General features: G+C 35.3%; 59 protein-coding genes (2 of these 59 only partly in view). 40 read left to right on the forward strand and 19 right to left on the reverse strand.

Features of this window, described 5'->3' with window-relative positions; translation table 11 throughout:
- The 5 genes from mazG to GM921_RS08290 all read left to right on the forward strand — a co-directional run.
- On the forward strand, positions 1-530 hold the 3' portion of the coding sequence (gene mazG, locus GM921_RS08270; RefSeq protein WP_182922122.1) for a nucleoside triphosphate pyrophosphohydrolase. 277 nt of this gene lie to the left of the window's left edge; 530 of the gene's 807 nt are visible here — the last part of the coding sequence; its start codon lies beyond the left edge, outside the window; it ends in the stop codon at positions 528-530.
- Between the two features lie 2 nt (positions 531-532).
- On the forward strand, positions 533-1,066 hold the full coding sequence (locus tag GM921_RS08275) for a hypothetical protein (RefSeq protein ID WP_182922123.1): 534 nt from the start codon (positions 533-535) through the stop codon (positions 1,064-1,066).
- A 9-nt stretch (positions 1,067-1,075) separates the two neighbouring features.
- Positions 1,076-1,705 carry a hypothetical protein gene (locus tag GM921_RS08280; protein ID WP_182922124.1) on the forward strand — a complete coding sequence of 210 codons (630 nt, stop codon included), beginning with the start codon at positions 1,076-1,078 and terminating at the stop codon, positions 1,703-1,705.
- A gap of 83 nt (positions 1,706-1,788) precedes the next feature.
- Entirely contained in the window at positions 1,789-2,499 is a 711-nt protein-coding gene (locus tag GM921_RS08285; protein WP_182922125.1) for a M949_RS01915 family surface polysaccharide biosynthesis protein, read from the forward strand.
- Positions 2,500-2,574: 75 nt separating this feature from the next.
- Positions 2,575-3,093, forward strand: coding sequence for a nuclear transport factor 2-like protein (locus GM921_RS08290; RefSeq protein WP_182922126.1), 519 nt, complete (start codon positions 2,575-2,577; stop codon positions 3,091-3,093).
- Positions 3,094-3,711: 618 nt separating this feature from the next.
- Here the strand turns inward: GM921_RS08290 and GM921_RS08295 are convergent.
- A complete protein-coding gene (locus tag GM921_RS08295) occupies positions 3,712-5,010 on the reverse strand; it encodes a DEAD/DEAH box helicase (RefSeq protein ID WP_182922127.1) in 1,299 nt (432 codons plus the stop codon).
- 148 nt (positions 5,011-5,158) lie between these two features.
- On the opposite strand from GM921_RS08295, the gene GM921_RS08300 reads away from it, so the two are divergent.
- From GM921_RS08300 to truA, 8 genes are all read left to right on the forward strand, one after another.
- On the forward strand, positions 5,159-5,557 hold the full coding sequence (locus GM921_RS08300) for a hypothetical protein (RefSeq protein WP_182922128.1): 399 nt from the start codon (positions 5,159-5,161) through the stop codon (positions 5,555-5,557).
- A 4-nt stretch (positions 5,558-5,561) separates the two neighbouring features.
- The gene (locus tag GM921_RS08305; RefSeq protein ID WP_182922129.1) at positions 5,562-6,116 is read left to right on the forward strand and encodes an RNA polymerase sigma factor; all 555 of its coding nucleotides are present in this window, start codon (positions 5,562-5,564) and stop codon (positions 6,114-6,116) included.
- A gap of 5 nt (positions 6,117-6,121) precedes the next feature.
- Positions 6,122-7,405, forward strand: a complete 1,284-nt coding sequence (locus GM921_RS08310; protein WP_182922130.1) for a hypothetical protein — start codon at positions 6,122-6,124, stop codon at positions 7,403-7,405.
- Positions 7,406-7,409: 4 nt separating this feature from the next.
- Positions 7,410-7,859 carry a hypothetical protein gene (locus GM921_RS08315; protein WP_182922131.1) on the forward strand — a complete coding sequence of 150 codons (450 nt, stop codon included), beginning with the start codon at positions 7,410-7,412 and terminating at the stop codon, positions 7,857-7,859.
- Positions 7,860-8,410: 551 nt separating this feature from the next.
- Positions 8,411-10,834, forward strand: coding sequence for an alpha/beta hydrolase family protein (locus GM921_RS08320; protein WP_182922132.1), 2,424 nt, complete (start codon positions 8,411-8,413; stop codon positions 10,832-10,834).
- 512 nt (positions 10,835-11,346) lie between these two features.
- Complete coding sequence (locus GM921_RS08325; RefSeq protein ID WP_182922133.1) at positions 11,347-12,246, forward strand: ThuA domain-containing protein; 900 nt, start codon at positions 11,347-11,349, stop codon at positions 12,244-12,246.
- A gap of 36 nt (positions 12,247-12,282) precedes the next feature.
- The gene (locus tag GM921_RS08330; RefSeq protein ID WP_182922134.1) at positions 12,283-12,753 is read left to right on the forward strand and encodes a DinB family protein; all 471 of its coding nucleotides are present in this window, start codon (positions 12,283-12,285) and stop codon (positions 12,751-12,753) included.
- Between the two features lie 285 nt (positions 12,754-13,038).
- Positions 13,039-13,836, forward strand: coding sequence for a tRNA pseudouridine(38-40) synthase TruA (gene truA, locus GM921_RS08335; protein ID WP_182922135.1), 798 nt, complete (start codon positions 13,039-13,041; stop codon positions 13,834-13,836).
- Positions 13,837-13,950: 114 nt separating this feature from the next.
- Here truA and GM921_RS08340 read toward each other — a convergent pair whose 3' ends face one another.
- On the reverse strand, positions 13,951-14,364 hold the full coding sequence (locus GM921_RS08340) for an endonuclease domain-containing protein (protein WP_182922136.1): 414 nt from the start codon (positions 14,362-14,364) through the stop codon (positions 13,951-13,953).
- Between the two features lie 265 nt (positions 14,365-14,629).
- The gene (locus GM921_RS08345) at positions 14,630-15,250 is read right to left on the reverse strand and encodes a hypothetical protein (RefSeq protein WP_182922137.1); all 621 of its coding nucleotides are present in this window, start codon (positions 15,248-15,250) and stop codon (positions 14,630-14,632) included.
- Positions 15,251-15,846: 596 nt separating this feature from the next.
- On the opposite strand from GM921_RS08345, the gene GM921_RS08350 reads away from it, so the two are divergent.
- The 5 genes from GM921_RS08350 (at position 15,847) to GM921_RS08370 (ending at position 18,998) form a co-directional block, all read left to right on the forward strand.
- The gene (locus GM921_RS08350) at positions 15,847-16,077 is read left to right on the forward strand and encodes a hypothetical protein (RefSeq protein WP_182922138.1); all 231 of its coding nucleotides are present in this window, start codon (positions 15,847-15,849) and stop codon (positions 16,075-16,077) included.
- Positions 16,078-16,341: 264 nt separating this feature from the next.
- Positions 16,342-16,707 (forward strand): hypothetical protein, encoded by a 366-nt coding sequence (locus GM921_RS08355; RefSeq protein WP_182922139.1) that lies wholly within the window; start codon positions 16,342-16,344, stop codon positions 16,705-16,707.
- Positions 16,708-16,829: 122 nt separating this feature from the next.
- Positions 16,830-17,798, forward strand: a complete 969-nt coding sequence (locus GM921_RS08360) for a DUF4268 domain-containing protein (protein ID WP_182922140.1) — start codon at positions 16,830-16,832, stop codon at positions 17,796-17,798.
- A 140-nt stretch (positions 17,799-17,938) separates the two neighbouring features.
- Positions 17,939-18,313: a hypothetical protein gene (locus GM921_RS08365; RefSeq protein WP_182922141.1), complete on the forward strand. Its 375-nt coding sequence runs from the start codon at positions 17,939-17,941 to the stop codon at positions 18,311-18,313.
- A gap of 112 nt (positions 18,314-18,425) precedes the next feature.
- On the forward strand, positions 18,426-18,998 hold the full coding sequence (locus tag GM921_RS08370; RefSeq protein ID WP_182922142.1) for a dihydrofolate reductase family protein: 573 nt from the start codon (positions 18,426-18,428) through the stop codon (positions 18,996-18,998).
- Positions 18,999-19,890: 892 nt separating this feature from the next.
- Here GM921_RS08370 and GM921_RS08375 read toward each other — a convergent pair.
- The gene (locus tag GM921_RS08375) at positions 19,891-21,105 is read right to left on the reverse strand and encodes an ABC transporter permease (RefSeq protein WP_182922143.1); all 1,215 of its coding nucleotides are present in this window, start codon (positions 21,103-21,105) and stop codon (positions 19,891-19,893) included.
- Between the two features lie 192 nt (positions 21,106-21,297).
- On the opposite strand from GM921_RS08375, the gene GM921_RS08380 reads away from it, so the two are divergent.
- Together GM921_RS08380 and fmt are read left to right on the forward strand one after the other, a co-directional pair.
- On the forward strand, positions 21,298-22,449 hold the full coding sequence (locus GM921_RS08380; protein ID WP_235969808.1) for an exo-beta-N-acetylmuramidase NamZ family protein: 1,152 nt from the start codon (positions 21,298-21,300) through the stop codon (positions 22,447-22,449).
- Between the two features lie 213 nt (positions 22,450-22,662).
- Positions 22,663-23,571 (forward strand): methionyl-tRNA formyltransferase, encoded by a 909-nt coding sequence (fmt, locus tag GM921_RS08385; protein WP_182922145.1) that lies wholly within the window; start codon positions 22,663-22,665, stop codon positions 23,569-23,571.
- A 362-nt stretch (positions 23,572-23,933) separates the two neighbouring features.
- On the opposite strand, the gene GM921_RS08390 is transcribed toward fmt, so the two are convergent.
- The 3 genes from GM921_RS08390 to GM921_RS08400 all read right to left on the reverse strand — a co-directional run bounded on the left by GM921_RS08390 (position 23,934) and on the right by GM921_RS08400 (position 27,475).
- Positions 23,934-24,683, reverse strand: a complete 750-nt coding sequence (locus GM921_RS08390) for a hypothetical protein (protein ID WP_182922146.1) — start codon at positions 24,681-24,683, stop codon at positions 23,934-23,936.
- Between the two features lie 920 nt (positions 24,684-25,603).
- Complete coding sequence (locus tag GM921_RS08395; protein WP_182922147.1) at positions 25,604-26,443, reverse strand: aminotransferase class IV; 840 nt, start codon at positions 26,441-26,443, stop codon at positions 25,604-25,606.
- Between the two features lie 3 nt (positions 26,444-26,446).
- A complete protein-coding gene (locus tag GM921_RS08400; RefSeq protein ID WP_182922148.1) occupies positions 26,447-27,475 on the reverse strand; it encodes an RluA family pseudouridine synthase in 1,029 nt (342 codons plus the stop codon).
- Positions 27,476-27,668: 193 nt separating this feature from the next.
- On the opposite strand from GM921_RS08400, the gene GM921_RS08405 reads away from it, so the two are divergent.
- Together GM921_RS08405 and GM921_RS08410 are read left to right on the forward strand one after the other, a co-directional pair.
- Positions 27,669-28,709: a DUF6588 family protein gene (locus GM921_RS08405; protein WP_182922149.1), complete on the forward strand. Its 1,041-nt coding sequence runs from the start codon at positions 27,669-27,671 to the stop codon at positions 28,707-28,709.
- 53 nt (positions 28,710-28,762) lie between these two features.
- On the forward strand, positions 28,763-29,635 hold the full coding sequence (locus GM921_RS08410) for a 1-aminocyclopropane-1-carboxylate deaminase/D-cysteine desulfhydrase (RefSeq protein WP_182922150.1): 873 nt from the start codon (positions 28,763-28,765) through the stop codon (positions 29,633-29,635).
- Between the two features lie 174 nt (positions 29,636-29,809).
- Here the strand turns inward: GM921_RS08410 and GM921_RS08415 are convergent, their stop codons facing one another.
- Positions 29,810-30,001 carry a cold-shock protein gene (locus GM921_RS08415; RefSeq protein ID WP_182922151.1) on the reverse strand — a complete coding sequence of 64 codons (192 nt, stop codon included), beginning with the start codon at positions 29,999-30,001 and terminating at the stop codon, positions 29,810-29,812.
- 271 nt (positions 30,002-30,272) lie between these two features.
- Between GM921_RS08415 and lat the strand changes: the two genes are divergently transcribed.
- The 3 genes from lat to GM921_RS08430 all read left to right on the forward strand — a co-directional run bounded on the left by lat (position 30,273) and on the right by GM921_RS08430 (position 32,829).
- Entirely contained in the window at positions 30,273-31,604 is a 1,332-nt protein-coding gene (gene lat, locus GM921_RS08420) for an L-lysine 6-transaminase (RefSeq protein WP_182922152.1), read from the forward strand.
- A gap of 31 nt (positions 31,605-31,635) precedes the next feature.
- Positions 31,636-32,361: a DUF4328 domain-containing protein gene (locus GM921_RS08425; protein WP_182922153.1), complete on the forward strand. Its 726-nt coding sequence runs from the start codon at positions 31,636-31,638 to the stop codon at positions 32,359-32,361.
- Positions 32,362-32,424: 63 nt separating this feature from the next.
- On the forward strand, positions 32,425-32,829 hold the full coding sequence (locus tag GM921_RS08430; RefSeq protein ID WP_182922154.1) for a hypothetical protein: 405 nt from the start codon (positions 32,425-32,427) through the stop codon (positions 32,827-32,829).
- 14 nt (positions 32,830-32,843) lie between these two features.
- Here GM921_RS08430 and GM921_RS08435 read toward each other — a convergent pair whose 3' ends face one another.
- From GM921_RS08435 to GM921_RS08450, 4 genes are all read right to left on the reverse strand, one after another.
- Positions 32,844-34,205 carry an acyl-CoA dehydrogenase family protein gene (locus GM921_RS08435; RefSeq protein ID WP_182922155.1) on the reverse strand — a complete coding sequence of 454 codons (1,362 nt, stop codon included), beginning with the start codon at positions 34,203-34,205 and terminating at the stop codon, positions 32,844-32,846.
- Positions 34,206-34,283: 78 nt separating this feature from the next.
- On the reverse strand, positions 34,284-35,000 hold the full coding sequence (gene bshB1, locus GM921_RS08440; RefSeq protein WP_182922156.1) for a bacillithiol biosynthesis deacetylase BshB1: 717 nt from the start codon (positions 34,998-35,000) through the stop codon (positions 34,284-34,286).
- Positions 35,001-35,005: 5 nt separating this feature from the next.
- Positions 35,006-35,509 (reverse strand): glutathione peroxidase, encoded by a 504-nt coding sequence (locus tag GM921_RS08445; RefSeq protein WP_182922157.1) that lies wholly within the window; start codon positions 35,507-35,509, stop codon positions 35,006-35,008.
- Between the two features lie 4 nt (positions 35,510-35,513).
- Complete coding sequence (locus GM921_RS08450; RefSeq protein WP_182922158.1) at positions 35,514-36,134, reverse strand: DUF4294 domain-containing protein; 621 nt, start codon at positions 36,132-36,134, stop codon at positions 35,514-35,516.
- 109 nt (positions 36,135-36,243) lie between these two features.
- On the opposite strand from GM921_RS08450, the gene GM921_RS08455 reads away from it, so the two are divergent.
- The 4 genes from GM921_RS08455 to GM921_RS08470 all read left to right on the forward strand — a co-directional run bounded on the left by GM921_RS08455 (position 36,244) and on the right by GM921_RS08470 (position 42,606).
- On the forward strand, positions 36,244-38,457 hold the full coding sequence (locus tag GM921_RS08455; protein ID WP_182922159.1) for a RelA/SpoT family protein: 2,214 nt from the start codon (positions 36,244-36,246) through the stop codon (positions 38,455-38,457).
- A 98-nt stretch (positions 38,458-38,555) separates the two neighbouring features.
- Positions 38,556-39,044 (forward strand): Fur family transcriptional regulator, encoded by a 489-nt coding sequence (locus GM921_RS08460; protein ID WP_182922160.1) that lies wholly within the window; start codon positions 38,556-38,558, stop codon positions 39,042-39,044.
- Between the two features lie 40 nt (positions 39,045-39,084).
- Positions 39,085-40,362, forward strand: a complete 1,278-nt coding sequence (locus tag GM921_RS08465) for an adenylosuccinate synthase (RefSeq protein ID WP_182922161.1) — start codon at positions 39,085-39,087, stop codon at positions 40,360-40,362.
- Between the two features lie 144 nt (positions 40,363-40,506).
- Positions 40,507-42,606, forward strand: a complete 2,100-nt coding sequence (locus tag GM921_RS08470; RefSeq protein ID WP_182922162.1) for an ATP-binding protein — start codon at positions 40,507-40,509, stop codon at positions 42,604-42,606.
- Between the two features lie 48 nt (positions 42,607-42,654).
- Here the strand turns inward: GM921_RS08470 and GM921_RS08475 are convergent, their stop codons facing one another.
- A complete protein-coding gene (locus GM921_RS08475; RefSeq protein WP_182922163.1) occupies positions 42,655-43,047 on the reverse strand; it encodes a hypothetical protein in 393 nt (130 codons plus the stop codon).
- Positions 43,048-43,124: 77 nt separating this feature from the next.
- Here GM921_RS08475 and GM921_RS08480 point away from each other — a divergent pair, with 77 nt between their 5' ends.
- Positions 43,125-44,375, forward strand: a complete 1,251-nt coding sequence (locus GM921_RS08480; protein ID WP_182922164.1) for an anthranilate synthase component I family protein — start codon at positions 43,125-43,127, stop codon at positions 44,373-44,375.
- A 179-nt stretch (positions 44,376-44,554) separates the two neighbouring features.
- Here the strand turns inward: GM921_RS08480 and GM921_RS08485 are convergent, their stop codons facing one another.
- From GM921_RS08485 to GM921_RS08500, 4 genes are all read right to left on the reverse strand, one after another.
- Positions 44,555-45,367 carry a M48 family metallopeptidase gene (locus GM921_RS08485; RefSeq protein WP_182922165.1) on the reverse strand — a complete coding sequence of 271 codons (813 nt, stop codon included), beginning with the start codon at positions 45,365-45,367 and terminating at the stop codon, positions 44,555-44,557.
- 92 nt (positions 45,368-45,459) lie between these two features.
- Positions 45,460-46,107 carry a glycerol-3-phosphate 1-O-acyltransferase PlsY gene (gene plsY, locus GM921_RS08490; RefSeq protein ID WP_182922166.1) on the reverse strand — a complete coding sequence of 216 codons (648 nt, stop codon included), beginning with the start codon at positions 46,105-46,107 and terminating at the stop codon, positions 45,460-45,462.
- A 52-nt stretch (positions 46,108-46,159) separates the two neighbouring features.
- Positions 46,160-47,002 carry a carboxylating nicotinate-nucleotide diphosphorylase gene (nadC, locus tag GM921_RS08495; protein ID WP_182922167.1) on the reverse strand — a complete coding sequence of 281 codons (843 nt, stop codon included), beginning with the start codon at positions 47,000-47,002 and terminating at the stop codon, positions 46,160-46,162.
- Between the two features lie 45 nt (positions 47,003-47,047).
- Entirely contained in the window at positions 47,048-47,446 is a 399-nt protein-coding gene (locus GM921_RS08500; protein ID WP_182922168.1) for a DUF4783 domain-containing protein, read from the reverse strand.
- Between the two features lie 175 nt (positions 47,447-47,621).
- Between GM921_RS08500 and gpmI the strand changes: the two genes are divergently transcribed.
- The 8 genes from gpmI (at position 47,622) to GM921_RS08540 (ending at position 52,761) form a co-directional block, all read left to right on the forward strand.
- Positions 47,622-49,142 carry a 2,3-bisphosphoglycerate-independent phosphoglycerate mutase gene (gene gpmI / locus GM921_RS08505; RefSeq protein WP_182922169.1) on the forward strand — a complete coding sequence of 507 codons (1,521 nt, stop codon included), beginning with the start codon at positions 47,622-47,624 and terminating at the stop codon, positions 49,140-49,142.
- The gene (locus tag GM921_RS08510) at positions 49,142-49,666 is read left to right on the forward strand and encodes a hypothetical protein (protein WP_182922170.1); all 525 of its coding nucleotides are present in this window, start codon (positions 49,142-49,144) and stop codon (positions 49,664-49,666) included. Before gpmI ends, GM921_RS08510 begins: the two co-directional genes overlap by 1 nt.
- A 322-nt stretch (positions 49,667-49,988) precedes the next feature.
- The gene (locus GM921_RS08515) at positions 49,989-50,177 is read left to right on the forward strand and encodes a hypothetical protein (protein ID WP_182922171.1); all 189 of its coding nucleotides are present in this window, start codon (positions 49,989-49,991) and stop codon (positions 50,175-50,177) included.
- Between the two features lie 233 nt (positions 50,178-50,410).
- On the forward strand, positions 50,411-50,734 hold the full coding sequence (locus GM921_RS08520) for an ArsR/SmtB family transcription factor (RefSeq protein WP_182922172.1): 324 nt from the start codon (positions 50,411-50,413) through the stop codon (positions 50,732-50,734).
- 6 nt (positions 50,735-50,740) lie between these two features.
- Positions 50,741-51,208 (forward strand): SRPBCC domain-containing protein, encoded by a 468-nt coding sequence (locus GM921_RS08525; RefSeq protein ID WP_182922173.1) that lies wholly within the window; start codon positions 50,741-50,743, stop codon positions 51,206-51,208.
- A 7-nt stretch (positions 51,209-51,215) separates the two neighbouring features.
- Positions 51,216-51,599 (forward strand): DoxX family protein, encoded by a 384-nt coding sequence (locus GM921_RS08530; RefSeq protein WP_182922174.1) that lies wholly within the window; start codon positions 51,216-51,218, stop codon positions 51,597-51,599.
- A gap of 5 nt (positions 51,600-51,604) precedes the next feature.
- Positions 51,605-52,183, forward strand: a complete 579-nt coding sequence (locus tag GM921_RS08535; protein WP_182922175.1) for a YdeI/OmpD-associated family protein — start codon at positions 51,605-51,607, stop codon at positions 52,181-52,183.
- An 11-nt stretch (positions 52,184-52,194) separates the two neighbouring features.
- On the forward strand, positions 52,195-52,761 hold the full coding sequence (locus tag GM921_RS08540) for a DUF4256 domain-containing protein (protein WP_182922176.1): 567 nt from the start codon (positions 52,195-52,197) through the stop codon (positions 52,759-52,761).
- A gap of 198 nt (positions 52,762-52,959) precedes the next feature.
- On the opposite strand, the gene GM921_RS08545 is transcribed toward GM921_RS08540, so the two are convergent.
- Complete coding sequence (locus tag GM921_RS08545; protein WP_182922177.1) at positions 52,960-53,586, reverse strand: tetratricopeptide repeat protein; 627 nt, start codon at positions 53,584-53,586, stop codon at positions 52,960-52,962.
- Positions 53,587-53,891: 305 nt separating this feature from the next.
- Between GM921_RS08545 and lon the strand changes: the two genes are divergently transcribed.
- Together lon and GM921_RS08555 are read left to right on the forward strand one after the other, a co-directional pair.
- Positions 53,892-56,363 carry an endopeptidase La gene (gene lon, locus GM921_RS08550; protein ID WP_182922178.1) on the forward strand — a complete coding sequence of 824 codons (2,472 nt, stop codon included), beginning with the start codon at positions 53,892-53,894 and terminating at the stop codon, positions 56,361-56,363.
- 4 nt (positions 56,364-56,367) lie between these two features.
- On the forward strand, positions 56,368-57,321 hold the full coding sequence (locus tag GM921_RS08555) for a lipid A deacylase LpxR family protein (protein WP_182922179.1): 954 nt from the start codon (positions 56,368-56,370) through the stop codon (positions 57,319-57,321).
- Positions 57,322-57,352: 31 nt separating this feature from the next.
- Here the strand turns inward: GM921_RS08555 and arfB are convergent, their stop codons facing one another.
- Positions 57,353-57,671: the 3' portion of an alternative ribosome rescue aminoacyl-tRNA hydrolase ArfB gene (gene arfB, locus GM921_RS08560; protein ID WP_182922180.1), read on the reverse strand. Its footprint extends 92 nt past the window's final position; 319 of the gene's 411 nt are visible here — the last part of the coding sequence; its start codon lies off the right edge, out of view; the stop codon is at positions 57,353-57,355.

The raw sequence follows: 57,671 nt of genomic DNA on the forward strand, positions 1-57,671 counted from the left end.
ATGTTTTAAATGGAGTGTGTGATAAATTAATTAATCGCCACCCACATATTTACGGCGATGTTGAGGTAAAAGACGAAGAAGATGTAAAACGAAATTGGGAGCAGATTAAGCTGAAAGAAGGAAATAAATCAGTTTTAGGCGGTGTGCCTGCTGGATTACCTGCTTTAGTAAAAGCAAGCAGAATACAAGAGAAAGCTCGTGGCGTAGGTTTCGATTGGGAAGAAAAAGAACAAGTTTGGGCAAAAGTTGAAGAAGAATTACAAGAATTTAAGGATGAATTTAACATCGCCGAAAACGAAAACATTGATAAAGAAAAAGCCGAAGGCGAGTTTGGCGATTTACTTTTCTCTTTAGTTAATTATGCTAGATTTATAGATATCAATCCAGAAAATGCCCTAGAAAAAACCAATAAGAAATTTATTAAACGTTTTCAATTTTTAGAGAGCAAAGCCAAAGAAAGCGGCAAAGCTTTACAAGATATGACATTGGCTGAAATGGATGTGTATTGGAATGAGGCTAAGAAATTGTAGAGATGGGCTTTGGTTTCAATTTATTTTTTTTCCCTGCACTTTTATTAATTACTATAATTGGTTTAGTTGCTTGGGCAATTACAAAAAAAAGTCTATTTGGTAAGATTTTAGGAATAATTTGGTTAACACTAATTGGATTAATTATACTCTTATTAGTAGTCCAAAAACTCACCTCGAAGAAAATTCTGAAAAAAGAAAGCTATTATGGTCAATATGTAATTGATAGGAGTTTCTTTCCAGGAAAACAAGCGAATTGGCAATACAAGCATTTCTATTTTGATATAAAACCTAACGACTCTATTTACTTATATGTAGTCTACAATGATAAAATCACGAAAACATATAAAGGAGTAATTTCGACAATGGCAATTTATAAATCTGAGCGCCTTGCGATTCATATGGAACATCCAACACATCATATCTTAACATCCAATCCAACAACTTATAGAGGCAGCTGGAGTTTTTATCTTGTTTTTAATTCGCCAAAATTCGGAAATATGTATTTTGTAAAAGACAATTGGAGTTCGGATAATTAATTAAATTATATGAAACCTCAATCCATCGTTCTTAAAAAACCAATTCAGGTTATTCAACTTTTCAGGAACATTAATACCTATGGAAAAGAAGAAAAATCTTTTGACGATAGGAAGGAAAAAATAGCTTGGAAACCAATCCAGTCAACTGCTGGATATGTAAAGGATGAAGTGGTTCATTTACCCGAATCAATAGTAGAACAACCCAATTTCGAACATTTCGATTTGCTATTGATTATTGACGACAATTTTCATACATCACAAAATGTAGTGTATACAGAAAAGAAAAATCTTTGTTTCAGAAGAAATAGCCAAAACAAGTTTGATTTTTTACAACTAAAATTGGACGACAAAATTGAGTTATACCTTAAACCTGGCTACTTCGAAGTTGGCGATCCTCCACGAAGTGAATTTAAAGTGTGCGAACTCACAAAAGACAAACCCATTTCAATAAAAATTAATGGAAAACGAGATGCTTCACTTACATGGAGAAGAGAGAGAACCTTTGTTGAACAAGAATATATTTTCCATTACCTAGGTGATTTTAAAGAGTGTGTAGTTGTAAAAGAGCCTTTCCCTACAACTGTAAAAACCATCCCAACAATAATTAAAACAATCGATTTAACTAAAACACTTTATTAACAAAACTCAAATCCAAACAAATTTAATCTGTTAATCTGTGGCTTTTAATATTTTATATATTTGCCATTACATAATTATACCTAATGAAAAAAATCTACACGCTCTTATTATTAAGCTTTTTCGCTTTAACAGCAGCAGCTCAAACTGATACCACTACAAATAGTAAAAAACTAACCAAAGCAGAAACCGAAGAATTTTTCACTACTGCCTTTAAGAAAAAGAACCTCATCAATTTTCCAATTTTTAGAGCGTACACCTACCACGATAAAAGTGGAACCTATTACGTAGCATTATCTGAAAGTGCAGATACTGTAAACAAAGAAAAAGACACTGTAAACTATACCGTTAAGGCTTTCAATTTTAAGGTTGATAAAACAACTAGAGTAAAAAAATGGGAGATTAACGACTTTAAAACACCTACCGTTAAAGGCGATGAAAAGGAAAGCTCTATTTGGTTTTGGACAAAATATTGTGAGTTTAAGGATTTGGATGGCGATGGACTAATTGACCCTATTATTGTATACGGTACATTTGGACACGAGGGTTATACCGATGGCAGAGCTAAAATCTTAGTTTATTATAAAGGAATAAAAACAGCCATCAGACATCAGAATAGTGTAGTAGATGCAACTAGAAAAACCCAAGTTGATGTTACATTTTATAGTTTACCAGCCCCAATTCAAACACACATTAAAGAATTGATGGAGAAAATGGTTAAAAATAAGCATGCTATTTTCCCTACCGAGTATGCAGAAAAGATGGATAAAAAAGCAGTTTCAATAGGTAACGAATAAGTTTAAAATAATCTAACTATCTGGTTTTTAATACTTAGCTTTATTAAAATAGCAAATCTATTTTAACCAAATAACATGAAACAACTCTCATTTTTACTCCTAATTACTTTACTTTTTGTAGGCTGCCAAAGTAAAGACGCTAAAACTACAGCCAAAGTTGATACAACTAACTATCCTTACACTAGTAAAAAAGCTTACAACTGGGAAATGAACTCAGATTCTAAGAACATGATTATTGCCATGAATGCGCTTAAGGCTTTTGCAAGTAAAGATACGGCTGCTTTAAAACCATTAATTGCTGATAGCATCCATCTTTCAGTAGATGGATATGAGTTAAATGGTACAAGAGCCGAATTTTTAAAAGCTGCACAGCAAGAAATGGATAAATACAACAGCATTTCTATTAATATGGATGATTATGAATCTGTTGTAAGTGCAGATAAAACTGAAGAATGGGTTAGCCTGTGGTATACACAACATTCAGAAGGTAAAGACGGAAAAAAAGGTAGTGTCAATATGTTTAATGATATTAAAATTGAGAAAGGGAAAGTAACGAAGTGGAATGAGTACGTCCGCCACGCCATGGAAAAATAAAATTAAAGTCTCGATGAAAATCGGGACTTTTTTATGGGTTTTGGTTTTTAGATATTGCTTCTTTGAGCATTGAAATGACAACCTTGCTCGTCATTCTCAACTCGATCCGATAGCTATCGGATGGGAATCGTAATGCGATTTAGTTTTTTTTGTGCATTACGATTCCCGTTTTCACGGGAATGACGGCCGCCCTACAACCTTTCCCAAACCACTACCCACCGCCAAGCACGAGGACCGGCCTTGTAGCATCCCAAAGGAGAAAGCATTAAAACTTGTGCAAATACTTTCAAAAACCACAGTCCAAAACAATGAGCCAGTTTGATCCTTCATCAAACCTGCTGCTTGTTGCCAAAAAAGTTTTTAATAGCTTAATCCGAGAGATGATACTAAGCCTTGATTGTTTGGTTCTTTATCATCAAGGATAAAGAACGAGCCATAGCGGCGGTGAGCTAAAAAAGAAAGATCCTTCGACAAGCTCAGGATGACAAGCATGGAGTAAGTAACAATTTCAAAGGTTAGAAAGATTGCTTCGTGCCTCGCAATGACGACATAGGAGCGAACTATAAGAAAGATTTCTCCACTACGGTCGAAATGACGGCAAGAAAAAAACCTTAAACCTTACCCGTGTTTCTTCTTCTTATTCATAATCGCTTTCTGACCAATACCATAATTAGTAGTCTTAGTATTGCTTTCTTTTCGTTTATGAAATGCAGCATCACGGTATTCTTCCTCCTCTTCTTGTTCTTTAGCCAATCTACTTTTCTGTGCAGAAGCTTTGCCTACATCTTCTACCAACAAATCTTCAGGTAAATCTGCAACCTCTATCTTTTTACCAATGGCTTGTTCTATTTTACGTACTTGCGGTAATTCTAAGTCAGTAGTAAACGTAATAGCCATTACATCTTCATCGCCCTGCTTTACTATTCTGGTTAAATAGGTTTCTTTTTGTACAGGTAATTCGAAATGGAAAATAAACGGAATACCTTCTAAATCAAGTGTAGGCAAACCCTCATTTGCTATAATCAATACTCGAGCTTCATCAACCGCTTTAAAATCTTCGATGTCATCAAAACCTGCTTCATCAAAAAACAAAGGTTTGTACACAAAAACGTCATCGGCTTTGCCATCAAATAAATCTTTAGCTAAAGTTTGTGCGGTTAAGCGAGTATTTACAAAAACTACCACTTTATCAAACACTTCTGCATCCTTCAATAAAAGGTTTAATAAGTTCAGTTTGGTTCTGAAATTTGGCACATGATACAAAAGTTGTGTATGTGTTTCAGTTTCACTGTCACCTAAATCTTCTACTTCTATAGTGGTTGGTAATTTCATAAAAGGGTCAATCATTAAATCTAACCTATCGTGCATTACTTCTGTAAATATTAAATGCTGACATTTTTGTATGCTGTTTGCCAACTCGTTAATTGGTAATTGCATGCCTAGTTTCACCATATCGGCGGCATCATCAACAATAAGCATTTGAATTTTGTTGGTGTTCAATCCTAACTTCAAATAAACTGCTCTCGCTCTTGATGGAACTGCAACTACAATATCAACCCCATCAGTCAATTCATTAATTTGCGCTTCCATACCGCCATCAGAGTGAAGCCCAACAATGCGTATCGTTTTATTTCTATTTAAAAGCTCAAATTGCTCCATCACTTCTAGTACTTTTTCTTTAGTTGGCACTAAGATTAAAGCTCGAGGCGCTTCTTCAAAACCATATTTTAAACGCATTAAAACACCAAGAATATAGGTGGTAGTTTTCCCAGTTCCCTCTGGTCCAATGGCTATAATATCTTGTCCGCCTAAAATGCGTGACATAGTTTTAGCCTGAATTTCTTTTGGACTTAGGTACCCTGCTGCTGTCATAGCAGATACCAATGGCTTGCTTAATTTTAATTGTTCTAAAGACACTTTTCGCTTTGTAAATTGATGTGACGACAAATTTACAGAAAATATAAAGGACTATCAGAAATCGGCGTTTAATAGTAGTGTATTTATTTTAATTTCGCTGTCGCGTTTGGTCGCTTATATGCGTATAGGCTATCAAAACTAACTAAACATGAAGAAACTGATTTTTATTTCATTATTTGCCGCTACACTATTAGCCTGCGAAAAAGACAAAAATGCTAAAGACTTTAAGGGAACCTATAGCGGAACATTTAGAACGATGCAAGATGGAAAGGTGGCGATGACCGATACAGAGCTAACTTTATTGAATGGAAACTTTGAAGTTAAAAAGGGCATAAAAACAGGAAAGGGTTCTTTTAAGCTAGAAGATAAAACAACCGTTACTTTTTCTGATGAAATTGCTCGTACCGCAGATTTTGATTGGAATATCATTTTAAATGGTTCATACACCTATCAAGCTTTAGGAGATAGTTTAATTTTAACGAGAAACTTACCTTATTTACCTACAACTATTACTCTTTATCAATACAGATTAAAGCAGGTGAATTAATTAAATGCTTAAACCCCAACTATCAAATCTTGATGATTTAATTCGTAACTGTAAAACGGGTAATCTGCAGTATCAGGAAATGTTGTACAAGCATTTTTATGGCTATGCTTTGGGTGTGTGTTTGCGGTATTTAATTAACAGAGATGATGCACTAGAAGCTGCGAACGATGCTTTTATTAAGGCTTTTAAATATTTAAACACCTTTAAAGAAGGTGCAGACTTTAAACCTTGGTTTAGAAAAATACTGGTGAATACATCGCTAGATTATAAACGAAAAAACATGCGCTTTAATCAGGCGATTGAGATGACAGATACCGAACAACAAACTACCTATTCATCGGCGGTAGATCAGCTTTCGGTGAAAGATATTTTGAGTTTGATGAAGAATTTGAATGAAACACAGCATTTGGTTTTTAACCTCTACGAAATAGATGGTTATACGCATAAAGAAATTGGAGAAATGTTAAACATCCCCGAAAGTTCATCGAGAACTTATTTAAGTAGGGCAAAACAAATACTCCAGAATTTATTGATTACTCATTCAATTTATACGAAATGAAAAATATGGATGAAGAACTAGTTTTACAGATTAAATCTGTTTTTGAAGACGTTGATGACGGGGGTAGCGATAATGGCTGGTTAGCATTGCGTGAAAAATATCCGGAGGAGAATAAGAAATTACCAATTTGGTGGCTTACTGGCATTGCGGCTTCTATTGTAGTTGCTTTTGGATTGTTTTTAGTGGTAAATAAATCGCCAAAAGAAATTGAGCAAACTACGCAAACGGCTAAAACAAAAACGGATGTAAAACCAAAACCAAGTTCAGCGCAAGGAGAACAACCTACTAGTGTAAAACAAGATGAAGTTGTAGCATCAACTATTAAAAAAGAAAAGCAACCTATAGTTTTAATGCAAGAAAACGCTAGTGCAAAAACTGTAGAACGTAAATCTATCGAGGAGAAAGTAAAAACTAATCCTGCGGAGAATGTTATTGCGGTAAATGCTATGCAAGCTGGTGTTGCCAATAAGGTTGATACCGTGAAAGAGAAGATCCAACAGAACGCAGTTATTGCAAATAATGTAGTTGTAACGCCAACTGAAACTAAAAACACCAAAAAAACGACGGAAGAGTTTTTGCAAGAGCAAACTAAGCTGTTAGCCAAAAACCCAACAAAGGTGGAAGACAAAAGTAAATCAATTAAAAACTCTATTGATGTTTTTACAGGTACCTTTTTAAACTACTATGCAGATAATGCTGTAAAATTAAATGCAGGCTTTGGTGTAAATGCGAATGTTAAGGTTACAAAGGGTGTATTTGTAAGTTTTGGAGCGGGTGTAAGTCAAAATAAAATAGATTATAAAAATAGTGTTCCTGTAGCAGCGGTAGCAAGTTCTGATGCTTTAAATTCTTATGCTGGTAAAGGGAGCATAACTACATCGAGTATAAGTGATGTAAAAGTAAATGCATCTTTATTAAATTTAGATTTACCCGTAACCTTAAAGTTTTATCCTACCAAAAAACAAAATTTCTATGTGGCGGCTGGTGTTAACTCAAACTCTTACTTAACGCAAAAGTATACCTACGGCTATAATGTAAATACGGTATCTAGTTTGGGCTATACTTCAGAACCAAAAGAAGAAACAGAAAAAACAAAACTAAAAGGTTTCGATTTTGCCAACAGTGCCATTTTCGCCATTGGTATTAATCAGAATATTGGAAAAAACAACTCCTTAATTTTCGAACCTTATTTTAAACCTGCCATTGGTAGCATGGGCGATAAGAACCTTAGAATAAATACAGTCGGATTAAATTTAAAATTCAGTTTCACGCCTAGTCAAAAAAAGTAAACTTATGAAATCTCTCAAAAAAACCTCATTCATCATTTGTCTGTTCACCGCACTTACTTTAGTTTATGTTGGTTGCGAAAAAGGATCAACTTCAGATTTATCTGGAACGTACACCTTAAAAGCTAGCGAAACTCTTAATTTATCAAAAGGTGGTGACAGAGCAGTTTTAACAGTCGAAGATCTTAAAGATAGTCGTTGTCCAATTAACGCATTATGCGCTTGGGCTGGTTATGCTAGTGGAAAATTTAAGTTTAAAGACAACTTTAGAACGCAAACTATTGAATTATGTATAGGTGGTTCCTGCTCAGTTGATGCAAAACCAACTGAACAAAAAATAACGCTAAACGGAGTAGTGTATAGTTTAGAATTTACAGAACTAATTCCTTTTCCAACTTCTCCTAATTATAATTCAGTTGCTATTGCTATGGCAACGATAGTTCTTAAAAGAAAATAACAGCTGAGTTCGATTAATAAATTGTCTCGCTCGTCATTCCCGTGAAAACGGGAATCGTAATGCGTAAAAAACCTCCTCTTGCATTACGATTCCCAATTAAGTTGGGAATGACGTTGTGATCTAACCCATGGTCCTTTTAGTTTGACCGTCATTCCCGTGAAAACGGGAATCGTAATGCGTAAAAAACCTCTTCTTGCATTACGATTCCCAATCAAGTTGGGAATGACGTTGTGATCTAACCCATGGTCCTTTTAGTTTGACCGTCATTCCCGTGAAAACGGGAATCGTAATGCGTAAAGAACCTCCTCTTGCATTACGATTCCCAATCAAGTTGGGAATGACGTTGTGATCTAACCCATAGTCCTTTTAGTTTGACCGTCATTCCCGTGAAAACGGGAATCGTAATGCGTAAAAAACCTCCTCTTGCATTACGATTCCCAATCAAGTTGGGAATGACGAACAAGAAGGTTAGCATATCATATTTTTGATACAAACCAATCATTTGTTCTATATTTTGTAAGTTTATCCTATCGGAAATTAAAACTAACAAAATGAAAAAAATCATCCTTAACCTCTTTCTAATAGCTATTGGCAGTAGTGCTTTTGCTCAAGATGCCATAAATTATCAGCTACCACCAAAGGCAATAGCAGATTTACTATTGGCAAAACCAACACCTAGTGTAAGTATAGATAGCAAAGCTGAATGGATGTTGTTTAGCGAACGTAATTCCTTTCCATCTGTAGAAGAATTGGCCATGCCAGAATACCGTATTGCTGGTATGCGCATTAATCCGAATAACTACTCTCCAAGCCGACAAACCTTCATCAACAATTTCAGTTTAAAAAACATAAAAACCGACAAAACCCTTGCAGTTACAGGTTTACCTAGTCCGTTGTATGCAGGTAGCGTAAACTGGAACCCTAGCGAAACTAAAATTGCTTTTACGCAAACTACGCAAAACAGAGTTGATTTATATGTAATAGATGTAGCCACAGGTAAAGCAATGAAGGTGAACAAACAACCTTTAAACGCCATAATGGGTGGTGGTGCAACATGGGTTGATGATAATACCCTATTATATAGAGTGGCTGTTAAAGCTGCTAACTTAGCACCAACTCGTCCTTTAGCACCTAAAGGACCAACTATTCAGCAAAACTTAGGTAAGGCTGCTCCTAACCCAACTTTACAAGATTTAATTAAATCGCCTTTTGATGAACAGTTGTTCGAGTTCTTTGCAACTTCGCAATTAGTACAGAATAAAGCTGGTGTAGAAACCGCAATTGGCAAACCTGCCATTTACAGTGGTATTTCTGTATCGCCAGATAAAAACTACTTAATGCTACGTACCATTAAAAAACCATTCTCTTATTTAGTTTCATCTTTTGGTTTTCCTTCTGTTGTAAATATTACAGATAGAACTGGAAAAGTGGTTAAAATGCTTGCCGATTTACCATCTAGTGAAGAAAGACCTTCTGGCTACGATAACGTACAAAATGTACCAAGAGGTTTCGATTGGCGTGATGACGAAGCTGCAACAGTAGTTTGGTCTAAGCCGTTAGATAGTGGCTTAATTAAAAAGAATGTAGAATTTCATGATGCAGTGTTAGCATTAGCAGCTCCGTTTACTAGTGCACCTAAAGAACTCTTTAAAACTAAAATGAGATTTGGTATTATCAGCTGGGGTAATGCAACATTAGCCTTGGTTAGAGAAAATTCTAGAACCAAGCAAACATCTAAATTAAGCAGTTACAACCCAACAACTGGTGCATTAGAAACGTTGTACGAGTTAAGTACAAATGATGCGTACAATAATCCAGGGTTTCCAGTAACTGAAAAAAATAAGTTTGGTAGACAAGTAGTTTTAACAACCGATGGCGGCACCAAATTGTTATTAAACAATACAACTGGCGCATCTGCCAAAGGCGATTTACCTTTCTTAGCCAAGTTTGATTTAAACACTAAGAAGTCTGAAATTGTATGGCGCAGTCAACCAGGTAGCTTTGAAATGGTGACTGATGTATTAGATCCTCAAAAACTAGTTTTATTAACACGTAGAGAAAGTCAGAAAGATGTACCCAACTACTTTATTAAAAACTTAATGTTGCGCATTGCGGACAGACAGATCACCAATTTCACTAATCCGTACACTCAACTAGATGGCGTAAGCAAAGAAAAGATTTCTTACAAACGTGCAGATGGCATTGACCTTACAGGCGACTTATATTTACCAAAAGGATATAACAAAGAAAAAGATGGGCCGTTGCCAGTATTAATATGGGCATACCCTCGCGAGTTTAACTCGGCAACAGATGCAGCACAAATTAGAGGTTCGCAAGATAAGTTTACCACCATCAGTTCTGGCGGTCCGTTGTTTTTTGTAACCCAAGGCTATGCAGTTTTAGATAATGCAGAAATGCCAATTGTTGCTAAAGATGGTAAAAAACCGAACGATACTTTTGTGGAACAATTAAAATTAAATGCCGAAGCTGCTATTAATAAATTAAGTGATATGGGTGTGGGCGATAGAAACAGAATGGCAGTCGGCGGACATAGCTATGGCGCATTTATGACGGCCAACTTGTTAGCACACACCAATTTGTTTAAAGCTGGTATTGCCCGCAGCGGTGCCTACAACAGAACCCTTACCCCTTTTGGTTTCCAAAACGAAGACCGTACCTATTGGGATGCTCCTCAATTGTATTATGAAATGAGTCCGTTTAGTTATGCCAACAAAATTAAAACGCCAATCTTGTTAATTCACGGAGAAATGGATGATAACCCGGGTACTTTCCCTATTAACAGTGAGCGTTTATTTAATGCCATTAAAGGTTTTGGTGGCACCACTCGTTTTGTGTATTTGCCTTATGAGGCTCACGGATACAGAGGAAAAGAAAATATTTTGCACATGCTTTGGGAAATGAATACCTGGTTAGATACGTATGTAAAAAATGCTAAACCAACTGCTGCGAAATAAAATAGCACTTATATAGTATTTAAAACATCCGATGGATTTCATTATTCATCGGATGTTTTTTTGAAATACGATTTGAAAAACAATGGCAATGGTTCTTTGGAAATTTCAGCCCTGCTTTCAGCTTTATCTTTTTTTGTGCTTCGACTATGCTCAGCATGACAAAAAAAGGATATCGCTTCTATCAGGTTTATATAACAAAGCAATTCGCTTTTGGAGATTGCAGTAAATCATAGATGTGGCTAAAGCCAAAAAAACCTTCATCTGTCCGTCAGCTAAAGCAGACGGCAATGAATAAACAAAAAAGCAGGCCGCAATAAATAATTTTATACCCTATTGTTGTTCGTTCGCATACCTCTTTGCCGTTGGTTTCTTCGCTATTGACTTCTTTGCCGTTGGCTTTAGCCAACGGAATAAAAGAAAATACAATTCGGCTTTAGCCACATCCATTTTTATAATCAATTAAAATTGTATTAATTATTATCTTTACTCCATCCACAAAATTAAACCACTCCATGCCAATCAATCTGAAAATCTTAAGCAAGACATTCATTTTATTGCTCATTTGTTTGACTTCTAGTAATCAGCTTTACGCCCAAAAACCAAAGTTTAAGGTTATCGCTTTTTATACCGGCATTAACGATCAAGCACATGTAAGTTATGTACACGAAGCAAATGCATGGTTCCCAAAGATGGCCGAGAAATATGATTTCAGTTACGACTCTACTTCGAACTGGAGTAACCTAAACGCAGCGTTCTTAGCCAAGTATCAAGTAGTTTTATTTTTAGATACCAGACCAGAAAAGCCCGAACAAAGAGCAGCCTTTGAAACCTACATGAAAAACGGAGGCGCTTGGATGGGCTTCCACTTTTCGGCTTTTGCCTTAACACCATCTGCCTTTCCACAAAACTGGGATTGGTACCACAATGAGTTCTTAGGTTCTGGGCAATACGGCAGTAATACTTGGCGACCAACTTCTGCAGTTTTAAGAACAAACAGAAATCACCCTGTAACTAAAAACTTGCCCGATACTTTTAAATCTCAACCTAACGAATGGTATAGATGGGAGAAAGACTTACGCAAAAACCCAAACATTGATATTCTATTAGCTATCGACTCTACTAGCTTCCCTTTGGGTACAGGACCAAAAGCTTATGAGATTTGGCAAAGCGGATATTACCCTGTAGTGTGGAGCAATAAGAACTATAAGATGATGTATGTAAACATGGGGCACAACGATATGGATTACGAACATAAGTTTGGAAAGACCACTACATCTTTATCTCATACCTTTGAGAATGAAACACAAAATAAAATGATTATTAATGGGTTATTATGGTTAGGCAATAGTAAAAAATCGTTGGGGAAAGAAAGTGGACCAAAGTCGAAAGCAGTGTCCGTATCAGGTAAATAAGTATAACAAGAAGAAATTTAAATTAAAAACAAAATCGTGAAAAATATAGAAATTAGTAAAGCAGCAAGAAACAAACTATTAAGTTTTTTATCAGATTTAACAACAGATGAACTAAACCATATCCCGACAGGTTTTAACAACAACCTTGCTTGGCAAATGGGACATTTAGTAGTTAGTCAGCAGTTATTGTGTTACCGTTTATCGGGTAATGAACTTATAATTGAGAAAGAGCTGATTGATCTGTATAAAAATGGTTCTAAACCAGAAAGGTATATTACTGCCGAGGAGATTGAGCAAATGAAAGGTTATTTGCTAAGCACTATTGATCAATTAGCCATCGACTTAGCGCAAAACAAATTCGATAACTATACGCCTTATACCATTTCAACCTTCCCAGGTTTAACCTTAGCAAACATAGATGATGCCATTGCCTTTATTGCCTGTCATGATGGGTTGCATTACGGTTGTTGCTTAGGGTTAAAGAAGTTAGTAAAGATGCAGGGGTAAAGGAAGTCGCGTCATTCCCTATCTTGATTTGCGTCATGCTCAACTCCATCTCGTCATTCCCAACTCGATTGGGAACCGTAATGCAATAGTAAACCTTTTTCACGTATTACGCTTCCCGTTTGCACGGGAATGACGAACATGGTATGACCGTCATGCTCAGCTTGACTGGGCATCGTAATGCAGTAGTAGGCTTTTTCATCATATTACGATTCTCTCCCGATAGCTATCGGGTTTCAAGGGAATGACGACCGTTTTCATTACCTTTGCCAACTAAAACCAATTCTTTTGAGATACTTCTTCCACATCGGTTACAACGGTCATACCTATAGCGGTTGGCAAAGACAGCCAAAAGTAAATAGTGTGCAAGAAGTAATTGAAACTAAACTAAGTCAGATTTTTAAAACCCCCTTAACCATTAATGGTTGCGGCAGAACAGACTCGGGTGTACATGCCAGTCAGTTCTTTTTTCATGCTGATATTGAACAAGAATGGGATTTTGATTTAAAGTTTAGACTGAATAAAGTACTGCCACATAACATTGCCATTTTCGATATCATCCCATTGGAGGGAAAACCTCACGCTAGGTTCGATGCCGTTCAGCGACAATATGATTATTACATTCACACCTATAAAAACCCTTTCTTAAGTCAGCTGAGTTCTTACTATGAGTTTGACAACCTGAATTTAGCGGAAATGAAAAGGGCGACTGCCTTATTACCGAAGTATAAAGATTACCGAGCTTTTTGTACCACACCAGATAAAAACGAACATACCATTTGCAATGTAATGGAAGCTAATTTATACACCACTCCAAACGGCGATCAGTTTCGGTTTCACATTGCTTCCAATCGTTTTTTAGGGAAGATGATTAGAATTATTACAGGTAAACTCTTAAAAATAGGGACAGGCAACATGAGTGTAGATGAGTTTGAGCACCTGCTCATTACCTTAGAAACTCCAGGGATGCTAGAAATTGCACATCCCACAGGTTTGTACTTATCTAAAGTTACCTATCCCTATTTAAACTTACCTCCAAGAACAGAGTTTTCTGGTTTGCAGCAAAAAGATTGGGTGGCGGTTTAGCCACCCCCTAGCCCCCGCAAGCGGGGGACAAGTATAATGGCTAAGCAAATAAGCAAGCCTTGCAATAGCAAACCTTACAAGTAAGCATCCAGTGTCCCCCGGCTGGCGGGGGAATTAAAGGGGGTGGCTTGTGCGCCGGCCACCCTCGAACTCTTCAATAAAAAACAAAAGTTTTCTTTTTACATTAGCCATATCATTCAAAACCTCTTCATTATCAAATCTAATTACCGCAAACCCTATTTGCTTCAATGCGTTTTCTCTTACTATATCATTTGCAGCAATATCTTCCCGCAGATGTATTAAACCATCTACCTCTATAACCAGCATTAATTCCTTGCACATAAAGTCGGCTATATAGTTTAATATTGGCCTTTGTCTTCTAAACTGATATCCTTTCAATCCTCTACCCCTCAGTATAAATTTCCAAATGCAAGCCTCTGCTTTGGTCATGCCTTTTCTATTCTGATTGGCAAAGTTTCTAAGCCTTGTATTGTAGTGCCATAGGTTTTCAGAATTCGCGTTATCCATAGTGTATAAAAAGATTAGAACCTTCCTACCACCCCCTAGCCCCCGCTAGCGGGGGACAAGTATAGCGCCAGAAAAGCATGATGTAAACTTTGCAATAGTAAAAACCCTACACTAGACTCATACAAGTAAGCAACCAGTGGTTCTCACCAAACAAGTAAGCATCCAATGTTCTCACCTTACAAGTAAGCAACTAGTCTCCCCCGCTTGCGGGGGAATTAAAGGGGGTGGCCTAGCAAACCCTGCAATAGCAACCCATACAAGGCGCCTACTGCACCATCCTCGTCAACACACTAGTCGTTCCCTCTTGCCCACGCGTACCAATGGCTATCGCACGACCGTAAATACGCTTCCCACTTGGCAAGTTTACAAACGTATATTCACGTTTAGATGAACCTTTAGAAATCCAGCTACTCTCTAAAGTCAAGGGTTCTTCTGTATATTCGAAAATGTAAGACTTAGCGTTTTCTACCGCCTTTACCGAAAACTTAACCTCTCCTGGGCTCATTCCATCTGCTAAAGCGAACTCTTGTGGTGGCGACAGACTTACAGCGTTATCACTCTCAGTTGCTAAATCAAAGCCCGAACTCACCAACTTTGAACGATTACCTTCTGCCATAGCTTCGATATTCATGCCCATCAAACGTAAACTGTTTAACAATGCTTCACGAGCATCGTTTTTTAACGACACCGCCACACGGTCTCTCGATGATGATGCTGTTAATGCGGTAGCAAAATCGCTAGCAACAATGATGAAATCAGCTAGTGTTGCCGTAATTACGCCAAAATTCGCATTCCCAGTTAAGGCTACAATAACGGCCTGTGCTTTCTGATCTAGTTTTGCATCGCCAAATCTCTGATAGTTTAAAATCAATTTTGAAATTTTCATGTTCGGTAAATTATAAATGAAGACTGCATTGCCTTCGAAGAGCAAACTACAGTTGCTAAGTGGTAATAGCAATTGATCCCGAACGGAAATGAAAGGATCGGAAAGGATTTGGCAGTATTGAATGGCATTGGAAGGATCGGAAAGGAATGGGAAGAATTTGGCAGTGATTATTGGGCAGCTAATTACACACTTTGTTTCTTAAAATACCCTTAACAATAGTAGAAAACCAGTTCCTGTCAATTTTGATTAGCTAATTATATGCGGAACAAAGGCTCATGTACCGCATACAATGACCCATGTACCGCATATAAAGGCCCATGTACCACATATAACGACGTATGTATCGCATACAATGGCTTAAATCTTGCATATTATTTCAATTATTTGCTATACAATGGTCAATGTACCGCTTGCAATTGCGTTTGTTCCGCATACAATGTCTATTGTTTGCGAAACAAAAAACAGATCTGCCTTTAAATTTAGTTTTTAGCCGCTACCAAAATTAAAAAGTTTCCCCAATCTACAAGTTGCTAATCGTTATACGCTCATAATTCTACATTAACCTTTACCATCTATTCACCTATAAAATTTATGCTATGAAAAAAAGAGACCTTTTCGTTCATTCGAACAACATTATGGAGTTATTGAGCTGTAAGGAAACTAAAAGCTTTCGTGAAATGCGAAAAATTAAGAAATTGTTAGGAATTACCGCTCCTAGACAAATAACAGTAGACCACGCTTGTTTTTATTACGGCATCACAGAGGAGCAATATTGGAGAACCCAACAGAGGGGCAATAAGGATAAACCAACTGATGGTGCAGGTTAATGTACTTGTGCATTTGGTTTTAAGCTTTGCTTAGGTTACCTTAGGTTTTAGTTGTAACGCTACTCTCTATAAATTACGATTACCTAATCTCTTTGGGGTTACGGTTTTCCGTATACAAAAGAAAAATAGAAGGTTTAGTTTAGTGTTAAAAGGTATCTGCATTGGGGCAACTTATGGCTAGTACAGGTAATTAAACAGTCGACTTTAATAAAGAGTGTATACAGGGAAACTGATAGTATAAGTTAATTTTTTAAACCAAATAAAATGAAAAATCTAATTTTAATCCTTTTAATGGTGTTTACAACACTCGTTGCTCAAGCACAAAACTGCGACGAAGTTATGAAGTCTGTAAAAGCAAGTGGAAATGGCACAACATATACAAGTTATAATAGTGATGCAATTTCCAAAGTAACCTTTTACGAAATTACTAACAATTATAAGTCTTACTATTTTGCAATTGTTTGTTTTAAAAAAGAATATTCATTTAGTTGTACAGAATACATTTATCAAGTTGCTTCAAATACGAAAATGTATTATTCAACAAACTATTTAAATAGTGCAGGTAAAGCTTTCTGGGAATATATACAACCTTATAATAAGAATCTAGGCTGTGCACCTAATATTAAATAAATTGAATATCTGTTTAAATTGAGTATTTATGATATCTTTTTTAAAAGATACACGTCACAGATGTGCATCAGCAAGGGGGATATTTAGTGATGAATCGAAGACATAATTAAATCTTTTATACTATGATAGAAATTGAATTTGGAGAAATTGTAAATGTTCCAATGAATCAAATTTGGCAACACGAAGAAAGACATTTTACTCCTTGGTTAGCACAAAATATAGAAAAACTTGGTGATGCTTTGGGAGGTCTACAATTACAAGTAGAACAAACAGAAATTTATGCGGGTTCTTTTCAACTTGATATTTTAGCTAAAGAAGTATCCACTAATAAAGTTGTTGTAATCGAAAATCAAATTTATAAGACCGATCATAAACATTTAGGTCAACTTATAACTTATGCATCATTTTTTAAAGCTGAGATAATTATTTGGGTTTCGCAAGAAATTACTGAAGAACATCGTTCTGCAATGGATTGGTTAAATAACAACACAAGTGATGATTTAGAATTTTATGCAGTTGAAGCAAATATAATTAAGATTGGAAATTCACAACCAGCATTAAATTTCAAATTAAAATCATTTCCAAATGAATGGTCAAAATCAAAACCAAATATCACAAGCCCTACATCTACTGAAACAGGTGATTTATACCGTGTGTTTTTTCAGAAGTTATTAGATGAGTTAAGAGAAACCCACCGTTTTACAAATGCCAGAACTGGCCAACCGCAAAGTTGGTATAGTTTCACTTCGGGGACAAAAGGGTGTACGTTTGGTTGTTCGTTTGCAAGAGGTTCTAAAGTAAGAGCAGAAGTTTACATTGATACTCCAAGTCAAGAGGCAAATAAAGAAATATTTAGAAGTTTCGAAAGTCAAAAAGCAGAATTGGAATATGAGTTCGGAGAAGAATTGATTTTCGAAGAACTTCCAACCAAGCGGGCTTCTCGAATTGCTGTTTACAGAGAAGGAGATATTTATACCGATACTCAAACATTAGAAGATATTCGAGCTTGGTGTATCGAAAAACTCTTGAAATTTAAGTCAGTTTTTGTAAATAAATTAGATAAGGAAATACAAAAGAACATCCAAGGCTAGCGCATGTATGTGGCGTGTGAAATAATAGTAAGATTTAGAAATTAAAGACCTTTGGAAAGGGTATGATTGATATTGAATATTTATAAAATACAAGTCACAAACGTGCACCAGCAAATGATTAAGTATTGGAGAAATAATTTATGTACTACAAAACTCAAATAGGTATTATTATTACTGTGACAATAGGTTGTCTTGTTGCCTTATTTTTGTTCTTTCAAAATAAACAAACTGATCAAAATAGCCCGATAAAAAAGCATACTATTGTCTCGTTGACTTATCGAACTAATAGAGGAAGTTCAGTGCAAATAAATCAGAACGGTAAGAACTATTTTATTAGAATTTCATTTGATGCAAACAAAATGTATAAGGTTGGGTCTGAAATAGGACTAAGATATAATGAAAAGTTTGATTATTTTTATATCCCTGACGGACAAAAAAGAGATAGTGGTAGATTAATTTTTCTTGGGATAATATTTATATTATCTGTAGTTCCTTGGAAAAGGATAACTCAATAAAATTAAAGAGCCCGTAGAAAAGGCATGATTAATATTGAGTATTTAAAATACTTAAATGGAGTCCACAGACGTGCACTAGCAAAACGAACAACCAATATAAACATTAAACAAAATGAGAAACCTAATTTTTTTCATGCACTCTTCCCTTGATGGTTTTGCAGCAGGGCTTAAAGGAGAAATGAATTGGACACATGTAGACGAAGAAATGTTTGACTTTGTTGCCACCCTAACAAACAACGTCGATATTGCACTTTATGGACGAGTAACCTATGAAATGATGCAAAGTTATTGGCCAACGGCTGGTGAACAACCAAACGCATCAAAACACGACAAAGAACATTCGGTTTGGTATAAAAATGTTTCAAAAATTGTGTTATCAACAACAATCAGCCAAGAAGGATTGGAGAACACCACAGTGATTAGCGATCAATTGGAAGACAACATCAACAACATAAAAAACCAAGACGGAAAAAATATCTTAATCTTCGGAAGTCCGAGAGCTTCTCATTCTTTATTAAGTTATAATTTAATTGATGAGTTTTGGTTATTTGTTAATCCCGTATTACTTGGAGAAGGAATTCCGCTATTTAAAAACATTAACGAACTCACTAAACTGAAATTGATAGAAACGAAAACATTTGCTAGCGGAGTAATTGCCCTTCACTACGAAAAGAAACGAAATTAATTATTCGTGAATACTAATAGCTATTGGATCAAGCTAAGCATGACGGTTGCACCCTGCTCGTCATTCCCGTGAAAACGGGAACCGTAAAGCGATAAAAAGCCTACTAACGCATTACGATACCCAGTCAAGCTGAGCATGACGGTTGTACTACTAATAACCAATGAACAATTGAACCAATGAACTAGTAAACCACTGTTCCAAAGAGCGTAGGGCAGACAGGAACGGTGGGCCAGCGTGAGCCTTAAGCGTGGAAGCATCGTTCCTGACTTGATTGTTTGCTTCTTTATCATCAAGGATAAAGAAGGAGCCACATCGGCGGCGGCGAGCCGAGGCAAGCCTGTGCGTTGGCAATTCTTAACCACATGACGGTTACACCCTGCTCGTCATTCCCGTGAAAACGGGAACCGTAAAACGATAAAAAGCCTACTAATGCATTACGATACCCAGTCAAGCTGAGCATGACGGTTGTACTACTAATAACCAATGAACAATTGAACCAATGAACTAGTAAACCACTGCCCCAAAGAGCGTAGGGCAGACAGGAACGGCGGGCCAGCGTGAGCCTTAAGCGTGGAAGCATCGTTCCTGACTTGATTGTTTGCTTCTTTATCATCAAGGATAAAGAAGGAGCCACATCGGCGGCGGCGAGCCGAGGCAAGCCAATGCGTTGGCAATTCTTAACCACATGACGGTTACACCTTGCTCGTCATTCCCGTGAAAACGGGAACCGTAAAACGATAAAAAGCCTACTAACGCATTACGATTCCCAATCGAGTTGGGAATGACGAGCGCAGAGCCTAATGAACAACTGAACCAATGAGCAATTGAACTAATAAACGATTGAACTAATGAACCGTTAGCTAAAGCAAACGGCAATGAACCAATGAACCAATTACTTAAACCTAATCGCCTTCAACGGACTAATCCTACTCACTAACATCGAAGGAATTAACAACACCACAGAACATATTACAATGGTAGCAACGTTTAACAACAACACATCTGTAAAATGTATTTCTATAGGCACATAAGACAAGTAATAATTAGTTTGGTCGAGTTTAAACACATGCGAATAGTATTGGAAATACGCTAACCCTAAACCTAATATATTCCCTAACACCAAGCCAATACCAACTAAGTAGATGGCGTTGTACAAAAAGATTTTCATTACACTATAATCAGAAATGCCCATGGCTTTAAGCAAGCCAATCATGGTGGTACGTTCTAAAATCATAATCAGCAAGGCAGTTACCATATTAATTACCCCAACAACCATCATTAAAAAGAGCAACACTCTGGTATTTACATCGAGTAAAGATAACCACGTAAAAATCTCTGGTGTACTTTCCTTCACAGACCTCGACCGTAGCTTGAGTTCTAGGTTTGCATACACATCATCGGCAACAGGTTTTAGTTTAGAGAAATCTTTTACCCTCACTTCCATCCCACCCATTTGATTGGGCAGCCAGTTATTTACACTTCTAATAATGTTAATATCGCCAATGGCAAAGCTTTTATCAATGTTTTCTATCCCAACACTATATACGCCGACTATTTTAAACTTTCTTATTTTAGGAGGGTTTTGCACAAAGTGCATTAAAAAACTATCACCCGTTTTAAGCTTCAATCGCTTTGCGGTATACTCCGATACTAGAATTTGATTCACCGAGCTATCGGCAAAGTCAATTACTTTTCCACTAATTAAATGCTTACGAATAAATTGCCAATCGTAGGTTTTATCAATCCCTTTAAAATTAATACCCTCTACTTCGCCATTGGCCGAAATAATAGCAGGCTTTGTAGCAAACGGGTAATAAGATTCTAAGTCGGTATTGTTTTTAAGGTAGTGCAGCGTAGTATCATTAGGCACAAAAGGCGACTTCTCAAAAGAACCATTCAAGTCGAAGCGGTAAATCTGTACATCGCCAATAAACCCTCGTACTTTATCTTGTATTTCGGTTTTAAACCCTTTAATAATGGCTATAGAAAGTATCATCACCGCCAAGCTCAGCATTACGCCCGCTATCGCTATCCGCACAATTAACTTGCTAAACGTACGTTCAGATTTTATGGCAATGCGCCTCGCTATGAAATATTCTATATTCAAATTTTATAATAAATTGTAACTTAGCAAAAGTGCTAATTCGATTTCGATTTAGCGTATAATTCTTTAAAAAACCTAGGAATGAAAAAAATTACTGCTGTTTTTACATCGATGCTTACCGTTATTGCTTTAACTGCTTGTGGGCAAAAACAAGAAAAAAGTATCAAGGAGGGCCCAACATTTGTTCATATAAGAATGAAAACTAAACCAGGAGAAATGTTTGCATTTAGAACTGGTGCCGAACAAACCGAAAAATACTTGCCTTTACTAAAAGGAAAACGAGTGGGCATGGTGGTTAACCCTACTTCTATTATTGGCAATGTAACTGTTGTTGATAGCATACTTAAACGAGGAGTAAACATTGTTAAAATATTTGGTCCAGAACATGGTTTTAGAGGCGATGCAAGTGCCGGTGTAAGTGTAGATGATGCGGTAGATACTAAAACTGGTATTAAAGCAATCTCTTTATATGGTAAACACAGTACGCCTACTAAAGAAGATTTAGCCGATGTAGATATCATGATTTTCGACATCCAAGATGTTGGCGTTCGCTTTTATACCTATATGAATACCTTGCAACACGTAATGGAAGCTTGTGCTCGTGATGGTAAGGAAGTGATGATTTTAGATCGCCCAAACCCGAATGGTTTTTACATTGATGGACCAGTTTTAGATCCTAAATTTAAATCGGGTATTGGTTTACAACCTATTCCTATTGTGCATGCCTTAACCTTAGGCGAATATGCGCACATGTTAAATGGCGAAGGTTGGTTAAAAGACAAAGTAAAGTGTAAAATCACAGTCATTAAAAATGCAAATTACAATCATGATATGCCGTATGTATTGCCTGTAAAGCCATCGCCAAATTTAAATACAGCACAATCTATTTTATTGTACCCAACAACCTGTTTATTTGAAGGCACGTATTTAAATCATGGTCGTGGTACACAATTTCCATTTACTATTGTTGGTGCACCTTACCTAAAAGGAAAATTTGATTTCTCGTTTACCCCAAAGAGCATAAAAGGAATGAGTGAAACTCCTTTATTTATGAATGAGGTATGTTATGGTTTAGACTTAAGAAATTACGATACCAATAACTTTAGAAAGACAAAGCAAATTAACCTAAGCTGGATTATTGAATTATATAAAGCATCGCCACGTAAAGAAGATTTCTTTAACAATAAATTAAGTGCCGAAGTGGGTACCATTGAAGCAAGAATTGGCGTTGGCAATTTCAGACAACAAATTATTGATGGTGTTTCTGAAAAAGAAATTAGAGCAAGTTGGGAACCAGGCTTAAGCCAATACAAAGAAATGCGTAAAAAGTATTTGCTTTATCCTTAGTTTTCTTGTCATTCAGAGCGTAGCGAAGAATCTCTATAAAGAAAGCCGCAGATGCGCAGATTGTCATCCTGAGCATAGTTAAAGAAAATCTGCGCATCTGCGGCTTAAATTTTTTCCTATCGGCTGGTGTCCCCACCTGCCGAAATACACTAAAACATTTCGGTCGGAGAAACACCAACCGATTGATTAAAAAGACAAAACTTAAAAAACAGAATGAAGATAGTTTTTATGGGTACGCCCGATTTCGCCGTCGCCTCATTGAGTGCTTTACAACACGCTGGCTTTACCATAGTTGGCGTAGTAACCGCAGCAGATAAGCCTGCTGGTCGTGGACAAAAACTAAACGAGAGCGCTGTAAAAAAGTATGCAGTAGAAAACAATCTAAAAGTTTTACAACCTTTAAAACTAAAAGACCCTTTGTTTATTGAGGAGTTAAAAACCTTACAAGCCGATTTATTTGTAGTGGTTGCTTTTAGAATGCTACCCGAAATAGTTTGGAATATGCCAAGCAAAGGTACCATAAACTTACACGGCTCTTTATTACCGCAATACCGTGGGGCTGCCCCTATTAACCATGTTATTATTAATGGCGAAAAAGAAAGCGGCGTAACTACCTTTTTCTTAAAACAAGAAATTGACACTGGCGATATTATTTTCTCTGATGCAGTAGAAATTACTGATGATGAAACCGCAGGTGATTTACATGATAAACTAATGGTAGTCGGTGCAAATCTATTAGTTAAAACAGTTAAAGCCATCGAGGCTGATGACTATAATGAAGTACCACAACCGCAAAGCGATGAATTAAAATCTGCTCCTAAAATATTTAAAGATTTTTGCAAAGTAGATTGGCACCAAGCTAACCAAACGGTGTACAATCACATTCGTGGCTTAAGCCCATACCCTACTGCGTTTACTACTTTAAATGATAAAACGTTAAAGATCTTTAAAGCAGAGCTGGAAGATAAAGAACCTGGCATTTCTACTGGAGCTTTCTTAACCGACGGAAAAACCTATTTAAAGTTTGCTACTAAAGATGGTTTCATTAACCTAACGGATGTGCAATACGAGGGTAAAAAGCGCATGCTTATTGATGAGTTTTTAAGAGGAATGAGGTTGTAACCTCAGCCTAACCTTCTTCTTGTCCCACACTCGTCATTCCCGTGAAAACGGGAACCGTAAAGCAGTTAAAAGATCATCGCATTACGTTCCCCAATCAAGTTGGGAATGACGGTGAGACGGTTTATAACCCTACCCAAACCACAACCCAAAAGAAAGAGCCCGAGCGGCGGCGAGCTAAAGAATAATAGCGAGAAAGATTGCTTCGTACCTCGCAATGACGACCGCCATAGCCATGGTGAGCTAAAAATAGAAAAAGACTTGCTATTGCATTACGATTCCCAATCGAGTTGGGAATGACTAGGCCGCCTTATAACAAACGAGCCTGCCAATTACAGCAAGCCCGTTATCCAATTTCATTAAAACTATCTATTATAAGCCTCAACAGCTCTTTCTATATTTCTTGATCCATTGGTCTGTATTAAATATCCGCCCAAACTTAGGCCAGCACCAACACCTAATAACAAGAAACTACCCGTATGGCTTTTAGGTTCATAATTTGGCATGTTTCCAAAAGTAGTACCCTTTTGTTTAAAAGCGCTCCCAGCAAATAATGTAACTGCACTAGCAATAAATGCTGCACCTGCACCTACATACATTACAACAGCAGTGCTTCTACTTTTTCGATAGGCTTCTAATAAATCCAGACTTTTCGAATTGTCTGCCATGTCTGCTTGGAGATTAGCGTAACTCACCTTCTTCAAATCAGAAAGCCCCTTATTATAGAACATTCTCGTGTCAACTGTCTGCCGGTTTCTGTCTCTAAATCTATAGTAATCTCTTTCATATTGAATGGGATCATAAACCGCTTGCTGATAAAGATTGATTTTCCCTTCAATAATTCTTTCCGAAAACGAAGATTCTCCAAAAAAGTTTAACTTCTTAGTGTTGGCAAAGAAACCATCTTCATTGTTAAAGAATTTAACCTGCTGCACAGGTATACGTCTGGAATCGGCTCTCAATATCCATGAGCCTGAGAAATCTGGTCGCAACCTAATCTTTTGAGCATAGACAATAGAGTCTGAATAGAGGTGTAGAAAATTTCTGGATTCGTTCGTTTGCGAACGAGCGTTTAGGCCATAGCAAGCCATAACGACGATGAGTAATTTTTTCATATCGGTTTACATTTGTGTGTGTTCAACAACACACAAATTGTATTCCGAAAAAGTGTTTGTAAATAATAAAATACATAAGGGAAATTAGCCTTGAAGCTATAAATAACTTCATTATACGTTAAGATTAAGCTAATCAAAAAGTTAGCATTTCGAACTATTTGTATCCTGTTCGTCATTCCCGTGAAAACGGGAATCATAAAGCAGTTAAAAGGTCATCGCATTACGATTCCCAATCAAGTTGGGAATGACGAGGCGGTCACTATGAAGGTCAAAGAAATAAAATTGCAGGACGTAATATGAAGGAGATTGCCACAGTCAGTGAAGAACCTCCTTCGCAAAGACGGACATGGGAGCAATAACGACCATCATACAACCTTTCCAAAACCACAACCCATTCCCAAGAACGAGGACCGGCCTTGTAGCATCCCGAAGGAGAAAGCATTAAACCGAGTGGCTTTTCGTCACGAGCTCAAACAAACAATTAAAAACAATAAACCAACTTGTTTAAACTTCAGCACAAAACGTTCAAAAACCACTTCCAAAACAATGAGCCTTTCGATCCTTCATCGAACCTGCTGCTTGTTGCCTTAAAAGTTTTGATTGCTTAATCCAAGAACCACGATTGCTCTTGAGGACAAAAAACAATATATACTACCGAAAAAATGATACTAAGCCTTGATTTTTGGTTACCTTTTTATCAAGAAAAAGGTAAGAGCCACTCGGTGGTGGTGAACCGAGGTAAGTCCAAGCGTTGGGAGAAAGAAAGTTCCTTCACTTCGGCTACGCTCAGTGCAAGCTAGCTCAGGATGACAAGTATGGAGATCTACACTCGTCTTTCCCGTGAAAACGGGAATCCTAAAGCAGTTAAAAGGTCATCGCATTACGATTCCCAATCGAGTTGGGAATGACGATAACACAACTTACACCAACCCATTTAACTTCGCACTTAACCCTTTAGAAACCTCATTAAAATACCGTTTCTTTCCATAACCCATCACCCATCTAATGCCACTACTAGCATTAGTTACAAAAACCTCTTCGGCTTCATTTAAAATCTCCGGATTAATTTGCGCTTCGATTAAAGACAAATCATGTGTTTTGGCTAACTGTAAAACTACACTCCTCATTACGCCTGCCACACAACCTTCGGAAAGTGCTGGTGTATAAATCTGCTTTTGATAGACAACAAAAACATTCGAGCTCGTGCTTTCGCACAAAAACCCATTCTGATTTAAAATTAAGGCCTCATCTAAACGGTGTTGCTTTTGAAACAAACCTGCCATTACATAGAGCAATGCATTGCTAGTTTTATAATTAGCTAATTTATTAATGGATTTAGTGATTTCATCATACACATCTATAATTAAACCTTTTTTGTTTAACTCGTATTGTGGTTGTTCTAATGGAATCGATTCTAGCAAATAACCTGCTTTGTTACTTTGGGGTGTGTATAACCCTTCGCCATCTCGGTAAATAGTCAAACGAAAACGAACGTTCCCATTAAACTTATTCTTTTTAAGGAGTTCAGCTGTTTTTTGTCGTAGAAAATATTCATCTAGCAAGGCATAGCCTTCCATCTTTAAGGCTTTCATTCCTGCCCTTAACCGATCTGCATGTTGCTCTGCAAACTGTAATTTTCCATTACACATGCGCATAGATTCGAACAGACCATCGCCAAATTTAAACCCACGATTACTTGCTTTTATAATGGCATGATCTGCCGCAAAAAACTCGTCGTTAAATAAAATATAGTGCGACATACATTACTGCGGTTGTAGCGAATAGTTTCGCCATTTAAGTAAAACAGCTTTAAAGTCTGCAGGCAAAGGTGCTTCAAACTCCATGTATTTTTTTGTGGTTGGATGTATGAAACCTAAACTTTGTGCATGTAAAGCTTGGCGAGGCATTAATTCGAAGCAGTTGCTTACAAATTGTTTGTATTTGGTAAACGTTGTTCCTTTTAAAATTTTATCGCCACCATAATTTGCATCGCTAAACAGCGGATGACCGATATGTTGCATGTGCGCTCTAATTTGATGCGTACGACCTGTTTCTAACTGGCAACTTACCAATGTAACGTAACCTAAACGCTCTAACACTGAATAGTTAGTCACCGACCATTTGCCTTTTTCTTCATCATCATACACATCCATTACAATGCGGTTTTTTAAACTCCGACCAATGTAACCTTCTACTCTACCGTCTTTTTCTATATCGCCCCAAGCTAGTGCAATGTATTTACGGGTAATGCTGTGATCAAAAAACTGTTTAGCCAATTTAGTCATGGTGATTTCGTTCTTGCTAATCAGCAAAAGTCCAGATGTATCTTTGTCTATACGGTGTACTAAACCAGGGCGACCATCATTACCTGGTAAAGTTGGTAATTGTTCAAAATGATAAGCTAAGGCATTAACTAATGTTCCGGTATAATTGTTAAAACCTGGATGCACCACCATACCCGCAGGTTTATTCACTATTAATAAATCAGCATCCTCATATACAATATCTATCGGAATGTTTTCTGGATAAACTTCTGTATCGCGTGGCGGATGTGCAAACACGATAGAAATTTCATCAAATGGTTTTACCTTATAGCTTGATTTTATTGTCTTTTTATTAACTAATACGTTGCCAGCATCAATTGCATTTTGAATTCTGTTTCGTGATGCATTCTCTAAACGGTGCATCAAAAACTTGTCAATACGTAGCAACGACTGTCCTTTATCTACCACAATATTAAAATGCTCAAATAAATCTTGTTCTTCCTCTTGCTCTGTAATATTGTTTTCCATGCCACAAAAATAGGATTAACAATTTGATAATCTTAAAAAAAACTTATTGGCTTGTTTTTTGTTTAGTAATCAGTAACGAACTCATTAGGCTTATGAAAACTTTTACTGAAAATGTTAAGATAGTACTCAATTTTTTTCCTTATCTGCTAAGAAAGATATACTTTCGTGATTGATAATCAAACAGATAAACAAAATGAAAAGAAAATTAACGGCGCTTAAATCTATAATGATTGTAAGCGCTTTTTTATTACCCTTAAATTTATTGGCGCAAGAAGATGTAGGTGACTTATTTAAGTCTAGCCCTGCTGATGCCACAAAACTCGTAGATGCATACATCAGTCCTCTTTTTAAGGGATTGGGCGTAGGCCTAAACTCTGGCTGGAATACTTCCGCAAAGACCAAAGGTTTTTTACGATTTGATTTACGTATTACAGGAACATTAGCATTTGTACCAACAAAAGATCAAACTTATAATGCAGGTAGTTTGGGTTTACAAAACATTAAACCAGCTATTGGTGCAAACGGAATAGGGCCAACTGCTTTTGGAGAGGATAGTGAAGGTTCTAAAATGGATATTTTGGTAAATGGCGCTCCTTCTGGTAAAACATTTAATTTACCACAAGGTACAGGTATACATTTCGTTCCTTCTCCACAAGTTCAATTAACAGTGGGTTTACCTAAAAACATTGATATTTCGCTTCGCTTAGTTCCAAAAATTAAATTAGGTGATGATGCTGGTTCAATTAATATGTTCGGTATTGGTGCTAAAGTAGAAGTGCTTCCATTAATTATGGGTAAGAAAGATAAATTATTACCTTTTGATTTAGCGGTTGCTTTAGGATTAACTAGATTAAATTATACTTTACCGTTGGATATTAATAATGGTAAATACACTAATCAAGAATTAGACATTAAAATAAACGGCTTTAGCGCAGATGCAATTATATCTAAAAAGCTATTGTTTTTTACTCCTTTTGCTAGTGTAGGTTTTAACACCTCTAAATCTAATTTAAGTGCATTGGGCACATATGATTTTGATGCGCCTACTATTGGTAATCCAAATGCTACACAAACTTATACTGATCCAGTAGCACTTAAGAACAATGATATTAGTGGTATGAAAGCTTCTGTAGGTTTTCAATTAAAATTAGCCTTCTTTAAAATATATGCTTCTTATACTGCAGCACAATACAGCTATGTAAATGGTGGTATTGGCTTTGGTTTTGGTAAATAAAATTTTAAATCATCACTAGAAAAGCTTCTCTTTGGGGAAGCTTTTTTTATTTAATGCAAATCTATAGTCCGGTACAGCAAATCAGTTTTCAATCGTTAACATCTGTGTATGTTAAACGAGATGATTTAATTGACCCTTATATTTCGGGCAACAAATGGCGTAAACTGAAATACATTTTGCAAGATGTAGCATTAAAAGGCAAAAACCATCTGGTTACTTTTGGCGGAGCTTATTCTAATCATTTAGTAGCTACGGCAGCAGCATCGGTAAGAGCTGGTTTAAAAGCTACCGCATTTATACGTGGCGAACAAGTAGAAAATGAAATGCTTTTGCTTTGCAAACTATTTGGAATGCAACTTATTTTTACTGATCGAGAAAGCTACAAGGATAAACAACAACTTTTCAACTCTCATTTTGGTAATGATAACCAAGCTTATTTTATTGATGAGGGTGGCGCTAGCGAAGAAGCTGTAAAGGGCTGTGCCGAAATTATAACAGAGTTAACATCGCATTTCGATTATATATTTTGTGCTGCAGGAACTGGAACTACTGCAGCAGGATTATTAAAAGGTATAAATGAAAAGCAGTTAGCTACTCAACTTCATGTTATCCCTGTGTTAAAAGGTGGAGATTTTATAGCCGCAGAGATTAGCAAATACGAAAGTGATGTAAGCAAATTACATTTACATACCGATTATCATTTTGGCGGTTATGCTAAAACAACTCCAGAACTTTTACAGTTTATGAAAGCATTTATTGCTGAAACAGGAATGTTGATTGATCCAGTTTATACTGCTAAACTATTTTATGCTATTTATGATTTAGCTCAGAAAAACTACTTCAAGAAAGATGCTAAGATCTTAGCCTTGCATACGGGTGGTTTGCTGGGTATTCTAGGAATGAAAGAGAAATTGTTTCAGGTTTAATTTTACCACCTAAGAAATCTAAGAGCGTCTTAGTAGGTGTACCCGTCATTCCCGTGAAAACGGGAATCGTAATGCGTAAAAAAACCTCCTATTGCATTACGATTCCCAATCAAGTTGGGAATGACGCAATGCTTAGATATCCTCAGATGTCTTAGGTGGTGGCATTTTAATAAACTAAGATGGCTTAACGTTAATCGCTCTCATTTTATGATTTTCGGTAGTTACTTCGAATGCCACTTCATCTAAAATCTCTACTTCATGTGGGCAATCTACCTTAGTAAACCCATACTCTATATTTGTACTACTATCTTTTATGTTGCCAATTCCTTTAGCAGAATTAAAACTGATTACCACTCCATATCTCATAACACGTTCTCTTTAAATGTAGGGTAAGGTAGGTATTATTTATTCAGGAAATTTTTAAATATTATCCTCTGGTTTTGAGCTTTTAAGAAGAAAATAAGTAAAAGCCTCCATCAATATTTTTCCACAATTTTTAAAAACAAATTGTTTTTTCAACAAAAACTAACTTTAAATCGTTTAAACCTAGTTTTTGCCTTTTAAGTTCAAATAGTGCTTAAATTTGATAATTAGGCACATTTTGTTACTTTTGAAAATACCAAAACTATTAAATTCTATGTATCAACTTAGTGTAGCACCAGACCAAGTAAATCAAACTTTACAACAACATATTTTAGCAGATGGTTTCGACCTAACCTATGACATGGAAAAAAGTAATGGTGTTTATATTTACGATTCGAAATACAACCGTAAACTATTAGATTTCTTTACTTGCTTTGCTTCTGTTCCCTTGGGTTACAACCACCCAAAAATGATTAATGACGAAAGTTTTAAGCACAACCTACTTTTAGCTGCTTTAGCAAATCCCTCAAATTCTGATGTTTACACGCAGCAATATGCTCAGTTTGTAAAAACATTTGGAGAAATTGGTATTCCAGATTATTTGCCTCATGCTTTTTTTATTGCTGGCGGAGGTTTGGCTGTAGAAAATGCACTTAAAGTTGCAATGGATTGGAAAGTTCAAAAAAACTTCGCTAAAGGATACAAAGAAGAAAAAGGATTTAAAGTTCTACATTTCGAGAAAGCGTTTCATGGTCGTACGGGTTATACCTTAAGTTTAACAAATACATTACCTGATAAAACGAAATGGTTTGCAAAGTTCGATTGGCCAAGAGTATCGGTTCCACAAGTAAAATTCCCTTTGGTTGATGGAAATTTAGCTACAGCAATAGAATCTGAAGAAGCCTCAATTGCACAGATTAAACAAGCTTTTGCTACACATAAAGATGATATTTGTGCCATAATTGTAGAACCAATTCAATCTGAAGGCGGCGATAATCACTTACGTGAAGAGTTTTTAATTCAACTTCGCCAACTGGCGGATGAAAATGAAGCTTTTTTAATATATGATGAAGTACAAACTGGCGTAGGTTTAACTGGTAAGTTTTGGTGTCATGAACATTTTAGTGAGCAAGCCCGTCCAGATATTGTAGCATTTGGTAAAAAGATGCAGGTGTGCGGTATTTTGGTTGGCAAAAAAGTAGAAGAAGTTGAAGGTAATGTTTTTAATGTACCATCTCGTATCAACTCTACTTGGGGTGGTAATTTGGTAGATATGGTTCGTTCTACACAGATTTTATCTATTGTACAAGAAGATCAATTGTGTAAAAATGCAACAGAAGTAGGACAATATTTAACCGAAAACCTAAATACACTAGCGCAAAAACACGATAAAATAAGCAATGTTCGTGGTCTAGGATTATTAGCTGCTTTCGATTTCCCTACAAAAGATATGCGCAATGCCTTTATCCAAAAAGGAATGGAACACAATGTGATGTTTTTAGGTTGTGGTAATCAGACTATTCGTTTCCGCCCTGCATTGTGCATGGAGAAAAAACATATTGATGAAGGAATGGAAGTAATGGAGAAGATTTTGCCAAGTTTGTAAGTTGTGTTATATTGCAGCTTAACGCTAAATTATGTCTTATCTCAAACCTAACCAAGAACGCTCAAAGAGTGCCATCATTTTAATCTTTATTGTAATGGGAATTGAAATCATATCTATCATTTCAGATTGGTTTCAGTACAAATTATTGCAAAATGCTGCTTTAGGAACAATTTCAGTTGATGAAGCCAACGCTAATGATTATCGACAACAAATGATAGCTATAATTTATTTGGTGATATATATAGGCTCGGCAATTACTTTCATACTTTGGTTTAGAAGGGCTTATTATAATCTTCATCAGTTAACAGATTATCTTTCACTGCCAGAAGGATGGGCTTCAGGTGCTTGGTTTGTACCAATTATTTGTTTGTACAGACCTTACCAAATTATGAAGGAGCTGTTTTTAAAATCTGCAGATGTTTTAGAAGAAAAGACAGGCTCATATACCTCACCAAATACTTCCAAATTAGGTGTTTGGTGGGCATTATGGATTATTTCAAATTTAATTGGGCAGTTTGTATTTAGATCCTCTTTACGTGCAGAATCCATTGATGAAATAATGACTTTTACCATAGCAAGCATAATTAATGGCATTATAGGAATTCCATTGGCATTAATTACCATAGCAATTATTAGAGATTACGCTAAAACGGAAGCCATCCTTTATGAAACAAATGTTAGTGGAGAATTAGCAATTGTTCCTCTAATTGCCGAAGAAAATATTGATCATAAAACATCAGAGAATCTGGACACCTAATATTGATTTTTAATATCCTGTGTTTGGTGGAACAACACCAAACACCTTAAGGCCTTCTTAATTATGCATAACAAAAAGCAAACCTTACTCATCATCGTAATTGTATTGGTTATCATCGGCTGGATAATGAAGGATACGTTTACTCAATCTAGTATTGAAGATTTAAAAGGCGGGTTTACAGAAATTGCATCTTATCGAAATGAGAATAATACAGGTCCTGTGCAACGTATTTATGCAGTTACTGTAAAAGATACAACTAGTGCGCAACTGGTAGATTATGGAAATTTAAAACCACACACCAAATATGGGAACACAAAAGTCTATTTCTTTTTAGAAGGAAGCAATGTTCCTTCTAACATATCTCCCGGCGATGTGAATTTCGATGCAATGTACAATTCATCATGTTTTGCGCTATATGAAAAAAGCGCAATGGGTAACTTCGGATTAGTTAAAAATCCTTTTAAATAGATAATTCGAAGGGATTAAACAAAAGCAGAAAAACCAGTTATCGCTCTGCCTACAATTAAGGTATTAATTTCTTTAGTTCCTTCATAAGAATAGATGGCTTCTGCATCTGCCACAAATCTGGCGACATCATATTCCAACAAAATTCCATTACCGCCCATTACTTCTCTTGCTCTGCTTACCACATCTCGAGTTCGCATAGAGCAAAAGACTTTGGCCAATGACGCATGTTCATCTGTTAATAATCCTTGATCTTGCAGTTGCGATAAGCGAAAACATAAAGTTTGCATGGCGGTCAAATTAGAAAGCATTTCTACCAAATGATTTTGTATCAATTGAAAAGATGCGATTGGTCTGCCAAATTGTTTGCGTGTTTGTGTGTATTTTAAGGCGGCTTCATAAGCACCTCTTGCGCAACCAACAGCTTGCCAAGCAACTCCTGCCCTAGTCATTTGTAAAACTTTGGCGGTATCTTTAAATGAATTGGCATTTTGCAAACGATCTTCTTCATCCACTTCACAATTGGTTAATGTTATTAATCCGTTTTGTACAATACGAAGTGCCATTTTATCAAGCATTTTTTCTACTGCAAAACCTGGATTATCCTTTTTTACAATGAAGCCTTTAACTTCATTGCTTTCTTCATCCCTTGCCCAAATAATCAATATATCGGCAAAAGTTGCATTACCAATCCATTTTTTCTGACCATTTATAATCCATTTATTGTTTACTCTTTTACAAGTGGTAGTCAGCCCTCCAGCAGCTGCTGAACCTACTTCAGGCTCAGTTAAACCAAACGCACCAATTGTTTTAAATTGTTGCATAGATGGAAGCCATTGTTGTTTTTGTGCTTCGGATCCTAATAAATAAATCGAACCCATGGCTAAACCACTTTGTACACCAAAAAAAGTAGAAATAGATGTATCAATTCGAGCCATTTCCATTGCTAAAATACCTTCCATTAAATTTGATTTTCCAGCGCAGCCGTAACCTTGATAAGTTAAACCGCAAATATTTAACTCTGCTAGCTTCGGAATAAGTTCAAAAGGAAATTCGGCTTTTAACCAATACTGATTTACAATTGGTTTTACTTCTTTTTCTAAGAAAGCTCGAATTTTTAATTGCAAGGCTCTATCTTCATCTTTTAAGGCTTCATCTCCTAAATGATAAAAGTCACCCTCAACTTCTGGCAAGGGTTTGCTTTTGCCTTTTGACGACATCATTTTCATTAAGCCTTGCCATTGCTGTTCATCAAGCTCGGTAGCTGCGTTTAGCATTTTTGGTAAATCTACTTTTTTAGAAAGCGCACTTAGTTTTTCGAAATCTACACTTTTAAATAGTTGATAGGCATTTTTTAAGGAAGAGAATATATTGGCCATACTTTTCTTTACAGCATAACAAAAATCAAGGCATTTTGTTCCTACCGCAAATTTTTATGACAACAATAAAAAGTAGTTTTATTTAAGATTGAAGAGATTTTCTACACCCAACAATTTTCTAGAAGTAAAACCTTCACCGTATTTAGCACCAATGTTTTTACCAAATTCTCTTGCTCTGCCAAATACTGATTCTAAAAATTCAGGAGAAGAAATATAGGTTTGTGGAGCATGTTTGTCTGGGCTATCAAATTGGGTTTTAAATGCTCTAATTGCTTTTTCTTTTTGATCCATAAACTCCGTAATATCAACAATAATATCTGGTTGAATGTATCTGTCTTGAATATACTGCAACACTAATCTGGGACGCCATGCTGCTTGAACAACTCCATCAAGTTTAGTTTCAATTTTAATTAATCCTGACAAAAAGATAGCGTCGTTTGTTAAATCTCCTGCTCTACCATGGTCTGGGTGACGATCGTGCAAAGCATTGGTTAAAATGATTTCTGGTTGATATTTACGAACCATTTTAACTATTTCAAGTTGGTGTTCTTCATCATTTTTGAAAAACCCATCTCTAAATTTTAGATTTTCACGGGCATGTAATCCTAATATTTTAGCAGAATCTGCTGCTTCTTCATCACGTATTTCTGCAGAACCTCGTGTACCTAATTCGCCACGCGTAAAATCAACAATTCCTACTTTTTTTCCTAAGGCAATATGTTTTAAAATGGTCCCAGAACAGCCCAATTCTGCATCATCTGGGTGTACAGCAAAAACAAGTATATCTAATTTCATTCTTATTATTTTTCATCCAGCAGGTGCTGAATTTTCTTTTTAACTTTTGAGGAATTTGGCTTTGTGAAAGAATAAAAGAAATCTACTACTTCGCCAGCCTTATTAATTAAATATTTGTGGAAATTCCATTTAGGCGATGAGTTTATATGCCCATTCAGTTTCTTTTCGCTTAAAAACTTAAATAATGGATGAGCCTGACTTCCTCTAACCATTATCTTTTCGAAAACTGGAAATTTAACTCCGTAATTCACTTCGCAAAACTCATTAATAGCAGCGCCATCTAAAGGTTCTTGTCTACCAAAATCATTTGAAGGGAAACCTAAAATTTCAAATCCCTGGTCAGCATATTTATCTCTAAGTTCTTGTAATTCTTTTAATTGAGGAGTAAAACTACAGCCAGAAGCGGTATTTACAACCATAATTACTTTTCCTTTATAATCAGACAAGGTTTTTTCTTTTCCACTTAATAGTTTTGCTTTAAATGGATAGATGGTTTGAGTTGAATTCATTTTTTTATTGTTGATAATAACCAGAATTGACAATGATAGATTCAATGTCTCTTTCTTGAACAGGATCGTAGGTGTTTTTTAAATTATGCCCGACTACCCTAGCTACTAATTGATAGGAAAACGCTGCAAACCCTCCTTTTGTTTGCTTAACAATGTCGTAAGTTGTACGACCAAGTTCGCGATCTATCAATTTGGTTAAAATCTGACCTTGAGTGATGGTCAATTCTTTAATTTCGGTATTAAACATGTTTTTAATTTCATTATCACAGTCTTTTACCAATTTCTTTTGATCCTTTTTTTCAGTAACTGTTGCTAAATCACTTTCTAACTTCTCATATCTTCTTTTAGCATATAGCGCATACGGCATTACCTTTAATACGTTATACCTCAATCTATTATAAGCTGCCCGCTCTTCTGGCGAATGCCAAATGCGTACTCCATTAATTACAACTTCATTTAGTCCAATCCATGGTATCATGTAACCGTTATCGTTAGTTGCAGCAACTCTAATAGTATCATTTTTTCCCAGTTTGGGCCAAATTGCAGGAGCAGTGCTTTCCTGAGCTTTTACCGCTGCGGAAGCAATGATGACACTGAACAGAATAAAGAGACGATAATATTTCATAAATTTATGCCTATTCAAAGTTAAAGCTAATTTTATATATTCGTTTTATCTATCATCGAATATAATCTTTTATAGCTTAAATTACTAGAATTTTACCAAGAAAAAACAAATGAAGAGCACTTTAGTGATTGATATTGAGGCGGAAAAGCAGGAAATCTTAAAAAGGTATCGAGCGCTGTTGCGTGCTTCTAAATCTACATTACAAAAAGGAGATAAGAAAGAAATTAGAAAAGCATTCGAAATGGCGCTAGAAAGCCATAAAGATATGCGTCGAAAATCGGGTGAGCCTTATATTTATCATCCCATAGCCGTTGCCCAAATTGCTGCAGAAGAAATTGGATTAGGAACTACATCCATTGTATGTGCTTTATTACATGATGTAGTTGAGGATACAGATATCACATTGGATGATATTGAGCGTGAATTTGGCAAGAAAACCGCTAAAATTATTGATGGCTTAACGAAAATATCTGGAGTTTTTGATTACAACAGTTCATTGCAGGCAGAGAATTTTAGAAAAATGCTCTTAACCTTAGCGGATGATGTTCGAGTGATCTTGATTAAACTTGCCGACCGCCTGCATAATATGCGCACCATGGATTTTATGCCGAGGCAAAAGCAACTCAAAATCGCTTCGGAAACTATTTATTTATATGCTCCCCTTGCTCACCGTTTAGGATTATATGCGATTAAATCTGAGTTGGAAGATTTATCGATGAAGTATCTTGAACCCGATACGTATAAATTTATAGCCACTCAGTTAAACGAAAAAAAGGCAGAACGAAATTTATTCATTAAAACATTTGTTGAACCGGTTAATGAAATTTTAGCTGAGCAGGGTTTAGTAGCCAATATCTATGGCCGCCCAAAATCTATCCATTCGATATGGAATAAAATGAAGAAGAAAAATATTCCTTTTGAAGAGGTGTATGATCTTTTTGCCATTCGAATTATTTTAGATAGTGCCCCTGAACACGAAAAAGCCGATTGTTGGAAAGCCTATTCTATTGTTACCGATTTATATCGACCAAATCCAGATCGTTTACGCGATTGGGTTTCATCTCCAAAAGGAAATGGATATGAATCGTTGCATACCACCGTTATGGGTCCGAAAGGACAATGGGTTGAGGTGCAAATTCGTACACAACGGATGAATGAAATTGCTGAAAAGGGTTTTGCTGCACATTGGAAATATAAAGAATCGAGCAACGATAATGGATTAGACCAGTGGATTCAAAAAGTGAGAGAAATGCTAAGTAATCCGGAAGCTAATGCACTTGATTTTTTAGATGATTTTAAAATGAATCTCTTTTCTGATGAGATTTTCATTTTTACGCCTAAAGGAGCTTTATTACAATTACCATTGGGTGCAACAGCTTTAGATTTTGCTTTTGAAATTCACACGGATGTAGGCGCAAGATGTATTGGCGCTAAGGTAAACCATAAATTAGTTCCACTTTCTCATAAATTGCAAAATGGCGATCAGGTAGAAATTATCACATCTAGTAAACAAGTTCCGAAAGAAGATTGGCTAAATATTGTAGTTACTGCAAAGGCTAAATCAAAAATCAAGTCATCCTTAAAAGAAGAAAAACGGAAAATTGCTGAGAATGGAAAAGAAACATTAGAACGCAAACTCAAATCGTTAAAAATCACTTACAATACCGATAATTTAAATAAACTTACTTATTTCTTCAAACTTCATTCTACGCAAGATCTTTTTATCGCGGTAGCTAACGGAAAAATTGAGTTAAAAGATTTGAAAGATTATCTTTCTAGTGAAAAAGAAATTGAGAACCGTGGTAACGATTATAAAAGTGATGGTAAACAGGTTGAAGCTTTATTAAACAAAGTTAAAGGACCTGAATCTGATATTTTATTAATTGGCGAAGATTTACAAAAGATAGATTATACACTTGCTGCTTGTTGCAACCCAATTCCTGGCGATGATGTTTTTGGATTTGTAACGGTAAATGAAGGCATTAAAATTCACCGTACCAATTGCCCTAACGCAGCACAGCTGATGGCAAATTATGGATATCGAGTAGTGAAAGCAAAGTGGAATGGTCAGCAAGAACTTACATTTTTAACTGGATTACATATTATTGGAATTGATGATGTAGGATTAATTAATAACATCACGAAAGTAATTTCTAATGATTTTAAGGTAAACATGCGCTCGATTACTGTGGATACGAATGATGGGATTTTTGACGGTTCTATTATGGTTTTTGTAAATGATAAAGAACATTTAGATAATTTAATTAAGAATTTGTTGGAAGTAAAAGGTGTAACTGGTGTTACTCGATTTGATGCGCAATAAAATGTATTAACAATCTTTACACTTTGTTAATTATTAATCAGCAAAATCATTTTAATCGGTGTAATCATTTACCTACCTTTGGAGAGGAGTTTAAAACTATGTCTGGACAGAATACCAATGAGTTGGTTAGAAAAATATTTGAAGCCTATCTCGAAAATAAAAACTTAAGAAAAACCCCTGAGCGTTTCGCCATTTTAGAAGAAATTTATTCTAGAAATGATCATTTCGATGTAGAAACACTTTATATCCACATGAAAAACCAAAAGTATCGTGTAAGCAGGGCTACGGTATACAATACCTTAGAATTACTGGTTTCATGCGATTTGGTAACCAAACATCAGTTTGGAAAAAACATGGCGCAGTTCGAAAAATCTTACGGATATCACCAACACGATCATGTTATTTGTATTGATTGTGGTAAAGTGGTTGAATTTTGTGATCCCCGTATTCACCAAATTCAAAGTATGGTTGGCGATTTATTAAAATTCGACATTAAACACCATTCTTTAAATATGTACGGCGTATGTTTCGATTGTAGTGCGGCCGCAACTATTAAAGCAACAACTGCTCAAAAAAATGCAAACTAATTATTCAATTCATAACATTTCTATTTTTTAATTTAAAATAATGACGCAAGTAGACGTACTACTAGGCCTGCAATGGGGCGATGAGGGTAAAGGAAAAATTGTTGACGTTTTAAGTCCGCAATACGATATGATAGCCCGTTTTCAAGGCGGTCCAAATGCTGGTCACACATTAGAGTTCGACGGTAAAAAATTTGTACTAAACACTATTCCTTCTGGAATTTTTAACGAAAACATCATGAACCTTATCGGTAATGGTGTGGTGATAGATCCTATTATTTTAAAAAGAGAGTTAGATAATCTTAAAAAAGCTGGTCATGATCCAGTGGCTAGTGGTAAATTAGTAATTGCTCGTAAAGCACATTTAATTTTGCCAACGCATCAATTATTAGATGCGGCAAATGAGCAAAAAATGGGCGCTGGTAAAATTGGATCAACCTTAAAAGGAATTGGTCCAACATACATGGATAAAACGGGTCGTAATGGTTTACGTGTTGGCGATACTACTTTACCAGATTTTAAGGCTCGTTACAACAAACTAGTAGAAAAACACAAAGAAATTCTTTCGCATTACCAATTTGAATACGATTTAGCAGAAAAAGAAGCTGCGTTTTTTGAAGCCATTGAGTTTATTAAAAATATTCCTCATGTTGATAGCGAACACTTTGTGAATGGCTATTTAAAAGCTGGCAAAAAAGTGTTAGCAGAAGGTGCTCAAGGAACTTTATTAGATGTTGATTTTGGTTCTTATCCTTTTGTAACTTCATCAAATACCACAACTGCTGGCGCTTGTACAGGTTTAGGTATTGCCCCAAATAAAGTAGGTGATGTTTTTGGAATTTTTAAAGCGTATTGTACACGTGTAGGCGGTGGTCCATTTCCTACCGAATTAGACAATGAAGTTGGTGAAAATTTACGTCAAATTGGTCATGAATTTGGTGCAACTACAGGTAGAGCTCGCCGTTGCGGATGGATTGACTTGCCAGCATTAAAATACGCCATTATGCTAAATGGTGTAACAGAGTTGATTATGATGAAAGCAGATGTATTAGATAGTTTTGATACTATTTATGCCTGTACACATTACGAACATAATGGTGAAATAATAGATTATATGCCGTATGATATCATCTCTATTCAACCAAAACCTGTTTTAAAAGCTATTGAAGGTTGGAAAACAGATTTAACTGGAATTACTTCTTTAGATCAAGTTCCTAGCCAACTGGCTGATTACATTGCATTTTTAGAGAAAGAATTAGAAGTGCCAATTAAATATCTTTCTGTTGGACCAGATAGAATGCAAACATTAACATTAAAATAATAACAGAATTATACGATAAAAAATCCCTTTGAATTTGATTCAAAGGGATTTTTTTTTGCATTATCAACCATAATAAACAGGTCATTTATAAATATTTAAGATTTTATCTATTATATTTATTTTTTGAAGTCAAACCTTAAATTAATGCGAATTCTCTCAAACCTGAATACTTATTATCGGTTGCTTTTATTGATAATCAGTACTACTGCATTATTTTTCCTACTTTATTTATTCCTTTACTTCTATACTAAAAAACAAGAAAGAGAAGTCTATAAATCTGCTTATAAAGAATACCACAACGAAGCCAATTCGATATTTGAATTAAACTCTAAACCCCATATTAGCGCAATTATAGATGTTACTTTTTGGGATGAATTAGTAGAGTTTACAGCAAAAAAAGACCAAAAATGGTATAAACAATATATTGAGAAAGAATTTCCAACTTATGATGTAGATTATATTGGTGTTTTTGGGTTAAACCATGAATTGTTGGCGAAAACCACTTCATCAGAACTGAAATCTATAGATTTTATTCCTAAGCAAATTATGCCAGCACTTCATAAATCGAGGCTGGTTAGATTTTATTTGAAATTGCCCGAAGGTGTTGTTGAAGTTTTTGGCGCTACCATACATCCATCAAATGATCCTAAAAAGAACAAAACAGAACCATCAGGTTATTTTTTTATGGCTCGACTCTTAAATCACAATTTTATTCAACATTTGGAGAAAATATCTAGCTCAACAATTAAAATAACGGATAAAAATTACTTGAGCCCAGCTGATGGAAATGCTATTGAAGTCGATCTAAATTTAAAAGATTGGAAAAATGAGGTAGTTGCCAATTTGAGTTTTGAACGTCCATTCAATTTAAACTTTTATAACACAAAAAAAATACTCTTCATTATAATTATTGCAACAGTTTTAAACTTCCTAATCTACTTTTACTATTACAGAAGATGGGTTTACAAGCCGATAAAACTCATTACCAACATCTTAGAAAAAGAGGATGAAAATTCTATGTCGAGCTTAAAAAAGGCACATGGAGAGTTTAAACATATCGGTAATCTTTTTGAAGAAAATACTAAGCAGAAAAAGCAATTAGAGATAGCTAAAGAAAAGGCAGAAGAAAGTGATATGCTAAAATCTTCATTCCTAGCAAATTTATCTCATGAAATTAGAACACCCATGAATGCCATTATGGGATTTAGTGAGCTACTCGGCGATTCTAATTTAAATCAAAAAGACAGAGATGATTACTTAAAAATCATTAGACATAGCGGAAAAAATTTGATTTCAATTATTGAAGATTTAATAGAAATGTCTAAAATTGATTCGAAGCAAATTACCCCAAATTATTCTTCTTTAGATCTAGATAAATGCATTTTAGAATTGCACCATGCGATTAAAGTAACCATTCCAGAAGAAAAGGAAATACAGTTTTCCATTCATGAAAACACTGAACCGCTAAAAAGAAAAATCCTTACAGATGAAATTAAACTCACCCAGATTTTAACAAACTTAATTACCAACGCTATTAAATTCACCAAAAAAGGATACGTTTCTGTTGGCTACAAGGTAAATGAAGAAGCTAAATCTTTAGAAATATGGGTTGAAGATTCGGGTTTAGGTATTGATGAAAACAACATAAAAATCATTTTCGATAGATTTAGACGTATTGAAGATGAGTTTTCGATAGAATTAACTGGGTTAGGCTTAGGGCTATCTATTACAAAAGCTTATGTAGAATTATTGGGTGGGCATATTGCTGTAAAATCATTACCAGGAATTGGTTCTACCTTTACAATTACATTACCGTTAAAATATGACGATACCACATTCGAGATAGATGCAATTGCAACTAACAAAAAACTAAGTGGCGGAGAAAACAAAACTATATTAATTGCGGAAGATGATAACATTAACTTTTTGTTGCTGGAAAGAATACTTCAATTAAAAAATTATAAAATTTTAAGGGCGGTAAATGGAAACGAAGCCGTTGAAATTTGTAAAAATAATACCGCTATTGATTTAGTTTTTATGGATATTAAAATGCCAGTAATGAATGGTTTTGAAGCATTTGAATTAATAAGACAGTTTAATCAAAACCTACCAATAATTGCAAATACTGCCTATTCTTCATTTGAAGATAAAGACAAAATTATTAATGCCGGATTTACAAATTACATTTCAAAGCCCTTAAATAAAAACGAAGTATTTTATTTATTAAGTTCAATTTTAGATTAAAGTAGTTTGTTAAATCTTACAGAGTTCTTTAATCAACGCAGAAGTTGATTAATCTAAAAGCCAAGTTAAATTTGCATATGCAATTAATGAATTTTTTTCTAAAATAAAATCTTTGGGCACTGAAATAGTTATCATTTTCGGATAGTCTATCTTAACATTTTCTGGATTTAGGACAACACCCTTTTTATAATAAATTTCTGATTCATTTCTATTTATTTCATCAAAAATATAGATGATGGTTCCTGTTTCTTCCTTACATACATATAAATCATAGATTTTTTTATGCTGAGCAACTAATTTTTCCGCAGGATAAAAATGTAGTATGTCGACACTTCTCTGCTCTCTAATAATCAAATGTTTATAATTAGTTGTTGAAATAGTTTTTTCAGTTATACCATTGCAACTTATAAATAGCAGAAATAATAGAAAAACTTTATTCATAAGCGCAAAACGCAATAAATATATATGCTGTCGGTAAGATATAAAAAATAAACATTTAATTACCTTTACCCCAACAAATGAACAACGCTGAAATTAATGTATTTAAACAAAAAGCCTTGCAATGGGCAGCTTCATTTGAAGTTTGTTGTTGTTTAGATTCCAATCAATATAGCGATCCTTATACGCAGTACGATTGTTTAATTGCTATTGGAAATGATCAAACTTTATCAGCACCTGCTGGAAATGCATTTCAACAACTTCACTCTTTTTATGAGGAACACAAAGATTGGATGTTCGGTTTATTAAGTTATGAACTTAAAAACGAAGTTGAAGATTTAAGCTCTCAGCATACAGATCAATTAAATTTCCCAGATTTATTTTTCTTCGTTCCCACTTACTTAATTGCTTTGCAGGGCGATGAAATTAAAGTAATTAAAGGGGCTAATTCGATTATTGAAACCATTCATCGTATTGACCTTGATAGGCCTATTGCAAAATCTAATTTAAAAATTGAAAATCGGTTTGATAAAGAAACCTACATCGCAACAGTAGAAAAATTAAAATCTCACATTAAACGAGGTGATATTTACGAAGTCAATTTTTGTCAGGAATTTTTTGCAAACCATGCGAAAATAAATCCGTTGGCAGTTTACAACAAATTAAATGCGCTATCTCCCACTCCTTTTGCTGGATTTTTTAAAATTTACGATCACTATATTTTATCGGCTACGCCAGAACGTTTTTTATGCAAACGTGGCAATCGTTTAATTTCTCAACCCATTAAAGGCACTGCAAAAAGAAGTAGTAATGCAGTTGAGGATGAACAAATTAAAATTGCTTTAAAATCGAACATTAAAGAGCAAGCAGAAAATGTTATGATCGTAGATTTAGTTCGGAACGATTTAACAAAAAGTGCAGTTCAAGGAAGTGTGAAAGTTGATGAATTATTTGGAATTTATACTTTCCCACAGGTTCATCAAATGATATCTACAATTAGTTGTGAGCTTAATCCTTCGATACATTTTATTGATGCCATTAAAAATACATTCCCAATGGGATCAATGACTGGCGCTCCAAAAATAAAAGCGATGCAGTTGATAGATGCCTATGAAAAAAGTAAAAGAGGGGCTTTTTCAGGTTCTTTTGGTTGTATCAGTCCAACGGGAGATTTTGATTTTAATGTCATCATCCGTAGCATTTTATACAATGCATCCGAACATTATTTATCATTTCAAGTTGGTGGTGCAATAACCTACGCAGCAAATGCCGAAGCGGAATACGAAGAATGTATGTTAAAAGCTTCGGCTATTCTAAAAGTACTTAGTTGAGTCAGGAAGTCAGAAAAGTCCGAAAGTCGGGAAGTTAAATAAGAATCAAAAAGTTGGAAGTTTTTTAATTCAAAATCTAATAAAAAAGCCTGAAAGTAGATTACTAGAAGTACTAGCTTTCTTCTCTCAGACTTTATATCTTTTCGGACTTTCGGACTTCTCCGACTTTCCAACTATTTTTATTTTCCTTTATAATATTTCATCGCTTCTGGTAAATCTCTTTGAATTTGTGCAATACGTGATTCATCCGTTGGGTGAGTACTTAAGAATGCTGGTGGTTTTGCACCTCCAGAACTAGCTTGAGACATTCTTTGCCAAAAACCTACTGCATTAGATGGATTGTATCCAGCCATAGCCATGAATGACAAGCCCATTTTATCAGCTTCTAATTCCTGATTTCTACCATATTTCAAAATGGTTAATTGTCCACCTATTCCATACAATTGATTAACCACTGCTTGTGTTGTTTCCGATTTATTTGATGTTGCTACACCAACTGCTGCACCACCCACTTGAGCCAATGCCATTTGAGAAGCACGTTCTGCAGAGTGTTGTGCAATAGCATGTGCAATTTCATGCCCCATTACAGTAGCTAAACCAGCTTCATCTTTTGTAATTGGTAAAATACCTGTATACACAGCAACTTTTCCTCCAGGCATACACCACGCATTAATTTCCTTGCTTTCGATTAAATTAAATTCCCATTTATAATTTTGAATCTGCGCTCCGTAACCGTTTTGGTTCATATATTGAGTTACTGCAGCTGCAATTTTTGCTCCAACTCTTTTTACCATTTGTGTCTGAGTAGAATTTGTTGAAACTACCTTTGTACTTGGATCGCTTAACAATTGCGCATATCCAATGGCCGCTTGTTGTTGCAATTGCGAGTCGTCTATTAAACTTAATCTGCTTCTGCCAGTTAATGGAACTGTAGAACAAGAAGATATTGCCAACACAGCAGTTGCAAAACCTATAATCATTAATTTTTTCATGGTAAATATTTAGTTTTTAGAACGTTTTAAGGTTACTATCTGTTAGTATTTATTTCTAACAATTATCTTGCCTGATAGTTTGAAAAAGTTTTTTAACTCTGTTTCTTCTTAAAAAGATAAACTTTAGATTCTTTGCCTTTGAGTAGTCTTTCCAAATTCTTTTGATGGGTAACTAATATGAGTAGGCAAACACATATTCCATATAAAACTTCCGACTTAACTGAGGATTGAAAAACAAATACAACACTTATGGGAAAGGTGAATCCTGCACATATAGAGCTTAGCGATACATACTTTGTAGTTAATAAAATTGTCACAAAAACAATAACGCACAACATAGCAGCTTCTGGTCTTACGGCCAAAACCATCCCAAATAGAGTAGCAACTCCTTTTCCTCCTCTAAAACCGGCAAAAACGGGAAATAAATGTCCCATTACCGCAATTACACCCAGCGCTAATTGATAGTTTACAAATTGAGTAGAATTTTGCGGTCCAGTAACAGACAACCCAATAAGATGAGCGAGATTTGTTGCCGTGTAGCCTTTAAAAATATCGATGAACATTACGGCAATACCAGCTTTTTTGCCCAAAACCCTAAAGGTATTTGTTGCACCAGCGTTTCCACTGCCGTATTCTCTTACGTCAACGCCATAAAAAGCCTGACCTAACCATACTGCTGTTGGTATAGAACCGAGTAAATAAGCAGCAATTAAAGCTGAAATGGAATAGATCGAAATCATGACCTACAATTATACTAAAAAAATCAGATTCAAGACGGTAGAATTTACGTGGTTAAACAGCTTTTAAACTTAAATCTAAACTTTTTACAGAATGAGTTAAGGCACCCATCGAGATATAATCTACACCGCATGCCGCGTATTGGGCAACATTCTCCTCTACAATACCTCCAGAAGCTTCGGTAGTAAATCTGCCATCAATTAAATTAACAGCTTCTTTTAACAAGGGTAATTCAAAATTATCCAGCATAATGCGACCAACATTTCCTTGAGCCAAAACCTGATTTAATTCATCTAAGTTTCTAACCTCAATTTCTATAGCTAAGTTTTTACCCGTTTGTTTTAGATAATTGTTTGCTGCGATAATCGCGTTTGCAATTCCGCCAGCATAATCTACATGATTATCTTTTATTAAAATCATATCATATAAACCAATGCGATGATTTACACCTCCACCAATTTTTACCGCCCATTTTTCTAAATAGCGTAAACCTGGTGTCGTTTTGCGTGTATCTAATACTTGTGTTTTGTATGGTTTTAATAAATGTACAATGCGATTGGTTTTTGTCGCAATACCACTCATACGTTGCATACAGTTCAGCACTAATCTTTCTGCCAATAAAATTGCATGTGTACTTCCTTCAACTGTAAAAGCAATATCGCCGTACTTAACCGCAGCGCCATCTTGTATCAAAACGTTAACTTTTAAAGAAGAATCTATCTGATTAAAAATTTCGAGTGCCAGTTCTACTCCGGCTAAAATTCCATCTTCTTTTACAATTAACTTTGCTTTGCCCTGTACATTTGCAGGAATGGTAGAAAGTGAGGTATGATCGCCATCGCCAACATCTTCGGCAATCGCATTTTTGATAAATAGATCAACTAATTTTTTATCCAAAACAGTAAATTTTAAATCAAAATTAGCAATTAACTGCTTAAAATACTATTCCTTATCAGGTTCTATCCTTAATTCGGTGATTAAGAAAGCATTAGCTACGTTTTTCTTTAAGGTAATTGTTACCCTAAACTTGCCAGTTTTGGTACCTAAAGAAAATATCCCTAAACGATAATTTGGGTTAGTGCTTAAACGATGAACTATCGCAATTTTATTAGGTGAATTTTTTACAAAAAAATCTCTCAAAATCTGTTCGGCCTGTGCTTTACTGTATACATCTTCCTGATCAATAATAATTAATTCTACAGATCCGGCGAAGTTTTTAGCAATTTCTTTAGAGTTGCCTACCTTAAAGTGTACAGATAAATCATCAATAATATCTGCCTGAGCAGTATTATTTGAAGGAAAATGCAAGAGCAAAAGCATCAACGCTAGTAACGGTTTCATCATGTGTGTTATAAAACTAACAATCTTTAGCCAAAAGCATGCCATTTATTATATCATAATGTTTAAAAACTTTCCATTAAAGCCCTAATAGGTTTATATTTGTGTGATAAATTACATTCGTTAAAACCTAATTTATTTTGGTTGAAACTAATGTATCTAATACAAAAATTTAAAAATGAAAGCTAAAAAACTCGTACTATTAATTCTTGATGGCTGGGGCTACGGAAAGAAAGATAAATCTGATGCTGCTTATATTGCCAACACTCCCTTTTTCGATTCTATTTTAAAAAAATATCCTAATTCTAAACTCGAAGCATCAGGCGAAGCCGTTGGTTTACCTGCTGGGCAAATGGGCAACTCTGAAGTTGGACACATGAATTTAGGTGCAGGCAGAGTGGTTTATCAAGAATTGGGTAGAATTAACAAAGCAATTACTGATAGAACTTTGCACAGCAATGAGATTTTGGTAAATGCCTTTAACTATGCAAAAGAAAACAATAAAGCAGTTCATTTTATAGGTTTAGTATCTAATGGAGGTGTGCATGCCCACATTAATCATTTAAAAGCATTGTGTGATGCTGCTAATGAAAAAGGATTAAAAGATGTTTTTATTCACGCTTTTTTAGATGGTAGAGATACGGACCCGAACTCTGGCTTAGGTTTTATTACCGATTTAAACAACCATTTAAAAACCGCTACAGGTAAAATTGCCAGCTTAATTGGTCGTTATTATGCAATGGACAGGGATAACCGTTGGGAGCGAGTGAAATTGGCCTATGATGTAATGGTAAATGGAATTGGCGAAAAAGCTAGCAATGCTGAAGAAGCTATCCAAAAATCATATAATGAAGGTATTACGGATGAGTTTACCAAACCAATTGTGATTACCAATGCAGACGGAACTCCAACCGCTACCATTAAAGCAGACGATGTGGTGATTTGTTTTAACTACAGAACAGATAGAGGTCGGGAAATTACTTCGGTGTTAAGTCAAAAAGATTATCCAGATTTTGGCATGAAGAAATTGCCGTTGTACTATGTAACTATGACCACGTACGACGAAAGTTTTGAAAATGTAAAGGTTGTATTTACTAAAGACGATCTTTCTAATACCTTGGGCGAAGTTTTAGAAGCAAACCATAAAAATCAAATCCGCATTGCGGAAACGGAAAAATATCCTCACGTTACATTTTTCTTTTCTGGCGGAAGAGAAAAGGAATTTACAAATGAAAAACGAATTTTAGTTCCTTCGCCAAAAGTGGCTACTTACGATTTGCAACCAGAAATGAGTGCGGCTGGAATTACCGAAGCCATAAATAAAGAATTAGAAAGTGGTTGGCCAGATTTTGTATGCTTAAACTTTGCTAACCCTGATATGGTTGGACATACAGGCGTTTTTAATGCAGTGGTAAAAGCGGTAGAAACTGCTGATGCTTGTGCAGAACAAGTAGTTACAACTGGTGTTGCCAATGGCTATTCGTTTATTATTTTGGCAGATCATGGTAATTCTGAGTTTATGATTAACAACGATGGTTCTGTAAATACGGCGCACACAACGAATTTGGTTCCGTGTATTTTAATTGACGAGGATTACAAAACCATTGCCGATGGAAAACTGGGTGACATTGCCCCTACCGTTTTAAAAATTATGGGTATTGATATTCCAGAAATCATGACAGGAAATTGTTTAGTATAATGAAGAAACTCTTTTTTGTTGGTTTCGTCCTTTTTTGCAGTGCTTGTACTTTAAAAGAACAAGATAAAATAGCAACTAAATCTTATTTTGATTTAGAAAGCTATTTTAAACAAGAAGCAACACGTTTAACAAAAGCAAATCAGCCTATTGATAAAGCTGTTTTGGTAAATGGCAAAGCCGAAGAAAAAAATCTGCTCATTAAAGACTGGGAAAAAGAATTTAGTTCATTTATAGATGCAGATATTAATAAAGCATCGTGGAGAGGTTCTTTTAAATTGGCAAAAACAGATAGCTTAACTACTTATACTTCAAACAGCGAAAAAATTCCTGTTAAAAAGCTAGAAATAACTTATAAAGACAACAAAGTGATGGCTATTAAGGTATTCGTAACTAACACGAATAATTTATATACATCGCAAGATAGTTTAAGCTATTACCCCGATAGTTTATATCAAATTAAAAAGACACAGCACATTAAGCTGATGGACGAAAAGAAATATCAGATTACTGGAAAGTTTAAGTAGAGGAAAGCCACTTTAAGAGTGGCTTTTTTATTACTGTTCGTCTTTGCGAGGCACGAAGCAATCTCCATCATGCTCTTCATTCCCAACTCGATCCGATAGCTATCGGATGGGAACCGTAATGCAATAATAGTTTTTTACGCATTACGATTAGCTACGCTGAGCACTTCGTGGTTCCCGTTTTCACGGGAATGACGAGTAAGAGATAAGAAAACCCTCTGTGTTCTTTGCATTTCTCTCCTTTTCCTTTGCGGTTAATTATAATTCAATGTATCGAGCGTTAGAAACGATTAACATGGAATAATCTTCAGTTGACACTCATCAAATGTCATATGACATTGCAACAAAAACAGTTGACAATTACTCAATGTCATATGACAATGAACAATCTTCATACAACAATTACTCATCTTCATATGAAGATGAACCAAAAACAGTTGAAGATGATGCATCTTCATATGAAGATGCACTAAAATCAGTTGAAGATGACACATCTTCATATGAAGACGCATAAAAAACAGTTGAAGATGGTCTATCTTCATATGAAGATGCAACAAAATCAGTTGAAGATGATCCATCTTCATATGAAGATGCATTAAAAACAGTTGACAATTCATCAATAACGCATCACAATGTGCCCATATGCGCTGAAAGCGCAGCATTAGCAAAACACACTAGAAAAAAATCTTATAAAAAATTTGCGTAGTTAAATAACTACATATATATTTGTAGTCAAATAACTACATAATGAATTTAAGACGAGATGTATTTCAAGCCATAGCAGATCCAACAAGAAGGGCGATACTGATATTAGTTGCTTCACAATCTATGACGGCAGGTGCAATCGCATCGAACTTTGACACCGCTAGACCGACCGTTTCCAAACACTTACAAATACTTACCGAATGCGAATTGTTGGAGCAAGAGCAAAACGGAAGGGAAATTTCTTATCACATTAATGCAAAAAAAATGAAAGAAGTGGCTGACTTTATTGAACCTTTCCGCAACATGTGGGATGATCGATTTAATAAACTAGAAAGTATCATGAAAACCTATCAGGATAAAAAATAGATGAGTATGGAACGAAAAACAAAAATCAACGCAGAGGATGATAAGCAAGAATTAGTAATTACACGGGAATTTGATTTACCAGTGGACTTACTTTTTAAAGCTTATGTAGAGCCTGAAATTGTGGAACAATGGATGGGAACAAAAGTATTAAAGCTGGAAAGTAAAAATCACGGCAGTTATCAATATGAAACAACCGATCCAAAGGGGAACAAACATTTGTTTAATGGTGTAATTCACGAATTTTTTCCTAACCAGAAAATTACAAGAACGTTTGAAATGGAAAACACACCATTTGGCGTTCAACTTGAATTTTTATCCTTCGAAAAACTGACTAATAATACCTCCAAACTCACGATGCATGTGCTATACAAATCAGTTGCACTCAGAAATCAAATCCTTGCTTTACCCTTTGCTCAAGGTATAAATATGGCACATAATCGAATACAAGATATCTTAAGTAAACACCAAAAATAACATCGTTATGAAAACAAAAACAACTAAAATATTTTATTGGATTGCCACCATTTGGCTTTCCTTAGGCATGGCATCGACAGGAATAGTGCAAGTATTACAATTGAAAGAGGAAGTAGCTATGTTTACGCATTTAGGCTACCCTATTTATTTGCTCACTATACTTGGGGTTTGGAAAATTTTAGGGGTTATATCCGTACTTATTCCTAAATTTCCTGTAGTAAAAGAATGGGCGTATGCAGGTTTCTTTTTTGCCATGTCGGGAGCTATTTTTTCTCATTTAGCCGCTGGCGATGGTGCTAAAGAATATTTTGGGCCAACGTTATTACTCGTTCTGACCGTAGTATCTTGGTATTTTAGACCAGCGGATAGAAAAACTGTAACCGTTAATTAAAAAACATGAATCCTAAAGTTGATTTTTATTTTAATAAGGCTACGAAATGGCAAGAGGAATTGTTGCAATTAAGAACAATTGCTTTGGATTGTGGCTTGACTGAAGAATTGAAATGGGGCGTTCCATGCTATACATTTCAAAAAAGCAACATCGTTTTAATTCATGATTTTAAAGAATATTGTGCGTATTTATTTTTTAAAGGCGTGTTGTTAAAAGATCCTAACGGGATGTTAATTCAACAAAGTAAAAATGTACAAGTGGCTCGTCAAATTCGGTTTACCAATGTTCGAGAAATAATTGATGCGAAGGCCATTTTGAAAGCTTATATTTTTGAAGCCATTGAAATAGAAAAAGCGGGGCTGAAAGCCGAATTTAAAAAGACTACTGAATTTCCTATTTCTAAGGAGTTTCAACATAAGTTGGATGAAATTCCTGCTTTAAAAATTGCTTTTAATGCCTTAACACCAGGCCGACAAAGAGGATATCTGTTGTATTTTTCTGCACCTAAACAAGCTAAAACTCGCGAAACAAGAGTTGAAAAAAGTATACCTCAAATTTTTGAAGGAAAAGGATTGAATGATTAAATTAGGAACACATGAATAGCATTAAAAAAGAATTATCATCAGAACAACAGGCGGAACTACTTGCAACATTAAAAACTCGCTTTGAGAAAAATATGAACCGCCATCAAGGTTTGGAATGGGCTAAAGTTCAAGCGAAGCTAAAAACAAATAGCAAGAAAATGTGGTCATTAGATGAAATGGAAATAACTGGTGGCGAACCAGATGTTGTTGGCTATGATAAAAAAACCGATGAATATATTTTTTACGATTGTTCAGCAGAAAGCCCGAAAGGCCGCAGAAGTATTTGTTATGATCATCAGGCATTAGAAGCAAGAAAAGAACATAAACCCAAAAATAGCGCTATTGAAATGGCAACTGATATGGGGATTACGCTTTTAACAGAAGAACAATACAGAGAATTACAACAACTTGGAAATTTCGATACAAAAACATCAAGTTGGATTATCACACCAGAATCTATTAGAAAATTGGGTGGTGCATTGTTTTGCGATCGTCGTTATAATACAGTATTTCTATATCATAATGGTGCAGATTCGTATTATGCGGCAAGAGGTTTTCGGGGATGGTTAAAAGTTTAGCTATTAAACTGAGTTCGATTAATAAATGATATTTCTTTGCTTGTTTCGTCATTGCGAGTCCCGATTTTTCATCGGGCGAAGCAATCTTTCACGCATGAAAGATTGCTTCGTACCTCGCAATGACGCAATGATTGCATCCCTAACAAAAAAAGTCCTCGAAAATTTCGAGGACTTTTCTATTTATATGTTTTAAACTTTTTATTTCAAGCTAGTAATTTGTGCTTTTACGTAATCAATTAAAGAAATAATATCTTTTCGTAAAGGCTGTATGGTTAATACTTTCTGAAAATCGGCAATAGAGTTATTAAATAACGCTACAACTGGTGGCTTTTCTGCTGCCTTTTTAATCTTGTACGATTTAAAAATAGCATAATCCTTATAGGCAATACCTCTATTTTGTAAAATCTGCGTATCCTCCTCGCCATTTATTTCAATTGCTTTAGAAAAATCTTTTATTGCAGATGTATAAAAGTTATCCCTCATCTGATTAAGTGATTCCTTAGGCAAATTCGCAATATTTAATCTCGCTTTACCGCGATAATAGTAGGCAGAATAATCGCCTGGTTTTAAAACAATTAAACGACTGTAAGCTGTAATTGCGCTTTCAAAATCTCCACACTGAAAATTTGAATACGCTAGCATTCTTAACACGTTTACATTATTCGGGTCTGCATTATCTGCTTTCTCTAGCTGACTTACTGCGGTTTTATAATCCCCTTTCATCCACGCTTGTGTACCCATTTTCTCATAATTGCCTTGGGCATATGAAGAACCAGCAGCTGAAACTATAAATAGTAATAAAAATGTTTTTTTAAGATAATCCATTAAGCGTTTTATTTAGTTAAAAGTACAAAATCTCTAACAAAAGAGCAATAAATAGTGTCGTAGTTTTTAATATAACAGGTCTATTGCAACTATCATACCATTTGTAAATATTAAGGTAAACGCTAAATTAGCTTAAATATGATAAGTGCAAACAATATTTTTTAGGCTGACTTTTTAACAGGCACAACTCATGTTTTTGTTTTTGGCACAAGAGTTGAAAATATATCCCTTAATACAGAATTAATACTTTTTTAACGGCAAGGCTGTCAGTTTGTCGTTTTATACTATTTTAAAAGGCCTACTAAATGAGCAAACAAGATCAATTTGATTTTAGTCACGCATTACCCATAATAAATGAAGATACCGAGTTCTTCCCATTAATGTCTCAACAAGACGAAGATGAGATGAATAATGAAGAAACGCCAGAAATATTGGCCATACTACCGCTTAGAAATACTGTTTTATTCCCAGGTGTAGTAATTCCTATTACTGTAGGCAGAGATAAATCTATCAAACTAATAAAAGAAGCCTACAAAGGCGATAAAATTATTGGTGTGGTTTCGCAACGCGATGTATCCATAGAAGACCCAACTTTTGAGCAATTAAACAGCGTTGGTACGGTAGCACAAATTATTAAAATGCTACAAATGCCCGATGGTAATACGACTGTTATCATTCAAGGTAAACAACGTTTTCAATTGGTAGAAGAAGTTCAGTCAGAACCTTATATCAAAGTAATTATTGCAAAATTTGCTGAATCAAAGCATAAAGCGGATAAAGAATTTAAAAACTTAGTGGCATCCATTAAAGAGATGTCATCTCAAATTATTCAGCTTTCGCCAAATATTCCGAGTGAAGCAGGTATTGCGTTAAAAAATATAGAGAGCACTTCTTTCTTAATCAATTTCATCTCTTCAAACATGAATGCAGATGTGGCTGATAAACAGAAAATGCTCGAAATGGGCAATTTGCGTAAACGTGCCGAAATGGTAATGGAGCTTTTAACTACTGAATTACAGATGTTGGAGCTTAAAAACCAAATTCAATCTAAAGTTCGTACCGATTTAGATAAACAACAACGCGATTATTTTTTAAATGCGCAGTTAAAAACCATTCAGGAAGAATTAGGTGGCAATTCATCTGATTTAGAATATGATGCCTTAGAAGCTCGTGCTAAAAAGAAAAAATGGGCTAAACAAGTTGCCGATCATTTTGGTAAAGAATTAGAGAAATTAGGGAGGATGAATCCGCAAGCACCAGATTATTCTATACAAATGAATTATTTGGAGTTGTTACTCGATTTACCTTGGAATGATTTTACTAAAGATAATTTCGATTTAAAACGTGCTCAACGCATTTTAGATAAAGATCACTTTGGATTAGAAAAAGTAAAACAACGTATTATAGAGTATTTGGCTGTTTTGAAATTAAAAAGAGACATGAAAGCCCCTATTTTGTGTTTAGTTGGCCCTCCAGGAGTTGGGAAAACATCATTAGGTAAATCTATTGCAAAAGCGATTAACCGTAAATATGTACGTATGGCGTTGGGCGGCATTAGAGATGAAGCCGAAATTCGTGGTCATAGAAAAACATATATCGGTGCCATGCCAGGTAGAATTATTCAGTCTATTAAAAAAGCTGGCGCAGCAAATCCGGTTTTTGTATTGGATGAGATTGATAAAGTAGGTTCAGATTTTAGAGGAGACCCTTCATCAGCTTTGCTAGAAGTTTTAGATCCTGAACAAAACAGTGCTTTTAACGATCATTATGTAGAAGCAGATTACGATTTATCGAATGTATTATTCATCGCTACCGCGAATTCATTAAGCAACATACAACCTGCACTTTTAGATCGTATGGAAATTATTGAAGTAAATGGTTACACGATTGAAGAAAAGATAGAAATTGCTAAAAAATATTTGTTGCCGAAACAAAAAGAGCAGCATGGTTTAAAATCGAAAGACATTTCACTTAAAACTTCATTAATTGAAAAAGTAATTGAAGATTATACCCGTGAAAGTGGTGTGCGTGGTTTAGAAAAGAAAATTGGTTCGTTGGTACGTGGTATTGCTACCAAAATTGCAATGGAAGAAACGTATGAGCCTGCATTGAATTTAGAAGATGTAGAACGCATTTTGGGCGCTCCCATTTACGATAAAGATTTATACGAAGGCAATGAAGTAGCTGGTGTGGTTACTGGTTTAGCATGGACTTCTGTTGGTGGAGATATTTTGTTTATCGAAGCAAGTTTAAGCCCAGGTAAAGGAAAATTAACCTTAACTGGTAATTTAGGCGATGTAATGAAAGAATCTGCAATTATCGCTTTAGCTTATTTACGAGCTCATGCTGGTTTGTTTGGAATTGATAATGCCTTATTTGATCAGTTTGATATACATGTACACGTGCCCGCTGGTGCTACACCAAAAGATGGTCCATCTGCAGGTATTACCATGCTTACCGCATTAACATCTGCATTTACACAACGTAAAGTAAAATCTAATTTGGCCATGACAGGTGAAATCACACTTCGTGGAAAAGTATTGCCAGTTGGCGGTATTAAAGAGAAAATATTGGCTGCAAAAAGAGCGAATATTAAGGAAATCATTTTATGTAAATCTAACCGAAAAGATATTTTAGAAATTAAAGAAGATTATATAAAAGATCTGAAATTTCATTATGTTAGTGAAATGAGAGAGGTTATTGATTTAGCTTTGATGAAAGATAAAGTGAAAAACGCACAAGATTTGAGCATTAAAAAACCAATTGTAACTAATTAAGCCAATGCGATTAAAACTGTCCTTATTATTTGTTGCGTTATTTTTATTTGGCGCAAGTAGTTTTGCTCAAACTTTTAAAAATGAGTTCGGTTTTAAAAGTGATAATGATGCTTATCTTTTTTACGGACAGGATCGTTATTACACAAATGGTTTGTTTATTTATTTTCGTCATGCTACAGACCAACAAAAACTAGGTGAAAAATTAGAAAAAGTAACTTATGAGATTTCTGCTGGTCAGAAAATGTATAACCCTATTTCGGGCTATGTACCTGATCCAACTAAGCAAGATCGTCCGTTTGCAGGTTATTTATATGCAGGTGGAAATGTAAATTTCTTCTATAAAAACGAGCGAATTTTAAAAGCTGGATTAGAAGTTGGAACTGTTGGACCAGATGCATTAGGAGAAGATGCTCAGAAATTATTACATGATATTGTTGGTTTTTACACCATTGATGGCTGGCAATATCAAATTAAAAACGAATTAGCTGTTAATCTTTCGGCTCAATACACGCAATTATTACATCGCTCTGCAAAAAATGATTTAGATTTCTCATTAGAAGGATATGCCAATGTAGGTACAACTTTTAGTGGCGCAGGAGTTGGCGTTTTATTTAGAGCGGGGAATATTAATCAGTTATTTAATTCTTCTTACACAAATAGTGCAATTAGCAACAATGCGAAAACAGCTAAATTGGTAAAGAACGAATTGTTTTTTTATGCTAAACCGCAACTTAACGTAGTTGCTTACGATGCAACTATTCAAGGAAGTATGTTTAACGATGATAGTCCGGTAACTTTTAAAACCAAGCCTTTGGTATTTGCACAGCAATTAGGTTTTAATTACAGCACACCTCGTTTTACATTTGATTTTGGTGTACTATTTAAATCAAAAGAAATAAAAAGTACAGCGAAAGCACATCAATACGGTACAATTTCTATGTTTTATAGGTTTAATTAAAAGGATTTTTCAAGATATTTAAAAGCCCAGACTAATCTAGTCCAGGCTTTTTTCTATTTTCCTTTTTTGAAGAAGTAATTGATTTATTATTTAATCTTTTCTCAATTACCCCTTTAGGAATTTTGGTAGGCTTACGTTTTTTCTGCACTTGCAGAGATTTAGTTAATAAATTCGTCAGCTTAATAAGCGTTCTTTGTTTGTTTAAAAGCTGACTCCTATCCTCTTGAGAAACAATATGCAAATTGCCTTCTGTATCTAATCTATTCAATAATCTTTCTTGCAGTAAAGTTTTTTCTTCTTCGGATAAAAAAGAAGCATTTGCAACATTAAATATCAGTTCTACTTTGCTC

The sequence above is a fragment of the Pedobacter planticolens genome (genome assembly GCF_014172375.1).
GTDB classification, from domain to species: domain Bacteria; phylum Bacteroidota; class Bacteroidia; order Sphingobacteriales; family Sphingobacteriaceae; genus Pedobacter; species Pedobacter planticolens.

Coding starts and splice junctions, on each gene's coding strand:
- lon (WP_182922178.1), top strand. CDS start 53,892: ATGAGCAAACAAGATCAATTTGATTTTAGTCACGCATTACCCATAATA.
- GM921_RS08535 (WP_182922175.1), top strand. CDS start 51,605: ATGAATCCTAAAGTTGATTTTTATTTTAATAAGGCTACGAAATGGCAA.
- GM921_RS08455 (WP_182922159.1), top strand. CDS start 36,244: ATGAAGAGCACTTTAGTGATTGATATTGAGGCGGAAAAGCAGGAAATC.
- GM921_RS08360 (WP_182922140.1), top strand. CDS start 16,830: ATGATAGAAATTGAATTTGGAGAAATTGTAAATGTTCCAATGAATCAA.
- GM921_RS08325 (WP_182922133.1), top strand. CDS start 11,347: ATGCCAATCAATCTGAAAATCTTAAGCAAGACATTCATTTTATTGCTC.
- GM921_RS08500 (WP_182922168.1), bottom strand. CDS start 47,446: ATGAAACCGTTACTAGCGTTGATGCTTTTGCTCTTGCATTTTCCTTCA.
- GM921_RS08280 (WP_182922124.1), top strand. CDS start 1,076: ATGAAACCTCAATCCATCGTTCTTAAAAAACCAATTCAGGTTATTCAA.
- GM921_RS08545 (WP_182922177.1), bottom strand. CDS start 53,586: ATGGATTATCTTAAAAAAACATTTTTATTACTATTTATAGTTTCAGCT.
- GM921_RS08435 (WP_182922155.1), bottom strand. CDS start 34,205: ATGGCCAATATATTCTCTTCCTTAAAAAATGCCTATCAACTATTTAAA.
- GM921_RS08475 (WP_182922163.1), bottom strand. CDS start 43,047: ATGAATAAAGTTTTTCTATTATTTCTGCTATTTATAAGTTGCAATGGT.
- gpmI (WP_182922169.1), top strand. CDS start 47,622: ATGAAAGCTAAAAAACTCGTACTATTAATTCTTGATGGCTGGGGCTAC.
- GM921_RS08320 (WP_182922132.1), top strand. CDS start 8,411: ATGAAAAAAATCATCCTTAACCTCTTTCTAATAGCTATTGGCAGTAGT.
- GM921_RS08395 (WP_182922147.1), bottom strand. CDS start 26,443: ATGTCGCACTATATTTTATTTAACGACGAGTTTTTTGCGGCAGATCAT.
- GM921_RS08345 (WP_182922137.1), bottom strand. CDS start 15,250: ATGAAAATTTCAAAATTGATTTTAAACTATCAGAGATTTGGCGATGCA.
- fmt (WP_182922145.1), top strand. CDS start 22,663: ATGAAGATAGTTTTTATGGGTACGCCCGATTTCGCCGTCGCCTCATTG.
- GM921_RS08285 (WP_182922125.1), top strand. CDS start 1,789: ATGAAAAAAATCTACACGCTCTTATTATTAAGCTTTTTCGCTTTAACA.
- GM921_RS08425 (WP_182922153.1), top strand. CDS start 31,636: ATGTCTTATCTCAAACCTAACCAAGAACGCTCAAAGAGTGCCATCATT.
- GM921_RS08515 (WP_182922171.1), top strand. CDS start 49,989: ATGTCATATGACATTGCAACAAAAACAGTTGACAATTACTCAATGTCA.
- GM921_RS08315 (WP_182922131.1), top strand. CDS start 7,410: ATGAAATCTCTCAAAAAAACCTCATTCATCATTTGTCTGTTCACCGCA.
- GM921_RS08380 (WP_235969808.1), top strand. CDS start 21,298: ATGAAAACTAAACCAGGAGAAATGTTTGCATTTAGAACTGGTGCCGAA.
- GM921_RS08540 (WP_182922176.1), top strand. CDS start 52,195: ATGAATAGCATTAAAAAAGAATTATCATCAGAACAACAGGCGGAACTA.
- GM921_RS08300 (WP_182922128.1), top strand. CDS start 5,159: ATGAAGAAACTGATTTTTATTTCATTATTTGCCGCTACACTATTAGCC.
- GM921_RS08400 (WP_182922148.1), bottom strand. CDS start 27,475: ATGGAAAACAATATTACAGAGCAAGAGGAAGAACAAGATTTATTTGAG.
- GM921_RS08520 (WP_182922172.1), top strand. CDS start 50,411: ATGAATTTAAGACGAGATGTATTTCAAGCCATAGCAGATCCAACAAGA.
- GM921_RS08290 (WP_182922126.1), top strand. CDS start 2,575: ATGAAACAACTCTCATTTTTACTCCTAATTACTTTACTTTTTGTAGGC.
- GM921_RS08310 (WP_182922130.1), top strand. CDS start 6,122: ATGGATGAAGAACTAGTTTTACAGATTAAATCTGTTTTTGAAGACGTT.
- GM921_RS08355 (WP_182922139.1), top strand. CDS start 16,342: ATGAAAAATCTAATTTTAATCCTTTTAATGGTGTTTACAACACTCGTT.
- GM921_RS08480 (WP_182922164.1), top strand. CDS start 43,125: ATGAACAACGCTGAAATTAATGTATTTAAACAAAAAGCCTTGCAATGG.
- GM921_RS08365 (WP_182922141.1), top strand. CDS start 17,939: ATGTACTACAAAACTCAAATAGGTATTATTATTACTGTGACAATAGGT.
- GM921_RS08555 (WP_182922179.1), top strand. CDS start 56,368: ATGCGATTAAAACTGTCCTTATTATTTGTTGCGTTATTTTTATTTGGC.
- GM921_RS08390 (WP_182922146.1), bottom strand. CDS start 24,683: ATGAAAAAATTACTCATCGTCGTTATGGCTTGCTATGGCCTAAACGCT.
- GM921_RS08405 (WP_182922149.1), top strand. CDS start 27,669: ATGAAAAGAAAATTAACGGCGCTTAAATCTATAATGATTGTAAGCGCT.
- lat (WP_182922152.1), top strand. CDS start 30,273: ATGTATCAACTTAGTGTAGCACCAGACCAAGTAAATCAAACTTTACAA.
- GM921_RS08465 (WP_182922161.1), top strand. CDS start 39,085: ATGACGCAAGTAGACGTACTACTAGGCCTGCAATGGGGCGATGAGGGT.
- GM921_RS08275 (WP_182922123.1), top strand. CDS start 533: ATGGGCTTTGGTTTCAATTTATTTTTTTTCCCTGCACTTTTATTAATT.
- GM921_RS08530 (WP_182922174.1), top strand. CDS start 51,216: ATGAAAACAAAAACAACTAAAATATTTTATTGGATTGCCACCATTTGG.
- GM921_RS08350 (WP_182922138.1), top strand. CDS start 15,847: ATGAAAAAAAGAGACCTTTTCGTTCATTCGAACAACATTATGGAGTTA.
- GM921_RS08445 (WP_182922157.1), bottom strand. CDS start 35,509: ATGAATTCAACTCAAACCATCTATCCATTTAAAGCAAAACTATTAAGT.
- GM921_RS08410 (WP_182922150.1), top strand. CDS start 28,763: ATGCAAATCTATAGTCCGGTACAGCAAATCAGTTTTCAATCGTTAACA.
- plsY (WP_182922166.1), bottom strand. CDS start 46,107: ATGATTTCGATCTATTCCATTTCAGCTTTAATTGCTGCTTATTTACTC.
- GM921_RS08370 (WP_182922142.1), top strand. CDS start 18,426: ATGAGAAACCTAATTTTTTTCATGCACTCTTCCCTTGATGGTTTTGCA.
- GM921_RS08485 (WP_182922165.1), bottom strand. CDS start 45,367: ATGAAAAAATTAATGATTATAGGTTTTGCAACTGCTGTGTTGGCAATA.
- GM921_RS08415 (WP_182922151.1), bottom strand. CDS start 30,001: ATGAGATATGGAGTGGTAATCAGTTTTAATTCTGCTAAAGGAATTGGC.
- GM921_RS08525 (WP_182922173.1), top strand. CDS start 50,741: ATGGAACGAAAAACAAAAATCAACGCAGAGGATGATAAGCAAGAATTA.
- GM921_RS08305 (WP_182922129.1), top strand. CDS start 5,562: ATGCTTAAACCCCAACTATCAAATCTTGATGATTTAATTCGTAACTGT.
- bshB1 (WP_182922156.1), bottom strand. CDS start 35,000: ATGAAATTAGATATACTTGTTTTTGCTGTACACCCAGATGATGCAGAA.
- GM921_RS08450 (WP_182922158.1), bottom strand. CDS start 36,134: ATGAAATATTATCGTCTCTTTATTCTGTTCAGTGTCATCATTGCTTCC.
- GM921_RS08460 (WP_182922160.1), top strand. CDS start 38,556: ATGTCTGGACAGAATACCAATGAGTTGGTTAGAAAAATATTTGAAGCC.
- GM921_RS08510 (WP_182922170.1), top strand. CDS start 49,142: ATGAAGAAACTCTTTTTTGTTGGTTTCGTCCTTTTTTGCAGTGCTTGT.
- GM921_RS08340 (WP_182922136.1), bottom strand. CDS start 14,364: ATGGATAACGCGAATTCTGAAAACCTATGGCACTACAATACAAGGCTT.
- GM921_RS08470 (WP_182922162.1), top strand. CDS start 40,507: ATGCGAATTCTCTCAAACCTGAATACTTATTATCGGTTGCTTTTATTG.
- GM921_RS08430 (WP_182922154.1), top strand. CDS start 32,425: ATGCATAACAAAAAGCAAACCTTACTCATCATCGTAATTGTATTGGTT.